Raw genomic sequence first — 53,097 nt, 5'->3', positions numbered from 1 at the left:
TTCGACCTACAGCTTACGGCCGCGGGCGGCTGGCCAGATGGACTGGAGGCGCGACTGGCAAAGGTGAGCACGAACGGCGCACGTGCCAAGGCTGCTGAGCCTGGCGCGGGCGGTCGATTCCTGCGCGAGTGGAACGGGACCACCCATGTCGTCGATATCACCGAGAGCGGCTATCAGTGGAACGGCCGGACCTGGCGGTCGCTGTCGGTGATCGCCCGTGAGATCACCGGTGCCCACTGGTCGGGACCGCGGTTCTTCGGGCTGAAGGACGACGGCAAGGTCGACAAGAAACAAGCTAGGCGAGAGGGCAGGAATAGATCATCGGCCTCGGTCCCGACGAAGTCGGCCGTGCAGCCCAAAACAGCGCGCCGCAAGGCGGTGCGGCAATGACCTCAACCGTCCGATGCGCGATCTACACCCGCAAGTCGAGCGAGGAGGGGCTGGAACAGGGCTTCAACACACTCGACGCCCAGTACGAAGCCTGCGCCGCCTATGTGGCCAGCCAGAAGCACGAGGGCTGGAAGCTGGTAAAAGACCGCTATGACGATGGCGGCTTTTCGGGCGGCAACACCGACCGCCCGGCCCTGCAGCGGCTGCTGGCCGAAGTGGACGCCGGGCAGGTGTCGATGATCGTGGTCTACAAGATCGACCGCCTGACCCGCTCGCTCGCTGACTTCGCCCGCATGGTCGAGCGACTGGAGGCCAAGGGATGCTCCTTCGTCTCGGTCACCCAAGCGTTCAACACCTCGACCTCGATGGGCCGCCTGACGCTGAACGTTCTGCTCAGCTTTGCTCAGTTCGAACGTGAGGTCGCGGGAGAGCGGATCCGCGACAAGATCGCAGCGTCGAAGAAGCGGGGCCTGTGGATGGGCGGTACCTTGCCGCTGGGCTATGATCGCCACCCCGATCCGCGTGAGCAGGTGCTGGTGGTCAACGAGATCGAATCGGCAACTATCCGGCTGATCTTCGATCTCTACGAGCAGACCGGATGTCTGAGGGCACTGACTGAGGAGGTGCAACGCCGCGACCTGCGTTCCAAGTCCCGGAAGGGCCGGGACGGTCGCGAGATCGGCAACCGTCCGTTCGGCCGGGGGCAGCTTCACTACTTGCTGACGAATCCAGTCTACCGTGGCCGCACCCGGCATGGCGGGACCGATCATGAGGGTCGCCACCCTGCGATCATAGATAACGATCAATGGCAGCGGGTGCAGCAAATGCTGCAGCAAAAGGCGGGCAGGGGACGGGGCGATCCGAACGCCGAGACCGAAGCTGCTTCGCTCACCGGAAAGCTGATAGACGAGACCGGCGACCGGCTTACCCCGACACACACTACAAAGGGGTCCCAGCGGTATCGCTACTATGTCTCCAACCGCATGATCTCGGGTCCGCCCGATCCGCAAGGCTGGCGGCTGCCTGCGGCTACCTTGGAGCTGCAGATCGCCGGCGCATTGCGCGGGCACCTGGCGCGGGCCTTGGATGGCCACCACCTTCTGGCCACACCCGACCTGTCACGACACGACCAGCTGAGGAGCAAGCTGGAGGACCTGGTCGCGCCCGATGCGCCCAACGATATCGGGCGCCAACGCAAGCTCCTCGACCTCGTCGAGCATGGCACCATCGGGCGCGAGACGACCACGCTTCAGTTCGACCCGCACCGCCTCGCCGCCATCCTCGGCGTCTCGCCAGCCGAGATTGCCTCCTCCGTACTGACCGTCACGGCTCCGATCTCGATCCGGCGACGCGGGGTCGAGGCGAGGTTGGTGATCGGCGAGCGTCCCCGCCAGCCGGATGCGAAGTTGGTCGCCGCTTTAGCCCGGGCACACCGCTGGTTGCAGGCGATTCGGTCCGGTCGCGACATTGCCAGTCTCGCCAAGGCCGACGGAATCGCAGAAGGCACCCTGCGCGTGCACCTGCAGCTGGCCCTGCTCGCGCCTGCGATCCAACAGGTGATCCTCGATGGCACCCAGCCCGAAGGCCTCACCCTGCATCGTTTGACCCGGCCCGAGATGCCGGCCGATTGGCAGGCGCAGTGTCGGCGCATCGGGATCAACCCAGCCTGAGCTGCTTCAACTTTCCCTGTTCCTGAAGACCATCTTCCCTGTTCGGGATTTCCTCATTCCCTGTTCGGCACGGTCAAACTCCCTGTTCCTGCGAGTAGGGATTTGGGCAACCAGGCGGCAGGAAACCCCGCAAAACATGGGGGATGGCAGCGGCTGACCGGTGTGGGACACGGACTCGCGTACATATTCCCTGTAAATTCCCTGTAAACGAGCCAAAACAGGGAAACTGCTCCCGAAACCGCACGACAAAAAACGCCCACTGAGACGCGGGCGCAAGAATCGCGAAAACAGGAGCGAGAAGTCAGTCTCAGATACGGTCCGAGCACCGCAAACAACCGAAAAGGCGGGATTATCCGCGGTCCGTCAGAGTGAGGTGAATGTGAGGAAAACGACTGGCTGGGGCGGTAGGATTCGAACCTACGGTGCGCGGTACCAAAAACCGGTGCCTTACCACTTGGCTACGCCCCAGCAGTGCGGCGCTATCTAGCCAAGGGGCCGGGGGGGTGCAAGAGGGTTCGGGCAAAAACTTGTGCGATCGCGGCGGTGGGGTTAACGCGCATCCGGCAGGCGCAAGGAACGGGGCAAGGGCATGGAGCGGGCGGATGTGGTCATCCTCGGCGCGGGGGGCGCCGGGCTGTTCTGTGCGGGCAGCCTGGCCGGTCGCGGGCTGCGGGTGGTGGTGCTGGACCATGCGCGCGCGCCGGGGGAAAAGATCCGCATCTCGGGCGGGGGTCGGTGCAATTTTACCAATCTCGGCACTACGCACGAAACCTTCCTGTCGCAGATGCCGCGGTTCTGCGCCTCGGCGCTGGCCGGGTTCCGGCCAGAGGATTTCGTGGCCCTGGTCGACCGCGCCGGCATCGCCTGGCACGAAAAGACGCAAGGGCAGCTGTTCTGCGACGGGCGGGCCACCCAGATCGTGCAGATGCTGGTCGACCGCATGGGCGGGGTAGAGCTGCGACTGGGGGTGGCAGTCACAGGGGTGACGCCGGGCGCAGAGGGGCTGCGGGTGGATACCTCGGCGGGGCCGCTGCTGGCCGCGCATGTGGTGGTGGCGACCGGGGGCAAGTCGATCCCCAAGATGGGCGCGACCGGCATCGGCTATGACATCGCCCGCGCCACCGGCCACCGCGTGACCGACACAAGGCCGGGGCTGGTGCCGCTGACCTTCGCCGAACAGGACCTCGGCCTGTCCGCGCCGCTGTCGGGGATCGGGATCGAGGCGCGGGCCGCGCTGCCCAAGGCGCCCGGCCGCCGTGCCATCGCGTTTCAGGACCGGCTGCTCTTCACCCACCGCGGCCTCTCGGGCCCGGTGATCCTGCAGATTTCCAGCTACTGGCAGCCGGGGGAGCCGCTGGCGCTGGACCTCGCCCCCGGCCATGACATCGCCGCGCTGCTGAAACAGGCGCGGGCCGAGGGCGGGCGGGCGCAGACCGCCACGCTGCTGGCGCGCCTGCTGCCGGACCGGCTCGCCGCCGCCATCGTGGCGGAACTGGGCATGACCGGCGCGCCGCTGGCCGCGCAGTCCGACGCGCGGCTGGAGACGCTTTCCCGTCGCGTCCACGACTGGCGCATCCGCCCCGTCGGGACCGAGGGCTACCGCACCGCCGAGGTCACCGTCGGCGGCGTCGACTGCCGCGATCTCGATGCGCGCAGCCTTCGCTCGCGCCACGTGCCGGGGCTGTATTTCGTGGGCGAGGTGGTGGACGTGACCGGCTGGCTTGGCGGCTATAACTTCCAATGGGCCTGGGCCTCGGGCCACGCCGCCGCGCAGGCGATCCTGGCCAGCTAGGCCCGCTGCTTCTTTCTGGCCAAAATACCCTGGGGGGGGGGCGGCCCGCGGCCGGCGGGGGGCAACGCCCCCCTTGCACCACGCCAGACTACACCCGCAGCGGGTCCGCCTTGGCCAGCGCGTCGAACCGCATCAGGCTGGCGATCAGCGCCGGCATCTGGTCCAGCGGCACCATGTTGGGCCCGTCCGAGGGCGCGCGGTCGGGGGCCTCATGCGTCTCGATGAAGACGCCGGCGATGCCCAGCGACACCGCGGCCCGCGCCATCACCGGCGCGAACTCGCGCTGCCCGCCCGATGATCCGCCCTGTCCGCCCGGCTGCTGCACCGAATGGGTGGCGTCCATGATCACCGGCCAGCCGGTCCGCGCCATGATCGGCAGCGACCGCATGTCCGCCACCAGCGTGTTGTAGCCGAAGCTGACCCCGCGTTCGGTCAGCAGGATGCGGTCGCTGCCGGTCGAGGCCACCTTGTCGGCCACGTTTGCCATGTCCCAGGGGGCCAGGAACTGCCCCTTCTTGATGTTCACCACAGCGCCGGAACGTCCCGCCGCCAGCAGCAGGTCGGTCTGCCGCGACAGGAAGGCGGGGATCTGGATGATGTCCACCACCTCGGCCGCGCGCAGCGCCTGCGCTTCGTCATGCACATCGGTCAGCACCGGGCAGCCGATGCGCTCGCGCACCGTTGCCAGCATCGCCAGCCCCTCGTCGATGCCGATGCCGCGGCGGCCGGACAGAGAGGTGCGGTTGGCCTTGTCGTAGCTGGCCTTGAACACGAACCCTGCGCCGGCCTCGGCGCAGGCGCGCGCCAGCGGTTCCGCGATCGACAGCGCGTGGTCCAGGGTTTCCAGCTGGCAGGGTCCCGCGATCACCACCAGCGGCAGGTCGTTGCCAAAGGTCACGTTGCCCACGGCGACGCGGGCCTGCGCCACTTGCGCGGCGGTCACGACGACACCTGTTCGCGCAGGATCGAAACGGTCAGCGACAGCATCAGATATACTCCCCCAAAGATCAGAAAGGCGACCAGCGTGTTCTGGAACGCCTTGGGATAGGTGGCCTCGTCCGGCGGGACCGGAGGCATCGAGAGCGACAGATAGCGCACCTGCTTGTTGGCTTCGACCCTTGCCGCCTCCATCTGCTGGGCGGCGCTGGCCAGCAGCTGCTGGCGGGTCGCCAGGTCGCTTTCGGCGATGCGCAGCTGCCCGGTGATCGCGGCCAGCGAGCCGCGGGCGGTGGAATCGGTGGTCAGCTGGGCGCGGGTCTCGGCGATCATCTGTTCCAGGCGGCTGATATCGCCCTGAACGCCCAAGACCCGGCTCTGGTTCGGGCGCAGGTTCGATTGCAGCTGCCCCAGCTCCAGCCGCTTGTCGGCCAGCTGCGATTCCAGCGCGCTGATCCGCCCCATCACCGCGCCGCTTTCCGCCGCCGGGTCCAGCACGCCCAGCTGCTCCTGCAGCTCCTGGATGCGGGCCTGCGATTCCAGCACCTTGCGTTCGGCGTCGGCGTAATTCTTCATCGCGCCCTTCATCTGGTCGTCGCGCAGCCGCGCGCTCATCTGGTCGACCTGCCCCTCGGCATAGGAAATCAGCGCCAGCGAGAACTGTTCCGACAGCGCCGGGTCGGGGGCGATCACCTCCATGTTGATGACGCCCTCGGTCGGGTCGTAGCCGATCTTGACCGAGCGTTCATAAAGCCCGTAGGCCTGTTCGTTCGTCGCATCCGGGGGCAGGCGCAGCAGCGCATCCACCGCCGGGTCCTGAAAGGCGCGGGTAAACCCCAGGTCGTTGTCCAGCCGCAGCATCGCCGCGCGCGAGGTCAGGTAGCTTTGCACCGACACGCTGTCGGGGTTGGTGGCCATGGGCGAGGCGCTCAGCAGCCCGCCGCCCTCGCCGGAAAACCCGCCGTCGGCCTGCTGGATCAGGAACTGCGAATGGGTGGCGTAAAGCGGCGTTGCCTGGGTGTGGTAATACCAGCCCGCGATCAGCGTCGGCAGCCCGACAAAGAACGCCAGCCGCAGCAGCAGGAACCCCAGCCGCTTGCGCCGCCGCCGGGCGATGTCGCGCTGGATGCGATAGATTTCGGCGGCGCGGCGTTCCTCGGTCAGCGCCTCGCGCGAGGGCAGGCCGGGGTGGCCATCGCCGGGGGCGGGCAGGGGCTCGATCTCGCGCCGGCGGGTGCGGGCGGGCAGGCCGGGGCCGGGCACCGGCACCGGCGCCTGGGGCGAGGGCGCGGCCCCCGCCCTGTCGCCCGCCTCGGACAGGATGCGCCCCAGCGCGCTGCGGTGGAACGGGTCGATGCCGCGCTGGCGCAGCCGCAGCACTGCCTCGTATTCGGACGCGGCCTCGATCTGGTGCATGGCGGCGATGCGCATGGCCATGCGCAGCTGGCGCGAGGTCAGGTTCTCGGCCCGGATCGCGGCCAGCGCCTGGGCCTGTGCGTCGGCGGTGCCGGGCGAGTCCAGCGGCACCCCCTCTGCCTCGGCCTGTGCCGGGCCGCGGTCGGCATTGGCAGGGTCGGGCAGGGCGTCGGGATCTGCGGCCACGGCAGGCTCGGCCCCCGGAAAGCGGCGGTCGCCGAAACCGTCGTCGGCCGCGTCAAAGGGCCCGGTGGCTGCGGCGGCGCCCCGGCGCAGCTCGACCCGGACCGCGGGCTGCGGCGCGGCGGCTTCGGCCGCGGTTTCGGGCGCGGTGGCACCGCCCCATGCGGCGCTGCGCGCGGCGGCGACGGGGGATTCGGAGGCGCTCAGGTGAAAGCGGCGGACCTTAGGAGGTGTAATCATAATACTGCTTCGCCTCATCCAGGCTGTCGAACATGTAAAGCCGCCCGTCGCGCAACACGCCCGCGCGACGGCAAAAACGTTCCAGGGTGGCCGGCTGGTGCGACACCACCACCACGGTCGAGGTCTTCAGCCGGTCGTAAAGCACGCTGCCGGCCTTGCGGTTGAACTCGACATCCGTGGTCGAGGGCATCCCTTCGTCGATCAGGTAGATGTCGAACTCCAGCGCCAGCAGCAGCGCGAAGGTCAGCCGCGAGCGCATCCCCGAGCTGTAGACCCCGACCGGCTGGTCGAAATATTCGTCGATGTCGCACAGCCAGCGGCAGAAGGCCGACACGTAATCCGGGTCCAGCCCGTAGATGCGCGCGATGTAGCGCGAGTTCTCGTTCCCCGACAGCCGCGGGATCACCCCGCCCATGAAGCCCAGCGGAAAGGACACCCGGCAGGTGGCGCGGATATGGCCCTCGTCGGGCTTTTCCAGCCCGCACATCATGTTGATGATGGTGGTCTTGCCGGTGCCGTTCGGGGCCAGGATGCCCAGGGATTCCCCAAGCTCGACCCGGAAGGACGCTTGGTCGAGGATGACCTTGCGCTGGGTGCCGGTCCAGAAGGACTTCGAGACATTGTCGAATTCCAGCATGGTCGCAGTGGGTATCCCGCGTAAGCCCGCAATCGGCAAGGGTTCGTGCGGACGACAGATCGCCCGCGTTGCGGCGCCGAACATAGGCGCCGACCGCGGTTCTGTCCATTGCGCCGCGACGTATCCAGAGAATGCAATCTGTTATGGCGAACCCGGCGTAACTATGTGAGGGGGCATGAGCGACGATTCCCAGCGATTTCCCGCCCGCCCTGGCGCCGATCCGGCCGCCGGACTGCCCGAGCTGCCGGTCGCGGCCGAGTTGCGCGCCTGCCGCCTTTGCGCCCAGCGTTTCGCCGCCACCGCGACCGCCCACGAACCCCGCCCGGTGGTGTGGTTCGACCGCGGCGCGCGGGTGCTGGTCGCCAGCCAGGCGCCGGGGATGCGGGTGCACCAGTCGGGGCGGCCGTTCACCGACGCCTCGGGGCAACGGCTGCGCGAATGGATGGGGGTGGACGAGGCGACGTTTTACGACCGCTCGCGGGTGGCGATCGTGCCGATGGGGTTCTGCTTTCCCGGCTATGATGCCAAGGGTGCCGACCTGCCGCCGCCGCCGATCTGCGCCCGGACCTGGCGGGCGCGGATCATGCACGATCTCGACCCGCAGGTGACGCTGCTGATCGGCGGCCACGCGATCCGCTGGCATCTGGGGCTGCGCGACGTGACCGCGGCGGTGGCGGGCTGGCGCGACCATGCGCCCCGGGTGTTCCCCTTGCCACATCCCTCGTGGCGCAATACCGCTTGGCTGAAACGCAACCCGTGGTTTCAGGCCGAGCTGGTCCCGGAACTGCGCAAGACGCTTGCCGAGGTGCTGTGACTCCGCCCGATCCCGCCCCCGACTCAGACCGCACCGAGCTTGACCGGCTCTGCGCCGCGGTGCCGTTCCACGACGCCGACCCCGTGCAGCGCGCGGCGGTGCTGCGGCGGCTGGCCGACACCGAACTGCATGTCGCCCTGTCGGCGGACCCGGTGGACGACCGCGCCGATCTGCGCATGTTCGAACTGCCGGGGGGAGAGGTCGCGCTGGCCTCGGACGACGCGGCGGCGCTGGCGGGGTTCCTGGGCGGGCCGGTCGCGCATCTGTCGCTGCCCGGGCGGGTGCTCGCGCGCGAACTGGCGCAGGCCGGGCGCGGGCTGCTGGTCAACCCCGGCCGCCCCTCCGAGATGCTGCTGGACGCCGCCGCGCTGTCGTGGCTGATCGCCGCGCTGGCCGAGGCGCCCCCGGCCGCCGAGGTAATCCCGCGCGGCCTCTCCGCCCCCTCGCCGCAAGCCGTCGCGGTGCTGGCCGAGCCGCTGGCCACGCGGCTTTCCGACATGGCCGGCATGGTCGCGGGCGCGGCACTGGTGGCGGTGGAATGGCAGGACGGTCGGCAGGGCCACCTGATCGCCGTGATGGGGGCCGCCCCCGAGGCCGCCGGCGCCGACGCCAGCCGCCGCGCCATCGCCAAGGCCCTGTCCGAGCTGGTGGCCTTCCTCCCCCCGCTCGAAGGCGGCGTCGACATCACCTTCCAGCCGCTGCCGCTACCCCCCGGCGCCGTGCGGATCGAGGCCACCGCCCCACCCCCTCCGCCCCCCGCCAAGCCCCGCGACCCGGACGCCCCGCCCCGACTGCGCTGAACCTCTCCCATCGGATGGGCTGTGCGGGTCCAACACCGGGTTGCGCGACGGCCATTCTGCCGGGACCGACGTGGTGCCTGCGTCTCGACCACCCCGTGGCGCGGCGGATATGGCCTCTCTCTGGAGAGCGGAGAGCCGGGAACTGCGGATATTCCTCGGCAACAGGACCCGCCAGGGCAATCCTGCCCGCTTCTTCCTTGCTCGAATATTCCGGGGCTAGTGAGCACCCGGAACAGGAGGCGGATCAGAGAACGGCTGGATGGTTCGGTGACTGTTTTCGGCGTACAAGGCTGCCGCAGCGGCCCGCAGCGCAAGGTAGCGCCCTCTGCAACGCCTCTCTCAGTCCCCTCGCGCGGTTGAGCAGATGCAGCAGCGGCCGTGGCCCAAGCGGTTGTTGTTCAGCTCGGCCAGCAGCGCGTCGTCGTCCAGCACCCTGCGGCCGGGGGTCAGCAGCAGCGCCCCGCCGCCTTGGGTAGCGCCGCCGCCTCTCTCAATACCCCCGCGCGCGATCCACCAGATGCAGCAGCGGCCGGCCGTCCATGGCGCGGCGCAGGTTTTCCGCGGCGATGGGGGCAGCTGAGGCGGGGCGGGTCTCGGCGGCGATATGCGGGGTCACGGTCACGCGCTGGTGGCGCCAGAACGGGTGCGCGGGCGGCAGCGGTTCGGTGCGGAACACGTCCAGCACCGCGTGGCCCAGGCGGTTGCTGTTCAGCTCGGCCAGCAGCGCGTCGTCGTCCAGCACCGTGCCGCGGCCCGGGTTCAGCAGCACCGCCCCGCGCGGCAGCAGCGCCAGCCGCCGCGCGTCCAGCAGCCCCCGGGTCTGCGGCGTGTCGGGCAGCAGCGAGATCAGCACCTCGGCCCGGGCCAACGCCTCGGGCAGCGCCGCGGCGCCCAGCACCCGCACCCCCGGCACCGGCTTGCCCGAGGCCGACCAGCCGGTCACGTCGAAGCCCACGCCGCGCAGCATCGCGGCCACGGCCCGGCCCAGCTCGCCCATGCCCAGGATGGTCACCTTGCGCGCGCAGGCCAGCGGCGGCACCACCGAGTTGCGCCAGATCCCGTCCTGCGGATAGCGGTCCATCCCCAGGTGAAAGCGCATGGTCCAGCCCAGGCACCATTCCGCCATCCCCTGCGCCAGCCCCGGATCGACCATCCGGCACAGCGGCTGGGTCAGCGTTGGGTTGCCGACGATCCGCTCGACCCCGGCCCACAGGCTCTGCACCAGCCGGGCGCGGGTAAAGGGGCTGAAATCCATCTCGCGCCCCGCGGCGGGATAGCCGGGCGCATAGATCACCGCGTCGAAATTGGCCGGGTCGCCGTCGCGGCACAGCTCCATCTCGGGGCAGGCGGCGCGCAGGGCGGGGGCCCAGCGGTCCCACAGGGCGGCAGGCGCGGCAAAGAACACCCGCATCAGCGCGGCCTGTTCACATGCGCGGATTGCACGATGCCGAACGCCATCAGCAGGATCATCAGCTGCGTCCCCCCATAGCTGACCAGCGGCAGCGGTGCGCCCACCACCGGCATCAGCCCCATCACCATCCCCATGTTCACCGCGAAATACAGGAAGAACGTCCCCGCGATGCCCAGCGTCAGCAAGCTGGCGAAACGGTCGCGGTTGGTCAACGCCGAATACAGGCAGAACGCCAGGATCAGCGTGTAAAGCGACAGCAGCGTGATCGAGCCGACAAAGCCGAACTCTTCGGCCAGCGAGGTGAAGATGAAGTCGGTGTGCTTCTCGGGCAGGAAGTTCAGCCGGCTTTGCGTGCCCTGCATGAAGCCGCGCCCCGACCAGCCGCCCGAGCCCAGGGCGATCTGCGCCTGGGTGATGTTGTAGCCCGCGCCCAGCGGGTCGCTGCCGGGGTCCAGAAAGGTGTCGATGCGCCGGTACTGATAGTCGTGGATCAGCTGCCAGTCGGTGCCGCGGCTTTTCAGCACCGCGAACACCAGCCCGGCCACGCCGCCGATCACCGCCGCGAAATACCACAGGCTGACGCCTGCCGCGAACATCATCAGCCCGCCGCCCGCCACCAGCATGACCGAGGTGCCCAGGTCGGGCTGCGCCAGCACCAGCCCGGTCGGGATCAGGATCAGCAGCACCGGGATCAGCACCCACAGCGGCCGCGACACCCGGTTCAGGTCCAGCCAGTCGTAATAGGCGGCCAGCACCAGCACCAGCGCGATCTTGGTGATTTCCGAGGGCTGCAGCTTGACCGGCCCCACGTCCAGCCAGCGCTGCGCCCCCATGGCGTGGTGGCCGAACACGTCCACCGCCACCAGCAGCAGCACGCAGACCACATAGGCCGCCACGGAAATCGAGCGCCAGAACCACACCGGCACGAAGGCCAGCGCGATCATCGCCACCATGCCGACGGCGAACCGCTCCATCTGCGGCTCGGCCCAGATCTCGGCCCGGCCGCCGGCGATGGAATACAGCATCAGGAAGCCGGTCGCCGCGACCGCGACCAGCAGGAACACCAGCGGCCAGCTGAGATACAGGATCTTGCGCCAGCCGGTCGGGGTCTGTTCGGATTTATAGTCGAGATAGCCGCTCATCGTCCTGCCCGTTCCGCACCTGCCCGGATGCCGCCGCCCGCCGCCCTCATGCCCGCGCTCGCCCGGTGGCCTGCGGGGCGGGGGGCGGGGTCAGGTTCATCCGCGCCCGCATCTCCTCGATGCCGTCGCGCTGCCCCGGCGGATAGGCATCCAGCGGCGGCAGCCCGCCGGCCAGCGCGAATAGCAGGATGTCGCGGCCGATGGGGGCGGCCACCGAGCCGCCGCCGCCGCCATGCTCGACCACCACCGACACCGCATAGCGCGGCGCGTCCACCGGCGCGTAGCAGACGAACAGCGCATGGTCGCGGCGATTCCACGGCAGCTGGTCGTTGCTGATCACCCCGCGGGCGCGTTCCGCCGCGGTGATGTTGCGCACCTGGCTGGTGCCGGTCTTGCCCGCCATGCGCCATTCCGGCGTCAGGATGCGCGAGCGCAGGGCGGTGCCGTGATTGCCGTTCATCACCGCATCCATCCCGGCGCGGGCGATGCGCAGATGCGCCTCGTTCAGGCCCAGCTCGGGGAACGCCGTCTCTGGCACCGCCACGCCGTTCACCGCCCGCACCAGCCGCGGCGCGATCTCGCGCCCGGTGGCCACCCGCGCGGTCATCACTGCCAGCTGCAGGGGCGAGGCCAGCACGTAGCCCTGCCCGATCGAGGCGTTGATGCTGTCGCCCACCTGCCATTCCTGGTCGTGGCGGGCGCGTTTCCAGGCGCGGTCGGGGGCGATGCCCTCGGCGATCGCCGACATCGGCAGGTCGTGGCGCACGCCGATGCCCAGCCGGCGGGCCATCTCGGCCATGCGGTCGGCGCCGATCTTCTGCGCCAGCTCATAATAATACACGTCGCAGGACCGCTCGAGACTGGCCACCGCGGTCACCGAGCCGTGGCCGCCCCGGCTCCAGCAGTGGAAGCGGCGGCCGGCGACGGTGATGTGGCCGGGACAGTAGAACCGCGTGCCGGCGTCGATCAGCCCGGAATCGAGCCCGGCCAGCAGCGGCACCATCTTGAAGGTCGAGCCGGGCGGATACACCCCCTGCACGGTCTTGTCGGCCAGCGGCCGGTGGTCGTGTTCCATCAGCGCGCGGTAATCCGGCCCGGAAATCCCCCGCACGAACAGGTTCGGATCGAAGGTCGGGGCCGAGGCGCTGGCCAGGATATCGCCGTTCTGCACGTCGATCACCACGGCGGCGGCGCTTTCCTCGCCCAGCCGCTGCACGGCAAAATTCTGCAATGCCGCGTCGATAGTGATCTGCACGGTGTCGCCCTGCTGGCCCTCGACCCGCTCGAGCTCGCGCATCTCGCGCCCGGCGCTGTTGACCTCGACCCGGCGGGTGCCGGCCTTGCCGCGCAGCCGTTCTTCCAGCCGCGCCTCGACCCCCAGCTTGCCCAGCTGGAACTCGGGCAGCATCAGCACCGGGTCGGGGTCCTCGATCCGCGACAGGTCATAGTCCGAGACCGGGCCGACATAGCCCAGCACATGGGCGAAATCGCCGCGGCGCGGATAGCTGCGCGACAGGCCCGATTCGGGGGTGACGCCGGGCAGCGCCGGCGCGTTCACCGCAATCGAGGCGAATTGTTCCCAGCTCAGCCGGTCGGCCACCACCACCGGGGTGATGGCGCTGCGCTTGCCGATCTCGGCCAGCACCGCCTCGACGGCGGTGTCGGTCATCGGGATCAGCTGGCGCAGGCGGGCCAGCACCAGTTCCGGGTCGCCGGCCTCTTCGCGGGTGATGGTGGCGCGATAGTTCGCCTCGTTCCCCGCCAGCAGCACGCCGTTGCGGTCGTGGATCAGCCCGCGCGCCGGCGGCAGCAGCCGCAGCTTGATCGAGTTGCCGTCCGAGAGCATGCGGAACTCGTCGGCGCGGTCCAGCTGCATGGTCTTGAGCCGCCAGCCCAGCGTCGCCACCACCGCCGCCTGAATGGCACCCAGCATCAGCGCGCGACGGTTGATCGCGCGGTTGCTGTCGGTGATGTCGCGGGCGGATTTCTTCATCGCGTCGGAGTTGCCGTTCGGGTTTCAGCGTGCGGGTTTCAGCGTTCTGGCCAGTTCAGTTCCAGGGGCGAGGGGCGGCGCAGCCCCAGCGGATGCAGCACCGCCACCACCAGCGGATAGGCGCCGACGGTGGCGATCAGGCGCAGGATATCCTGCCCCAGCGGCGGCAGCGGCGCCAGTGTCGGCGGGATCAGGAACAGCGTGCGCAGCGTCCGCTCGGCCAGCACCATCAGCGCCATCAGCGCCGCCGCGCGCAGCCACTCGACGATGAAGCCCTGTGTGCGGCCGCGATGGGCGCTGCGGCGCAGGGTCTCGGCCGCGACCACGGTGATCGCGGCGCCCAGCCCCGGCGGGCGAAACAGCAGGATATCGGCCAGCAGCGCCACCGCGCCGATGGTCGGTGCCGGCACCTGCGCCGGGCGGCGCACCACCCAGGCCAGCGTCATCGCGGTCAGCAGGTCGGGGCCGGGCACCCCGATCCGCCCCGGCGCCAGGGGCAGCAGCGCCGCGACGATCAGCGCCAGCGCCAGTGCCACATACAGCGACTGGCCGGCAAGCTGGCGCTGGCGGGCGGGGGACAGCACCGCTCACTCCGCCTGCGCGCTGGCGGCCGGATCGGCGGGTTGCGATGGCAGCACCGGGCCGATGAAGCCCGGCGGCGGCGGGCGGATCAGCAGCCCGCTGTCGGCGATCTGTTCGGCCGGGTGGCTGCGCAGCACGCGCAGGAACTCGAGCCGCCCGTAATCGGCCGCCAGCCGCACCCGCATCCGGCGGTCCGAGGTCTGCACCGCCTGCCCGACCAGCAGCCCCGGCGGGAACAGCCCGCCGTCGCCGGATGTGATCACACGGTCGCCGGGCCGCACGTTTTCCGGGCTTTCCATGAAATCCAGATAGGGCAGGGCGGTGTTGTCGCCGGTCAGCAGCGCCTTCTGCCCCGAGGGCTGGATCGTCACTGGCAGCCGCGACGACGGATCGGTCAGCAGCATCACCCGGCTGGTGGTCTCGCCCACGCCCGAGATGCGCCCGACCAGCCCCAGCCCGTCCATGGTGGCCCAGCCGTCCAGGATCCCGTCGCGCGCGCCGCGGTTCAGCAGCACCGACTGGCGGAACGCGGTGCCGCTGTCGGTCAGCACCACCCCCGAGACGCTGGTCAGCGCCGGGTCCAGCCGGACGTTGTTCTGCGCCAGCAGCTTGGCGTTTTCCTGTTCCAGCTGCACCGCGGCCTCTTTCCAGGCGCTCATCCGCTGCAATTCGCGGCGCAGCTCCTGGTTCTGGGCGTAAAGCCGCTGATAGGACTGAAACCCGGAAATCATCCGGCTGGCCGCGGTCACCGGCGCCATCGCCCAGTCCAGCGAGGGCACGAAACGGTCGACAAAGGCCGCGCGCATCCGTTCCGCCCGCGGGCTGTCGATGCGCCAGAACACGAACACCGCCAGCAGCGACAGCACCAGCAGCGCCACCAGCACCCGCCGGACCGGAGTCGCATAGTCGTAGCTGCGGCGCGCCATTCAGGCCGCCTCAGCTGTCGTAGTCGATGACGTGGCGCAGCTGTTTTTCGTATTCCAGCGCCTTGCCGGTGCCCAGGGCCACGCAGTTCATGGGCTGGTCGGCCAGGCTGATCATCAGCCCGGTCTGCTCGCGCAGCGCCAGGTCCATCTCGCCCAGCATGGCGCCGCCGCCCGACAGCATCACGCCGCGGTCCACGATGTCGGCGGCCAGGTCCGGGGGCGTCGCCTCCAGCGCGATCATCACCGCCTCGCAGATCTGCTGCACCGGCTCGGCCAGCGCCTCGGCGACCATGGCCTGGGTGATCTCGACCTCTTTCGGGACCCCGTTCAGCAGGTCGCGGCCGCGCACCTGCATGGTGGCGCCGCGGCCGTCGTCGGGCATCCGCGCGGTGCCGATCGAGGTCTTGACCCGTTCCGCCGTCTGGTCGCCGATCAGCAGGTTATGGTGGCGGCGCAGATAGTTGACGATGGCCTCGTCCATGCGGTCGCCGCCGACGCGGACGCTGCGGGCATAGACCACGTCGCCCAGCGACAGCACCGCGACCTCGGTGGTGCCGCCGCCGATGTCGACGACCATGCTGCCGGTCGGCTCGGTGATCGGCATCCCCGCGCCGATGGCGGCGGCGATGGGTTCGGCGATCAGCCCGGCCTTGCGGGCGCCCGCCGACAGCACCGATTGCCGGATCGCGCGCATTTCCACCGGGGTGGCGCCATGCGGCACGCAGACGATGACCTTCGGCTTGGAAAACGAGGTGCGCTTGAACACTTTCTTCATGAAGTGCTTGATCATCACCTCGGCGCTGTCGAAATCGGCGATGACCCCTTCGCGCATCGGGCGGATCGCCTCGATCGAGCCGGGGGTGCGGCCCAGCATCAGCTTGGCGTCCTCGCCCACGGCCAGCACCTGTTTCTTGCCGTCCTTGACGTGATAGGCCACGACCGAGGGCTCGTTCAGGATCACGCCCTTGCCCTTGACGTAGATCAGCGTGTTCGCGGTGCCCAGGTCGATCGCGATATCGGTCGAGAAAAGACCGAAGAATGCCATGTCAGATCCCTTCCGTGCCTGCCCGACACCGCTTGTGATTATGCCCGGCAGCCCTGCCGGCCGGGCCGATTGCGGCTGCGCCCCCATATAGGCCCGGCACCCCTTGGGGAAAAGCCGATTCTGCGGCCGCGGCACGGGGGGCAGGCCCGCGGACGGGCGATCTTTCGCCGATGGGCGGCAGGAAAAAAAGGGGCGCCACCGCGGGCGCCCCTTTCCGGTCCCTAGACCGTGTACATGCTGATCGCCTTGGTGTCGGTGTCCGGCGCGGTGCGTTCGCGGCGCACCTTCAGCCGGTTCAGTGCCCCGACATAGGCCTTGGCGCTGGCAAGGATCGTGTCCACGTCGGACGCCTGCCCGGTGGCGATGCGCCCGTCCTCTTCCATCCGCACGCTGACGGTGGCCTGCGCGTCGGTGCCTTCGGTCACGGCATGGACCTGATAGAGCTGCAGCGTGGCGTGATGCGGGAACATCGCATCGACCGCGTTGAAGGTCGCGTCCACCGGGCCGTCGCCCTGCCGCGTCTCGGTCTGTTCGGCGTCGCCCACCACCATGGTCAGCGTGGCCATCGCGGGTTCGCCCCCGCCGCAGACCACGCGCAGCTTTTTCACCTGCAGATAGTCGCTGTCGGTGTTGGCGGCGCTGTCCTGCATCAGCGCGACCAGATCGTCGTCGTAGATTTCCTTTTTCCGGTCGGCCAGTTCCTTGAACCGAACGAAGATATCCTTGAGCTGGTTGTCCCCCAGCTCATACCCCAGATCGCCCAGCTTGGCGCGCAGCGCGGCGCGGCCCGAATGCTTGCCCATGGCGATATTGGCCTCGTTCAGGCCGATGTCGGCGGGGCGCATGATCTCAAAGGTCTCGACGTTCTTCAGCACGCCGTCCTGATGGATGCCCGATTCGTGCAGAAAGGCGTTCTTGCCGACGATGGCCTTGTTGAACTGCACCGGGAAACCGGAAACTTGGCTGACCCGGCGGGAAATCCCCATGATCTTGCGGGTGTCGATGCCGGTGGTCCACGGCATGATGTCGTGGCGCACCTTCAGCGCCATCACCACCTCTTCCAGCGCGGCGTTGCCGGCGCGCTCGCCCAGCCCGTTGATGGTGCATTCGATCTGGCGGGCGCCCGCCTCGACCGCGGCAAGGCTGTTGGCCGTCGCCATGCCCAGATCGTTGTGGCAGTGCGTGGAAAACACCACCTTGTCGGCGCCCGGCACCCGCTCGATCAGCATCCGGATCAGCGCGGCCGATTCGCGGGGTGCGGTATAGCCCACGGTGTCGGGGATGTTGATGGTCGAGGCCCCGGCCTTGATGGCGATTTCCACCACGCGGCACAGATAATCATGTTCCGTCCGGGTCGCGTCCATCGCCGACCACTGCACGTTGTCGCACAGGTTGCGGGCGTGGGTCACGGTCTGGTGGATGCGGTCCGCCATCTGGTCCATGTCCAGATTCGGGATCGCCCGGTGCAGCGGCGAGGTGCCGATAAAGGTGTGGATGCGCGGGCGGCGGGCGTGTTTCACCGCCTCCCAGCAGCGGTCGATGTCGGGGATCTGGGCGCGGGCAAGGCCGCAGATCACCGCGCTCTGCGCCTGTTTGGCGATCTCGGACACGGCGGCAAAGTCGCCCTCGGATGCGATGGGGAACCCGGCCTCGATCACGTCCACGCCCATCTCGTCCAGCATCTGGGCGATTTCCAGCTTTTCGGCATGGGACATGGTGGCGCCGGGGGATTGTTCCCCGTCGCGCAGGGTGGTGTCGAAGATCAGCACCCGGTCGGAATCGCGGGCTTGGGTGGTGGCGGCGGTTGCGCTGGCAGGGGTCATGTCGCGTCTCTTGAATACTGTCGCTTCTGGGAATGGCCGGGCGCTGTGCCAAACTGAGCGGCGGCCCGGCGGACCCGCTCAGCGCAGCGTAAGAAGCAGCAGACCGCGGAGATTCACGACAGCGCGCGCGCCCGGCTGGTCGCCGGCGGCAAGCGTCGTGGCATGGTGCATGATCCGCGTCATGGGCGCGACTATACCCCGCCCGCCGCGCTTGAAAAGAGGGGCGGATGCATTTCCGCCCCCGTTTTCATCCTTTTGCCGCAGTTGTGGGACTGCTGCGGCAGGCTCAGCGGGCCGGGCCGGTGGCGCCGACGCGGGGAAACTCGACCTTGGGGCAGCGGTTCTGCACCACGGTCTTGCCGGCGGCGCGGGCCTTTTCCGCCGCGCCCTCGTGCATCACCCCCATCTGCATCCAGATGGTTTTCAGCCCCGGCAGCGCGGCCAGCGCCTCGTCCACCACCTCGGGCACCGATTCGGAGCGGCGGAAGATATCCACCATGTCAACCTCGGTCCCCGCGGGGATGTCGGAAAGCGCGGCATAGGTGGTCTCGCCCAGGATGCTCTCGCCGGCGTGACCGGGGTTGATGGGGATGATTCGATAGCCCAGCTTCTGCAGGTAATGCGCGACCTCGTGGCTGGGGCGGTCGGGCTTGGGCGACAGTCCCACCACGGCGATGCTGCGGGTTTCCGCGGCGATGCGGGCAATATCGGGCTGGGTCATGCTGGTCTCCTCGTTGGCGGTTCAGGCAGAAAAAAGCGCCCGGTCAGGGACCGGGCGCAAGTCGCGGAACGAGGGACAGTGATCTGAACAAGACCGTTCCGTGGTCCTGCTCATGATGTAAATGTGCATCACTGTCGCAAAGTTCCATGTACGAACACGGGAATGTGAGAATATTTCCGGCCCCGCCCATTCCGCCCTCGCACCCGCCCGTCACCGCGACTGTTTCTTCCACGCGCGGGCAGCCAGGTCGAGGATCGCGGGCTCGCGGCGCAGCCGTTCGCGCGCGGAAGCCGAGCCGGCCAGATAGACGGTGCCGTTCAGCACCACGAAATACTGCGGCTCGCCCGGGTGACGCTGGCCATCGGCCAGCGCGACCGGGCAGTTGCCGCCGAAACCCGGGGCATAGGCGCCGGGGTTGGCCTCGAACGCGGCGCGGTTGGCGTCGTTGGAAAACCGCCACTCGTGCCCCTTCCAGTGGGTCGAGATCGCGGCGTCTCCCCCCACCGGGCGGCCCGCGTCGCGCAGGCTGACCGGATCCATCCCGCCCAGAGCCTGCGCCAGCGCCGGCCCCGACAGCAGCCCCCACAGCGCCAGCGCCGCCAGCGCCTGCCGCCCCGCCGCCGGGCGGGCCCGGAAACTGCGGGCCGGGCGGGCGGCCGAAAGACCGGCAAAAGAAACCTGTCGAATCATCGCGGCATGGGGCTGAAAGGGGGCAGCGGACATCATGCCGTCCTGTCTCGCATCACCACCGCTTTCGTGCAACGGCCGGCGGCGCAGATCGCCCCAAAGTGACCGCGCGTGCAGCGACGATGCCACAGCGCATCCAGCCGTTTCACGCCCGGGTCGCCGCATAGAGCGCCACCGCCGCCGCGTTCGAGACGTTCAGCGATCCGAAATCCGCCGCAAACGGGATCCGCACCACCCGGTCGCAGGTCTCGCGCGTGCGCTCGCGCAGCCCCGGCCCCTCGGCGCCCAGCACCAGGCAGATGGCGCGGCCGGGCAGTTCCGCCAGCGCCTCGGGCAGGGTGGCGTCGCCCGCGCCGTCGAGCCCCAGCACCACATAGCCCATCGCCTTCAGCCCGATCAGCGCATCGGCCAGGTTCACCACCCGCAGATAGGGCTGGCGTTCCAGCGCCCCCGAGGCGGTCTTGGCCAGCGCCCCGGTTTCCGGCGCGGCGTGGCGGGCGGTGGCGATGACCGCGCGGGCGCCGAACACCTCGGCCGAGCGCAGGATTGCGCCGACGTTATGCGGATCGGTCACCCGGTCCAGCGCCACGATCAGCGGCCGCGAGCCTTCACCGCCCGTGGCGGCGACGTCGGCCAGCCGGCCCCAGTCCAGCGGTCTGACCTCGACCGCGGCCCCCTGATGGACGGATTCCGGCGCCAGCGGCACCTCGCGGTCAAAGACGCGGGCATCGACGATCTCGGGCTCCATCCCCGAGGCCGCGATGGCGTCCCCCAGCCGGTCGGCGGCGTTTTTCGTCACCACCAGCCGCAACCGGCTGCGGGCCGGGTTGGCCAGCGCGTCGCGGACCGCATGCAGGCCGAACAGCCACACGGTTTCGGCCGCGCTCGCACGGCGCGCGCGTTCCTTGTCGATCACCCATGCGGGCTTGCGGGTCTTTTTGGGCGGGACGGTCATCGGCTCTCCTGTCGCCTGCCTGATTGCGCCGGGGCGGCGCGGGGCGCAAGGGGGGCGCGGGCGGCGGCGCGGGAAAGCGCTTGACCCTGCGATTGCACGAGGATAATCACCCCGGACGTCGGGCGACGTGCTGCAAGGTGCGGCAGCGGACTGTAACTCCGCCGGGGAGACCCATGCCTGGTTCGATTCCAGGGTCGCCCACCATCCTCTCTCGCAAGATCGATGGTGTTCGCCGCACAAGCGCAGGACGGCCGATGAGCGACGCGCTGCAAATCCTCCCTCCGACCCGAGGCCAGGCGGAACGCGCGGTCCGCAAGGCGCAGCGCTTGGCCGAGCGGCAGGCGCGCAGATCCGCGCATGATCCCGTCCGCCCCCCCGAATTCGACATCCTGATCGTCGCGCAGGGCGGCGGCATCGACCGCGAGGCGGCGATGCTTGCCGCCAGCCTGCGGCTCAATGCGCCAGGTTTCCGCGGCCGGCTGATCGTGGCGGAACCCCAGCCCGGCGGCGCTTGGGACGGCACCGACCCGCGCATCTCGCCCCCCGCGCGCGCGGCGCTGGCCGCGTTGGGGGCCGAGATCCGGCCGTTGCACGCCCGCAGCTTTGGCCGCAGCTACCCGCACGGCAACAAGATCGAGGCGCTGGCGCTGCTCGACCCCTCGCGCCCGTTCCTGTTTCTGGACAGCGACACGCTGGTCACCGGCGATCTGGACGCGGTGGCGTTCGATTTCGCCCGCCCCTCGGCCTCGATGCGGCGCGAGGGGACCTGGCCCGAGCCGCCGCCTTACCATCACGATTACGATTCGATCTGGCGCTCGCTCTACGATCGCTTCGGCCTCGGCATGGACGGCTCGCTGGACCTGTCGCAGCCCCAGGATCACTGGGAACGCTTTCTCTATTTCAACGCCGGCTGGTTCTTCGGCGCCGACCCGGCCGAGTTCCACCGCCGCTTCCACGATTGGGCGGTGGCGGTGCGCGACGACCCGGGCGAGGCGCTCGCCTGCCAATCGCTGGACCCGTGGCTGGATCAGGTGGTGCTGCCGCTGGTGATCCACAGCCTCGGCGGCGGCCGCCCGGGGCCGGAACTGGCCGGGCTCGACGGCGAGATCACCTGGCACTGGCGCAACCTGCCGCTGCTTTATGCGCTGGCGCCCGAACCCGCGCTGGCGACCTTTGAATCCATCGCCGCCCAGCCGGAAATCGCCCCTCTGCTGGCCGGCTGGGAACCGGCTGAACGCCTGCTTGCCGGCGGCGAGGGGCGCCGCCTCATCCGCCCCCTCGGCGCCGCCCATCCACCGCGCGCCCCGGAACGCGCGCTGCGCAAGCGCCTGAAACGCGCCGGGCTGTGGCTGGCCTGAGGATTCGGGCGGTCCCAAATATCCCGGGGAGGGGCCAAAGGCCCCGGGGCAGAGCCCCACCCACACCCGCGCCGTTGCGCCCGCGCCGCCATTCGCGCTAAGCGGGGCCGTTCCCAGCGAATGAGGCGCCCATGTCCGACACCGCCACCCTTTCCGCCCGCCGCGCCCGGGTCGCGCGCCAGACTGCCGAGACCGACATTCAGGCGGCGGTGGACCTGGACGGCTCGGGCCGTTCGGACAGCCAGACCGGGGTCGGGTTCTTCGACCACATGGTCGACCAGCTGGCCCGGCACTCGCTGATCGACATCGAGCTGAAAGCCACCGGCGACCTGCATATCGACGACCACCACACGGTCGAGGATTGCGGCATCGCGCTGGGGCAGGCGCTGGCCCGGGCGCTGGGGGACAAGCGAGGCATCCGTCGCTATGGCAGCTTCCACCTGGCGATGGACGACGCGCAGGTCCGCGCGGTGCTGGACCTGTCCGGGCGGCCGTTCCTGGTCTGGAACGTGCCGTTCCCCGCGCAGAAGATCGGCAGCTTCGACACCGAACTGGTGCGCGAGTTCTTCCAGGCGCTGTCCACCCATGGCGGCATCACCCTGCATGTCGACCTGATCCACGGCTTCAACGCCCATCACATTGCCGAGGCGGCCTTCAAGGCGGTGGCGCGGGCACTGCGCGAGGCGGTCGAGCCCGACCCACGCATCGGCGACGCGTTGCCATCGACCAAGGGGGCGCTCTAGCCGATGCGGGTGGCGCTGATCGATTATGGCAGCGGCAACCTGCATTCGGCGGCCAAGGCGGTGGCGCTGGCCGGGCGTGACTGGGACGCCAGCGTCGCGGTGACCGCCGACCCTGCCGAGGTCGCGGGCGCCGACCGCATCGTGCTGCCGGGGGACGGGGCGTTTCCCGCCTGCCGCGCGGCCTTCGACGCGGTTCCGGGGATGGCCGAGGCGTTGGAGGACGCGGTGATCCGCCGCGGCGTGCCGTTCCTGGGCATCTGCGTGGGGATGCAGATGCTGGCCGACGAGGGGCTGGAATACCGACCCACCCCCGGCTTCGGCTGGATCCATGGCCGGGTCGAGCGCATCGCCCCCGCCGATCCGGCGCTGAAGGTGCCGCATATGGGCTGGAACGAGCTGCGGGTTCACCGGCCGCACCCGGTGCTGGCCGGGGTGGCGCAGGGCGCACACGCCTATTTCGTCCACAGCTGGCAGTTCAACGTCGCGCGGGCGCAGGATCTGGTGGCCTCGGTCGATCACGGCGGGCCGGTCACGGCAGTGGTGGCGCGCGACAATATCGTGGGGTTGCAGTTCCACCCCGAGAAATCCGGGGCGCTGGGGCTGCGGATCCTGCGCAATTTCCTGGGCTGGGCGGGGTAAAGAGGGGGCTTTGCCACCCGGCCTGCGGCCACTGCCGTGGCCTTGCTTGCTGAAAACAATCCACCGGACTGTTTTCCGGGCGCTCGCAAGCCCCCAGCATACTTCCGGACAGAAGATCGGACGCACCGAGGATCGGGCGCCGCCCGACGCGTCAGGGGTGGGGAAGCTGGTCCTGCGGCAGGGCGCGGCGCACGGTCTCGATGCCGTCGGGCTCGGTCGGCGGGCCGAAGCGGTCGAGCATCCGGCGCAGGATCTGGTTGCGCGACTGCCGGTAGAGCGCCAGCTTTTCCGCCCGCACCTCGGTCAGCCCGGCCGGGTCCATGATCGGCCAGTATTCCACCTCCAGGTGGTAATGCCGGGTCAGCTCCAGCGCCTGATGCTTGCTGGCCGGTGACAGCGCCACCACCAGGTCGAACTGGCCCAGGTCGTCGCCCCAGTCGCGCATCTCGTCGAAGCTGCGGGCGCGGTGGCGCGACAGCTCGATGCCCAGCTCGTGAGAGACGGCGATGGTGAAGCCGTCGATTTCCATGTCGCTGTGCACGCCCGCCGACTGCACATAGGCGCTGCGCCCGTAAAGCTTCTTCATCAGCCCCTCGGCCATGGGCGAGCGGATGGCGTTGTGATCGCAGCAGAACAGCACCGACCCGGGAAAGCCGGCCGGAATCCCCTTGCCGGGCAGCATCGAGGTCAGTCCGACACCAGCGCGCAGATCAGGGTGAAAAGCCGGCGCGAGGTGTCGATGTCGATCTCGGCCTTGCCTTCCAGCCGTTCCTGCAGCGTCCTTGCGCCCTCGTTGTGGATGCCGCGCCGCGCCATGTCGATCGCCTCGATCTGGGCGGGGGGCAGGCGCTTCACCGCGTCGAAATAGCTTTGGCAGATCTGGAAGTAGTCCTTGACCACCTGCCGGAACGGTCCCATCGACAGGTGGAACTCGGCCACCCGCTCGCCCAGTTCCGAGCTGAGGTCGAACACCAGCCGCCGGTCGCGCACCGCCAGTTGCAGCGCATAGGGGCCGGATGGCGCGTCGTGGCCGGCGCGGCCGGGCAAGGTCAGGCTGTTGTCCTCGAGCAAGTCGAAGATGGCGACGCGGCGCTCCTGCTCCATCTCGGGGGTGGCCGGGGGCAGGGCGGAATCGTCGATCTCGACCCGGATGAGGCGATCGGTGGACATCTCGGCTGTTCCTGTTCTGGCCGGCACGGGGCCGGCGCCGCCACGATTCCCGCAAGCGGGCAAGGTTTCAAGCGCGAAAACCGTCAGGCACCGCGGTTGAGCGTTTCCAGCCGCGCCTCGATCGAGCGGGCGTGGGCCGACAGCCCCTCGGACAGCGCCAGCCGCACCGCGGCCGGGCCGATGGTCGCCAGCGACGCGGGCGACAACGCCGAGACGGTGCTGCGCTTGACGAAATCCATCACCGACAGCCCCGACGAAAACCGCGCCGAGCGTGCCGTGGGCAGCACGTGGTTCGGCCCCGAGACGTAATCGCCCGCAGCCTCGGGCGTCCAGGCGCCCAGGAAGATCGCGCCGGCGTGGCGGACCTGCGCAGCCAGCGCCTGCGGGTCGTCCACGCACAACTCCAGATGCTCGGGCGCGATGCGGTCGGACAGTGCCGCGGCCTCGGAAAGGTCGCGGGTCAGGATGATGGTGCCGTGGTCGCGCCAGCTGGCCCCGGCGATTTCGGCGCGGGGCAGGGTGGGCAGAATGCGGTCCACCGCCGCGGCCACCGCCTGCGCCAGCGCCGGATCGGGGGTGATCAGGATCGCCTGCGCGTCGGCGTCGTGTTCGGCCTGCGCCAGCAGGTCCAGCGCCAGCCAGTCGGAGTTCTGCGCGCCCGCGGCGATGATCAGCACCTCGGAGGGGCCGGCGATGCTGTCGATGCCGACGCGACCGAACACCTGCCGCTTGGCCGCCGCCACATAGGCATTGCCGGGGCCGGTGATCTTGTCTACCGGCCGGATGGATTCGGTGCCATAGGCCAGCGCGGCAATGGCCTGCGCACCGCCGATGCGCCAGATCTCGTCCACCCCGGCGATGCGGCAGGCCAGCAGCACCAGCGGGTTGATCTCTCCCCCCGGGGTCGGCACGCAAACCGCCAGCCGTTCCACCCCGGCCGCGCGGGCGGGGATCGCGTTCATCAGCACCGACGAGGGATAGCTCGCCTGCCCCCCCGGCACATACAGCCCCGCAGCCGAAACCGGGGTCCAGCGCCACCCCAGCGTGGCGCCGGTCTCGTCGGTCCATTCCGTGTCCTGCGGTAGCTGGCGGTCGTGATAGGCGCGGATGCGGGCGGCGGCGAGTTCCAGCGCGGCGCGGTCATCCGCCGGGACCTGCGCGCAGGCGGCGTCGATGTCCGCGGCGGAAAACTGCAGCCCGTCGGCGGAAAGATCGTTACGGTCGAAACGATTGGTCAGTTCCACCAGCGCGGCGTCACCGCGGGCGCGGACATCGGCGATGATCGCGGCCACCGCCTGTCCGACATCGGCGGAATCCTCGCGCTTGGCGGACAGCATCGCGGCAAAGCCGCGCTCGAAATCCGGGTCGGCGGTGTTCAGCGTGACGGGCATGGCGCGGCTTTCCGAAAACTGGGCGGTTGGGCGCTGTTACCCCGCGCCCCCGCGCGGCTCAAGCGGCGAGACGGCGGGGCAGCTGCAGCGCCAGTTCCAACTCGTCCAGCCCCAGCGGGTTGCGCAGGGGCGGGGTGGCGGTGGGCGCAAAGCCCAGACCGCGGTAAAACCGCAGGGCGCGCTGGTTGGTCGCGACCACGTCCAGCTGGATACGGTGATGCCCCTGCGCCGCGGCCCGTGCGACCAGCTGGCGCACCAGCGCCGCAGCCAGTCCGGTACCGCGCGCGGCGGGCAGCGCATACACCCCCATCAGCGTCGCGGTGCCGGGGGACTCGAGCGCCTCCCACCGTCCGACGGCCAGCAGCTGGCCCTGCGCCCAGCCAGCGGCCCAGCAATCGGCGCGTTCCAGCACAGCGCGGAACTCATCCTGCGGGCGGTCGAGCCATTCGGCCCAGTCGCTGGCGAACAGCCCCTGCAATTCCGCCAGCGCGCCCTGCATGATGCGCTGCCAGGGGCCGGCGTCGGCCGGGGTCAGCCGCCACAGCAGCGGCCTAGGGGTCATGCCGGGGCAGTTGTGCCGAGGCGGCGCGATGCGGGCGCGCCACGTCGCGCAGGTCGACCGACAGGCATTCCGCGTCGATCACCACCGCGCCGTCGCCGGCGAATGCCAGCACCAGCCGACCGGTGCCGTCCTCGCCCGGCTGCCAGTCCAGCGTCAGCAGCGACAGCACCGTGCCGGGGTCGTTGCGGTCGATACCATCATGGCGCACCCGCAGCACGTCCGAGATCACCAGCAGCGCCCGCACCCGCTCATAGGGACGCGATTCGCGGCGGGCAGAGTCGGCGTCCTCCCAGCGGAAACGGCTGAGCAGCAGGCTGAAGCGGCGCGATTTCGGGTCGTAGCCCATGTCGGCGACGCTCAGCACCGCATCCTGCGCCAGCGCGGCCAGCACCCGCAGGTCGTCCGCATCCTCGGCCCGGATCGCCAGCGCCGCATCGGGCCCGGCATCGGCAAAACGCGCGTCACTCGGCATGGGCAGGCCGCTCCTTGATCCGCTCGATATCCGCGCCGACACCGCGCAGCTTGCGCACGACCTTCTCATAGCCGCGGTCGAGATGGTAGACGCGGCTGACGATGGTCTCGCCCTCGGCCGCAAGCCCGGCAAGGATCAGGCTGACGCTGGCGCGCAGGTCGGTGGCCATCACCGGGGCGCCGCGCAGCTTTTCGACGCCGGTGACGCGGGCGTGGCCGCCGTGGACCTCGATCTGCGCGCCCATCCGCGCCAGTTCGGGGGCGTGCATGAAGCGGTTCTCGAAAATGGTTTCCTCCAACTCGCTGGTGCCCTCGGCGGTGCAGAGCAGCGCCATCATCTGCGCCTGCAGGTCGGTGGGGAAACCGGGGAAGGGCTCGGTCACCACCTTCACCGCATTCACCCGGCCGTTGCGGCGGGTCACGGTCAGCCCGCGCTCGGATTCGGTGACGCTGATCCCGGCCTCGTCCAGTTTCTCGCAGAACGCCTCGACCAGCTCGATCCGCCCGCCCAGGCAGGTGACCTCGCCGCCGCAAATGGCGGGGGCGAGCATGTAGGTGCCCAGTTCGATGCGGTCGGTGACGACGGGGTGGGTGGCGCCCGACAGCCGGTCGACGCCCTGGATGGTGATGGTATCGGTGCCCTCGCCCTCGATCTGCGCGCCCATGCGGCGCAGGCAGCGGGCGAGATCGACGATCTCCGGCTCGCGCGCGGCGTTTTTCAGCACGGTGGTGCCGCGGGCCAGCGTCGCGGCGAGCAGCGCGTTTTCCGTGGCCCCGACCGAGACCAGCGGAAACTCGATCACCGCGCCGCGCAGCCCGCCCAAGGGTGCTTTCGCGTGGACATAGCCGTCGCGCAGGTCCAGTTCCGCCCCCATCGCCTCCAGCGCCCGCAGATGCAGGTCCACCGGCCGCGCCCCGATCGCGCAGCCCCCGGGCAGCGACACGATCGCCTGCCCGTCGCGCGCCAGCATCGGCCCCAGCACCAGGATCGAGGCCCGCATCTTGCGCACGATGTCGTAGTCGGCGCGGTGGCTGGTCAGCGCGTGGCTGGACAGCGCCAGCACGCGGCCGTCCTGCAAATCCGCAACCTCGGCCCCCAGCGAGCGCAGCAGCTCGGTCATGGTGCGGATGTCGGACAGCCGCGGGGCGTTGGTCAGGGTCAGGGGCTCGTCGGTCAGCAGGGTTGCGGGCATCAGGGTCAGGCAGGCGTTCTTTGCGCCCGCGATCTCGATCTCGCCATTCAGCGGACCGTTGCCGCGCACCAGAATCGTATCCATCAGTCCTCGCTATCGCCCCGGGTTTCGGTGGTCGGGGTCGTTATGTTTCTGCCCGCCGCGGCGCCGCCGCTGCCTGTGTCGCCGTCTTCGCCGCCGGCCATCCCGGCCCGGCTGCGCGCCTGCGCCTTGCGCCGCGCCAGATTTTCCCGCAGCGCCGCCGCCTGCCGCGCCGCGCGGTCGTCGGCGCCGGGGTTGCTGCGCGTGCGGCCGGTCCTGCCGGGGTGACGGTCCTTGTCCATCCGGTCCAATTAATCGCCCCGCCCGCCCAGGTCCAGCGCCAGCGCGCCGGACCGGCGGACATGGCCCGCGCCGCCCCGCGGACAGAGAAACCGGGATTTCCCCTCATACCCCCTTGCACCCCCGCGCCCTTGCGTCTAAATCGCCCCCCACGGTCCGATGGCGGACCAGCCGGCGCTGTGGTAGCTCAGTGGTAGAGCACTCCCTTGGTAAGGGGCGGCTCTAGGGCGCTAGGCGGCGGAAACTAAAGGGCTTTTCCAGAGCCCGCTTGCTTCGGGGTAACGTCCGGGGTAGCTATCTGGAAAAAGGCGGCTGTGGTAGCTCAGTGGTAGAGCACTCCCTTGGTAAGGGAGAGGTCGAGAGTTCAATCCTCTCTCACAGCACCATCCTCTCCAAGAAAATCAGGCGGTTAGGTGGATGGGGCGGCGGGATGTGCTCGTTACCCCGTGTTACCCCACCCAGTCTTACGCCAGTCTACGTCGATCTTGCAGACACTCCCTTGCGGCGGTCACAAATCAGCCGATCAGGCGGTTGAAGATCGCCTGCAAGCGAGCGTCGATAGCAACCCGCTGCCCTTCCGCTATCAGGTCCAGAAACTCGATCACCTGAGCATCCCCCAAAGCAATCATGAAGCCACGGCCATCTTGCGCTGTGTCCCTGCATCGTGCGCACAGGCGCTCATAGTCATCAACTGTGCGGTAAAGCATCATGCCGAGTTGTCCCCGGTTTACCCCGAATCGTCCTGACAACTGGTCAACCTCGGGGTTCGCAGGGTCTTTGCTGTAGTTCTTGCACTCGACCATGATCATGCGAGAGGCCACGTTGTGTGCCGTATGCGCCCGCCAGAAGAAGCCGTCCTGTGCCGCATTAGTGTAGACAATGTCGATGCGCTTTCGGCCCTCGTGGACCTCGTGTTCCTTCTTGGGATAGATCAGATTCGGCCAGAAAATGAACTCAAGCGCACCCATGATGAAGGTATGGTATCGGTCGGCATCGGCATTTCCCGGCGGTATGTTTGGCAACGCCGCAGCCAGTGCCCGAGCAAACATCGCCTCATCAAACTCACTGTCGAAATCCTGATGGCGGAGTGGTCCCTGCGCGCCTTCGATCTGGGCATAGAATCGCTTGTAGCCATCCAACACATCGGGGTGCGCTTCCGAAAATCTCGCAACAAAGTCTTTCGAGAAGGGAAAATGCTCTTTCAGTGTTTTTTTGGTTGGGGGCCGTCGCTCGCCGCTTGCCAGCACCCTAACGAGGGGAGAGCGGCGCTCAAACTCTTCTTCTTGGATGAAGTTCAAGATGTGGTGCGAATAGAACTCCTGTGAATCCAGAGCCATCTTCCGCCGCACCGTATACTTCGGCACAAGTATTAGACGCTTCTGAGCCACAATGGGGAGCCTGACGTATTCCTGTCGCCACGCCCCGGCATCCATGTCCCAATAACGCCCAGAGGGGAAAGTCCCGTTCAACGCGATGCCGTGTAGGGCGCATTGCTGTTGGGTGTATTCGATCAGCGGTCGCCGGATGATGTTCGTCGTTATGTCGGAAATCTTGTCACTGCCGATGCCAGGTATGAACAGATCACACTCTGCAAGCTCTTCAAGCAATCCGTTCTGCGCCGCCTGCGATGCGGCAAGGCTCTCATACAGGTCGAACGCCTGCCTTCCGCCCACTCCTCGCCCAGCCGGAGCGCCCCGCGATAGACCCAGGCAGGTTTCGTTCGGCTCGCTGAGGCCGTTCAACATCAGTCGCGCCTGCTGATCGCGCCCAGCTCGGATATGATCGAGCGCAGTCTGGAAGAAGTGGGATATATGTTGATGGCAGGCCTCAGACCAAGCGTCCCCCTTGAGGGAGATTGCGAAGGGATCAATGAACAGCGGCAGGTCGCGGTCGGGCTCAATGTCAACGAAATCCAACTGGGGCTGCTCAAGGCCGATCCCAAATATCTCAGAGAACCTCATGGCCACCCCCATGTTGTGCCTTCCAGTGGCCACAATAGGGCGCTTCCCGCTTCGCGCAACATGTGGCATCAATACCTCATGTCGAATCTAGCTGTTGATCCACGTATCCTTGCGCTTTGTGAGAAGGTGACAGCCAAGCGTCCCCGCGCGCTGATCGACTTCCTTTTGAAGCATGGCGAGTGCTCGACTGAGGACTTGAACGAACTCGGCTATGACCACCCGCCTCGGGTGGCCGGGGACGTGAAGGAAGCGGGCATCCCCATCGTGATGACGCGGGATCGAGTATCAGCCAAGACGGGGCGCAAGATCGGCGTCTACCGCTTCGGCAACCCCGACGACATCCGGGCGGGACGGATTGATGGGCGCAAACCTTTCTCGAAAGCGTTCAAGGCGCTTCTGGTTGCGCGATATGGCGCGCGAGACGCTTTCACGCAGGAAGCACTTGAACCCCGCTATCTCCAGATTGATCACCGGGTGCCCTATCAGGTCGCGGGCGATGCTGCGTTCAGCGAGGAACGCCCGGAAGACTACATGCTGCTGGACGCTTCAAGCCAGCGCGCCAAATCGTGGTCCTGCGAGAACTGCCGAAACGCCCGTGTAGACCTTGATGTTGAGGTGTGCCGGACGTGTTTCTGGGCATCGCCGGAGGCTTACACCCATGTCGCGCTTGAGGAGGTCCGTCGCCTCGACATTGAATGGCGCGGCGCGGAGGTCGAAACCTTCGACCGGCTCCGGGCGCGGGCCGCGCGCGAGGGCATGAGCGTTGCCGCCCTCGTCAAGCGGCTGCTACAGGGCTAGGCTCTCCTGCAAGGCACGGGGACGGATCACCCCTGCGACAGGCTCCGCCAGACCGGGAGTGACATATAGGCTTTCGACCGTCTCCTCGTTGCGGCCCGAAAGCGTGGCCTGTGAGGATTTCCCCGCGTGGAGAAGCAGGCGCGTAAGCCCAAGACTGGCGGGCAGCGGCGGTCCGTATTCCCGCCCGCCGGTCATACCGTCATAGGATAGGGCGAAGGGGACGCGCCGGGCCATCAGCCCCTCAAGGCCCTCGCAAAGCTCGTCCTGCGTGAGTTGCTGGTGATAGCGTTTGTCCCGCCCGATGGAAGTCCCAAGGTATGGCGGGTCCATATATACGAAGTCACCCTGCGCGGCGTCTGCTGCCGTCTCCTTCCAGTCGCCAACCCGAAACTCCGTGCGCCCCAGAAGGATTGCGGAGACACCCATGATCGCGCCCCGCATCTTGTCGGGCTGCATCCCGAGGCGGCGCTTGTCCACCGACTGCGTGAAGCGCCCGCTACCGTTGAACCGGATAGCGTTCTTGACGCATCGGCAGATGAGGTAAAGCAGGTCAACCGGGTCACGCTTGCTGTTGTAGCGGTCCCGAACCTCGTTAAAATACCCCAACTCACCCGGTCTCTGCCCCTCCCAAACGTCGCGGTATCGCGCTGCCGTCCGTTCCGGCTCGTCCACAATAGACCGGAGGAGGTCCACCATTGGCTCTAGACTGTCCGCCACGACAAACCGCTCGGCCAAACGGTGGTGGGCGGCGTAAATGGTCATGGCGGCAGAGCCTGCGAACGGTTCATAAAAGGTCGCCACGCCCCGAGGGATGTAGCGGCCAATCATCGGCGCAAGGCTTCTCTTGCTTCCCTGATATGGGATGGGGTGCGGCAGTCTGATCATGGTCTGGTCTTACCCGTGTTCGCTCATTGTTACTAGGGGACTAAGCCGCCGCCCGCGCGCGAGGCGAGCCCAGCGGCAGCCATTCCGCGATGCCGGTGGGACGCCCAAGGGCAATCCCTGCGAAGGCCCCGGCGGGGTCCGTAACACGGGCCTCGACCGTCCAGCCCAGAGAGAGGGCCAGCGCGCCCGCCTCGGCCAGCGCAAGGTCGCGCGCTTCCGCGAGGCTCTGGGCCTCGGCCCACCATACATTCGCCACCGTCACCCGATGCTTCACGCCACGCCTCCACAGGAACAAAAAGGGTCCATTAACCCCGTCTTAACCGGCGGCTCCACAGCCGGTAAAGCGGAAACCGGGGATAAGTGTGAATGATTTCCGTGACTTGCCGGACTGCTTAACAGGACGTTAACAGCGCGCCAGTTATCCCCGCCCCCTAACGGTCAGCCTACTGGGGGAACCATGATGGAGCTAGTTGTCGCCCGCGCCGCGCTCGGGATGATGGGGTTTGAGGCGGAGATTGCCCACGGGCTGCGCGCATGGTCGTGGGGCAGGATCGCGGTCGATGCGCTCGTGACCGCGATCCCGCCCGAGGTGGTCGGGCTGGTTCTGGCCGCGCCGCGATGGGAGCCGGTCGTGGGCGGGCGGCGGGCATTCTTCTGAGTTACGTCAATAGCCGCCGGGACTGGTCCCGAATAAGCCTGACAGCAATCTAACAGATAAAATAGGAAACCTCCTGCACGGCCAGCTGGGCCGGTTATAGCGAGGAGCTACCCAATGGAATCTGTCAACTTCGACGCCACCACGGCGCGTATGTTCGACCGCAACCCCAACGGCAGCGGGCACCCCGCCTGCATAGATGCGGCGGGTTCGATCTGCATCGTGGTCGAGCACGAGTATGGCAACGGCTGCGCGGTGAATGCCAAGGCCATTCACTGGGGGAAGAACCGCAAAGAGCAGGTGTTCATCCGCCTGATGAATAAGGAGGCGCGGCTGGATATGATCCTGCCCCTTGCTTCGATCCGGTTCGGTCAGGTGCGCAGAGGGCCGTCCGGGTATTTCTATGCCGTGGACCCGCGCGCCCCGTCTGCACCCGATTTCCCGCCACCGACGGTGTTTGATGACGCGGCGTCGTGATCACGCCCTCTGACAAAGCAGCCCGGCGCGGATCGCCCGCGCCGGGCTTGACCGCCCGTGCCGCCGGAGATCGAAGCGGCGCGGGCGGATCAGTGCAGGACTTCGCGGCGCAGGACGGCATCGGCGGCGCGGAAGATGCCGTAGGACGCCATCACCGACCGCCCGAACTTCTCGGCCCCGACCATGCGGGCGAAACCGGGCTGGCGGAAGTCGTCCACCCATGCCGTCTGCCGCCCGTGGCGATAGGACAGAAGCCCGAACAAGGCCCCGAGGGGTGCCGAGGGCACGCCGTAGCAGGCCGCGAACCGCAGGACAGAGGCCGGTGTGGGCCAGCCGTCCGGTTCGCATTCCTCGGCCCAGCGGAGCAGCGCCTCATGCGCCAGCCGAAGCTCGGGCGTCAGCAGGTGCTGGTATCCGCCCGAGGCGATTTCCGCATCGGTCATGCGCCCCTCCGGGTCTGATACGCGGTGCCCACCACCTCGCCCTCGATCAGCGCCGCGACGAAGCCGCCCTGCGCGGTCGCGGCGACCTGCGTGGCGGTATAGTCCGCGAAGGGCGCGTTCAGCCCCGGTGCGAGGGCGTTTGCGGCGGCGATGGCGGCGGGGCCGTTCGCGGCATCGACCAGCGCGCCATGCAGGCCCGCCGGGTTCTTGAGATGGTCAGCGCCGCGCGGGCGGTGGATCAGGAATAGGGCCATGTGGTCACTCCTTCGGCGTGGTCAGGGCGAGCTTGATCTTGTCCAGCGGGCTCGCCCGGCCCCGCTCCCATTCACGGTTGCGCACCAGCGCCCGTTGCGCGGCGGTGCGGATGGTGGCGATGGCCGCCTGCATCGCCCGCGTCTCCTCGCCCACCAGCCGGTCGGCCAGATCGGCGGCGCTGAACGGGCGGGCCTTGGTAGGCATCCGGTCGATGATCGACACCAGAGCGGCCCCGAGAACCTTGTTGCCGGTCGCGGCGGCGAATTGCGCCATGTTCGTCAATTCGACCGGCCCGGCCCCGGCAAGCTGTTGCTGGAAATGGCTGCGCTCGGGCGTCCCGAGGCCATGACGGGCAAGGACGGTCACGGGGCTGGCCCAAAGCGGCGCGGTCGCGGCGATGCTGTCCGCCGCCGCGTTAAGCTTGCGCAGCGCGGTCCAGCGGGTGTCCTCGCTGTTTTTGGTGATCTCGGCGCGGGCGGTCGCGGTGGCCTTTTCGGCCCCGGCGCGCTGCTGGTCAGGCGGAAAGCCTGCCCGGGCCATCGCCTCGGCTGCATCGGCGGCACGGGCGGCAATGCCGGCGTCCAGCGTGTCGATCAGCGCGCCAAACTTCTCGGCGCGCTTCGCCGCGACCTCGGCCAGCGAAACGACTTCGGCGGTGTTCATGGCGGATGTCTGGGGGATCAGAAGGGCCGGTTCGGCCATGCGAGGCTCCTTTGCCGGGCGGCACCACCATTGGTGCGCCATTACCCGAAGGATACCGCGCGGATGGTGCCTCGCAGAGCGGTTTTCGTTGTTGTTCAAGCAGTTGACGGCCACCCCGCGAGGGGGTCGCCGGATCGGCAGGCCGGAGCCCAAGGGGCTGGGCGGTTGCGCAGGGGCGGATCGGACACCCGCCGGGGGTTCGGTTGCGGGGTCAGACCCACCAAGCTAACTGCGGTTCGCCTGTCTCGGCCTTGCGGGCGTTTGCGGATGTGGTCGGCAGATGCGGTTCGGGATCGGCGGCGACCTGCGAGATGGCATGACCGATCAGCACGGGCGGCGCGTCGGTGACAAGGGCGATGACGGGGCGTGGTTCCCGGGGGTTTGTGAAGGACGGTTCGACCCGGGCGGCGAAGCCTAGGCGGACCAGCAGCCCGGCGGCGTTGGTGTAGACCTCAGCGCGTGTTTCCACAGCGGACCTCCCGGCAGAGGGCATCGGCCTCGCATGGGTCCATCGCCCGAAGATCGCGCAGCATCGCAAGGCCCCGGGCCTCGGTCGGGGTGATGGTGTCGGGCGGCAGCGGCCCGCAGGCGGCGATGCCCAGAAGCAGGGCGAGGGCGCGCATAGTCAATCCCCGCGCCGCGTGATGCGGGTTCCGGTCGGGTGGTGGTCATCGTCAGGAAGCGCGGGCGTCACGTCGATCATCTCGCCCGGTCCCTCAAGCTCGCCGTCGCTGCGCTTCTGGGCAAGGTAGTCCTCGACCGACAGGCGTTCCGGCACGACGAGGACGCCGCCGGTGCTGACGTTCAGGTTCACCTCCATCGGTTCGCCTTCGCGGTAGGCATGGCGGGACTTCAGCAGGAAGATGTTGGCGACCAAGTTGCCGTCATCGGCCATCGTGCGCAGGTTGCTGACCAGCGCGTCATGCTCGACCGCAAGGCCGCGAATGTATGCTTCCTCGACCTCGGGCTGCCTGCGTCGCACGGCGATGAAGCTGTCCCGCGACATGCGCAGTGCCCGGGCGATGGTCGTGATGTTGCACCCTCTGGCGGCAAGCTCCTCGACAATCTTGAGGCCCTTGGCCCCGACGCGGTAGATGGATTTGCCACGGTTATCCACCACGCGGCAGGCGGGGAGTTGGTCCAGTGGATCAGGCATTGGCGGCCTCCTTGTCGAACTCTTGGCAAACGCGCTGCGATAGGCCCTTCCCGCATTTCAGGGTCTTGGCGATGCGGTCCATGCCCATCCCCTGCGCGCGAAGGGACCGGATGGCGGCGATGATGCCCTCACCGGCGGGGGCGCGACCGATCTGCGACCCTCGTGCCCGGGCGGCGGCCATGCCGTCCTTCGTGCGTTCGATCAGAAGCTCACGCTCGAAGGCGGCGATGGCGGCGATGAAGGTGAACATCATCCGACCCGCCGCCGTGGTGGTGTCGAGGGCTTCCCGATCAACATACAGGTCACAGCCCGCCACCCGAAGATCGTCAAGCAGGTGCATGAGGCCGATGGTGGTTCGCCCAAGGCGGGTCAGGTCCACGGCGGCAATCACGTCCACCTTGCGACGGCGGACGCTGGCCATCATGCGGTCGAACTCGGGACGGGTCTTGGCCGCGCCGCTGATCACCTCAACGTGCTCGGCGGCGATGGTCCAGCCCGCGCGGGCAGCAACTTCGCGGAGGCGGGTGATCTGGCCGTCCGTGTGTTGGTCGGCGGTCGATACCCTCGCATACAGGGCGGCGCGGCGGGTCACAGGTCCAGCTCCCTCGGATCGCAGCCGACCGGCGCACCGCCCCGCCAATACCAACCCGGCGAGGGGTTGCGGCCCAGAGGATGGTCCGCCGCCGGGCCGTGGCTGTTCGGGCCATAGGAACCGGGCACGATCCACCAGCGCATCACCGCGCCGTCCTCGGCCACATGGAAGAACTCCACCTGGCCCTCGACCATGCCGGGGATGAAGTCCTGCATCTTGTCGGCCATGTTGCCGCGACCGGCGAGCCATTCCGCCGCGCGCCGTTCGGCGGCGGGGTCGAACGCCTCCCCGAAGTTGGCCCAGAAGCGCCGCCCGATGTAGCCGCAGAGGCTGCCCCGGACGGTGCGGCGGATACTGCGTTTCCCGGTCATTCCGCCGCCTCCATCATCATGCCGGTATGCGGGACCGGGGCCTTCATGCCCTCGGGCAGCACGAGGTGATAGACGGCGAACAACTCCGCCGGGTTGTAGCCGTTGGCGAGGTTGTCGGCCAAGAGCGCAGCCTTGTCCGCCTCGCTCACATCGTCGGGGTGGCTGTCGGCGCGGAACGTGCCCATGCCTTCATAATCGGTGGCGAGCCAGCGCTGATAGCCGTTCTCATGGGTGGTGCGGATGCCATAACCCTTCTGATGGCCCATATCCCAAGACAGGCCCGACTTGATCGTGCTGTCCTGCCACGGGGCGAGGGCGGTGCGAAGCTCGGCCATCGACGCGCCGCCGGGGCGCGACAGCAGGTCCACGAGGATCGCCTGCTTGGTCCCCGCCCGGCAGGCCCGCGCCTCAGCCTTCGGCGCGACGGTCATCCCGCGCGGCGTTTTCTGTGCCGAGGGCTGGGCCTTCGCCTTCGGCTGGACGGCGGGCTGGGGCGCGGGTTCGGCGGCAGCCTCCGGCACAGCGGGGGCAGCGGAGAGTGCAACGAGGTTTTCCCAGATGCGGCGGGCGGCAACGTCGCGGCTGGCGAACCGCTTCACCGGCGCGATGCCCAAGGGGGCAGCGGTCGCGGCGAACAGGGCGGCACCTTCGGCGGCGGTGAGGCCGGACAGGCATTCGGGCGACTGCGCGATCAGGTGATCCTTCGCGTCCGCCGCCGCCTCGGCATCGGCCAGCGAAGGGTGAAAGGCGAAGGTCCAGCAGGTCGGGTCAAGGGTGGCGAAGGCGGTCATGTCGTGCTCCATTTCTCGATGTTGGAGTGTGGTATCTGGATACCCCACATAATTGGAACATATCGTGAACACTGGGCGCAAGTAAACCCCCCTAGAGGATCGGCCTGGGGGTGACTTCGGGGTGGCTCCGGGCAGGTCTGTCGAAGCCCAGCGGGGATGGACTTTCGATCTGTGCACCCGCTGGACCCTTCCGGGGTGGGCTGCGGACCAGTAGTCCCCTTTTGCATGGTCGCAGGACGTGTGGTGCAATGTCCCCCCTGCCCAGAAATCAGCATCACCGAACGCCGCGCCGCGTTCCCCAGACCGTCCCCCAGCCGTTCCGTCCCCGGGGGGACCGCCTAAGTCCAGTCCCCGCCAGCCTTATATCCTCCGTTCCCCCCGTTCCCCCTCAAAGGGATAAAGGAGCGGGAAGGCGGAAGGGAAAGCGCCTCTATGGGCTCGGGGGCGACGGGCCGCAGGGGGTCTAGGGAGAATGGGGAACGGGCCGGAACGGGGGGAACGATGGGCAATCCGGCCACGGAACCAGACACTTAGCCGTTCCCGCCTTTTTCCACCGTTCCCGCCCCCCCGTCAGAACGGGTCGCGCCACCCGTCTCCTTCGGCATAGACGCCCAGAAGCTCGCCATCCGGCCCGAACTCGGGAACGATCCGAACTGCGCCATCACCGCGCACATAGCACCACTCGGGGTTCGGACCGCCGAACCGACGCTTGGCCCGCTCGAACCCTAGCCGTCGCATCGCGTCCCCCAGCCGCTCGTTGTCGTCCTGCGTCCGCTGACCGGAAGGCTTCCCGACGATGCGCCACGCATCCTCGCCCCGCAGCTTCCCATCCCCAGCCTCCCCGAGTACACTATGCAGCCGCTCAAAGTATGGATCCTCCACCCGCCGGGCATCCTGTTCCGCCGCTGCCTCGTCCCAGAGTGCAGGGTCAAGCCGGATCGGCATACCCTCGGCCTCTCGCGCTGCCGCCTCGGCCCAGAGCTGGTCCCGGTCGCGGCGCAGGGCGTCAAGGTCGAAGCCCGACACGGCCACCGGCCAGAACCGGCGGTTGCCGGTCGTGTCGCGCAGATACCGGCTGTCGTTGGTCGTTCCGATGATCACGCATTGGCGCGGCACCTCGCGTTCCAAGCGGTCATAGGCCATCCGGGCCTTGTCGTGGGTCCGGGACAGGAAGCCTTTGAGATGGTCAGCGCCGCCCTTCTTCAGGCCCTTCAACTCGCCCGCCTCGACAATCCACTTGCCGGAAAGCGCCTCGATCACGCGCCGAGTTTCGGCGTTCAGCGGAAGGTCATCGGTGAACCAGCTATCCCGGACGGCCAGCAGCTTGAGCGCCGTGGACTTGTTTGTGCCCTGCGGGGATTCAAGAACCAGCATCTCATCGAACTTCACGCCCGGCCTGCGCACCCGGCGCACAGCAGCGACAAGAACAAGCTCGCCCACGGCCCGGGTATAGGGCATGTCCACCGCGCCGCCATATTCGGCAAGCCACCGCCCGATCCGGGGCACTCCGTCCCAGCGCAGCGCCGCCAGATATTCCGCGACGGGATGGAAGGCATTCAGCCGGGCGGCGTCCGCAACCACGGTCAGGAAGAACTCTCGGGCGGGCCGGAACTGAAATCGCTCGTCAATCAGCAGCCAAAGGCGATTCACGGTCGCGTCGTCCAGCGCCGGTCCGAAGCCGTCCAGCCCCTCGACCGTATCGCGGCCCGAGAACTCGTCATGGCGCAGCGTCACGCCCAGCCGCCGCAAGGCAACACGGATGTTGCGCTGCGACGTGGCGAGGGGGCGCCCCTCCTTGTCGCAGTCGAAGGTATCGTCAGCGTCGGCCCGCGCCCGGGCGACCTGCCGCCGGGCGTAAGTCTCGGGCCGTTTCTGGGCAAGGACATGGCCGCTGATGCCAAGATCGCGGTCAAGGATCACGCCAAGGATCACCTCATCGTCGCACCCGGCCCGGACCATGCCGCAGACCGCATGGAACAGGGCCTCGCTCCGGCTGGGCCAGCGCTGGGGCTCATCGGGATCGCAGCCGTTCACGATCAGGGCGCGCAGCCGGTCGGGCACGGGCAGCGCCGCAAGATCGACACCGACCGCTGGCGCGGCAACCGGCGCATCAGCAGGCGCGGCCTTCGGGTCGGGCACCGCCGGAAAGTCGGTCAGCCGGTAGACCGCGCCAGTCGCCGCGACTATGCGTGCCGGTCCCGCGCCCGGCTTCCTGTTCACGGTTCCGGGCAGGCGCATCACCCGTTCGATGTTGTGGCAGGCATCGGCCCCGAAGCCCAATTCAAGGCCCCGGTTGCGATCCTCGACAGAAGCCCGCGCCGTATCCCAGCCCGGCGCATCCGCATCGGGCATCACCACGGGTTCGGCCAGCCGCCACAGGCCCCAGAAGCCGCGCCCGCTGTCGATCACGGCGGAAGGCGGCGGCACCCCTGCGGGCAGGCGGTCGGTAAGCAGCCCACGGAGACGCGCCCGCTCGCTGTCGATGGGCTCGCCCGCCCTCGGGTCAAGGTCTACCCAGAGGAACGAAACGGCGGCAACGTCCTGCTTCCTGGCTTTGTCGCCCCGGAAGCCGGGACGCAGCGCCGCAATCGACACATAGGTGTTATGGTCGCGGTTCTGGGCCAGCGCCCAATCCGCCGCATCGTCCGCGTCACGATGCACCTTGCCCCGGAAGCCGCCGGAATGCTTGGCGCTGACATGCCAAGGCCCCTCGGGATGGAGGAGCCGAAGCGCCGACAACAAGTCTTTCTGTTCGGTCGCGCTGGCAGGATCAGGTAGGATAGCGCTGTCTCGTTCAGCGTTGTGATCCCCCTGCGCCCCGGCCTGCCCACAGGTCGGGGCGTCCTTCATCCGGCAACCCTCGCTTCCGCGCGGGCATTGATCCAGCCCGCGACCTCGCGTTCAAGCCACGCGACCTTGTTGGCGCAGAGGCGAAGCTGTTGCGGGAATTGTCCCTGACGGATCAGCTTGTAGATGGTGGGCTTGGAAAGGCGGGTGCGCTCGGCAACCTCCTCGATTGTCAGCAAAGTGTCGGCGGTCATCGTTTATCCCCGGATACGCAGGCATCTGGGGGGATAATCGGAGAAATGACCGTGAACGTAGATTAGGGTTATTGACCGCGCCGGACGCGGCCTATTCGTATAACTTCCCAAGCGTCAACCAAGCATAGTAGCAGGCAGCTTCAAGGTCCGTCCGTTTGGAGGTTGGTTCCCCTTCTTGCAGCGCCAGCGCCTCAATATGATCGGCCTTGTAATTCCGATCAACTTTCATCAGGTGCTCGCCGAGGAACGTCACGAAGCCATTGAACCTGTAGTAGTTCGTCGATCCTTTTGATTTGTTGAGGTAAGCTCCGCGCGGCACCTTTGTTTCGGGTTTCAGCTTGAAGTGCCGCTTCCAAATCTCTGTCAGAAACACCACCGCTTCATATCGCCCATAAGGGTGTGGATGCCCAGCGGGCGAGAAGTCCTTTTTGATCGCCTGCTCTTGGGACAATTTCCCCGCCGACACAAGCTCATCCCCAATGAGAGAGAAGTCGGAAGCCGTGTCGAAAACGCCGATGCACTCATCGACACGATCCAGCCAACGGTTCGGTGATTGACGCTGATCCACCAGCAGGGCACGGGTTTCTTCCGATACCCCCGCCAGCGCACTGCGGATCGCCCGCAATTCATCCAGCGTCCGTTTTTCGGCGGCGGACAGCCGCATATCGTCGCCTGCTCGCTTAAAGCTGGACAGTCTTACGGTGACAGCCTCGCCATCCCTGAATTGCTGTTCCGCCTCCTCCCCGCGAGCGACCGCTTCGCGCAACTGCGCCCATTGTTCATCCGTAAGAACCGGCGGCTTCTCCTCGGTCACGCCCATTGCGCCCCCCATATGTCCAGCGCCGCCCGCTTCTCGGCAAGGTAGCTGTAGCGGTTGTAGGTTCCGGCCACGCCTTCAATCGCATGGCCCAGCACCCGTTCGATATGTTCCTGCGGGATGCCCAGCCGGGCCATGTGGGTCGCGGCGGAGCGGCGCAGGTCGTGCAGGGTCCACTCCTCGACCTTGGACAGCTTGTCGATCCGGGCCTTGGCCTTGGAGAAGCCCGAGACGGGACGCCTGCCCGCCGTGGTGGACAGTAGGTATTCCCCGCTGTTCCACTTGGGCAGCGCCTCGACAATCGCCAGCGCGGGGGCCGACAGCGGCACCACCTGCGGACGGTCGGTCTTGTAGTGGCTGGCGGGAACCTCGAACGCCTCCTGCCCGGACAACAACCATCCGCGCTGCAACTCGGCAATTTCGGCCCGGCGCTGGGCGGTCAGGATCAGCAGCCGCACCATCGGGCCGAAGGGATAGCCCATCTTCCCCGCCGCCTCCCAGACCGCCTTCAACTCCTCCATCGACAGCACCCGTTCGCGCGGCGCATAGCCCAGCTCGGGGCGGCGCATCCCGGCAACGGGGCTGGCGACCAGAAGGCCCCGGTCCACCGACCAGTTGAAGAACTTGGTGACATGCTTGCGGACCTCGCGCGCCGCGCCCGCACCCTGTTCCATCGCAATGTCGTCCAGAAGCTCGTGCGCCGTCGCCCGGTCGATCTGGTCGATGGGCTTGCCTTTCCAGACCGGCACGACGAGGGTGTTCAGCAGCCGCTCGGTGTCCTTCCACTTCACGGTATGGGCCTTCGCGTGAAGCTCGATGAACCGGGCGCAGATCACCTCGAACACCCGTTCGCCCTTCGCCCGCGCCTCATCGCGGCGCTTGTCGGCGGGATCGTCGCCCCGGTCGGCAAGGTCCAGCGCCGACCGCGCGCGTTCGCGGGCATCCTTCAGGTCGATCAGGGGATATGCGCCCAAGGTCATCCGGCGCAGCGGTCCCCGGTTCCCGCCGTCGCCCCGTCCCGCGACCCGATACATCACCGACCAGCTTTTCTTGCCCGCCTCGGTGATGCGCAGCGCAAGCCCCGGCGTCAGGGCGTCGAATACCTCCAGCCGCCGCCCGGCCTCGGGCGCGAACTTCTGGACGGCAATCTCCGTCAGCTTCTTCTTCATGCGCAGGCTCCGGGGTAACGGCGGGGTAACGGATCGGTGGACTATTCGGCGTTACGGGCCTTTACCACCGGAGACGAGTATAGCCGTCAAGTACCTGCAAATAAAGTGATTTCTACTATGGCGGGAGTCCGCCGGAGACGGGCGGATACGCCCGGCCCGCTTCTTGGTAAGGGAGAGGTCGAGAGTTCAATCCTCTCTCACAGCACCATAAAATCAACAACTTAGTCGTATGATAAGGTTTGCTCTCTGGTCTGCTGGACCTGAAGCTCCATTGTCGGCGGCCTTCCGGGGCACGAGGCGGATTCTGCTGCGTCGAGGAGCGCTGCAACCCGGTTCGCATAAGATATTGTTCTCATGGTCGAGGATCTGCGCTGTCCGCCCGGATGGCACGTCCTTGCGCTGCCGTCGCGCCGGGGCCAGATAGGGGGCATGAGCATCCCGCCCCGTTTTCCCGTCACCCCCGAGCAGATCGACCGCGTGGTCGCCGTGTTCTATGGCGCCGTGCGCCGGCACGAGGTGCTGGGGCCGGTGTTTGCCAATCACGTCTCCGACTGGCCCGAGCATGAGGCAAAGATCGCCGCCTTCTGGCGCAATGCGATCCTGTTCCAGCGGGTCTATGACGGCAATCCGATGCGGGTGCACCGGGCGGCGGGCGATGTCCGGCCAGAGCATTTCCGCGACTGGCTGGCGCTGTTCGACGCCACGCTGGCCCGGCTGCTGCCCGAGGAGACCGCGCAGGCGTGGTCGGCGCTGGCGCATCGGATCGGCGCCGGGCTGCGGATGGGGGTCGAGGATCTGCACGCGCCTGCGGGGCCGCCGCTCTTGCGGTGATGTGCAGGGGGCGCTGCCCCCGTCCCTGCGGGACTCCCCCGGGATATTTGGGTGATGAAGAACGGGTCAGGCTTGCTGTTGTTGCCAGCGGCGCTCCAGCGCCTCGATGGCGGCGATGCGGCGTTCGATCGGCGGGTGCGAGGCCAGCCAGGCGACCGGGCGGCCGCTGCTGCCGGTCAACTGGCCCAGCCGCGCCAGCAGCGCCTTTTGCGGCGCGGTGCCGAAGCCGGACTTGACCATCAGCGCGGCGGCGAAGGCGTCGGCCTCATACTCGTCCTCGCGTGACAGTCTTGCCGCCAGCGCCGAGGCGACCAGCATCGCCAGCCACGGGCCGATGATGGGGATGAAGCGGCCAAAGGTCGTCGCCAGCACCGTGCGCACCAGATTCTGCCCGGCGAAATCCATCATCCGCCGGCGGGCGTGGCCGTGGGTGACGTGGCCAAGCTCATGCGCGATGACCGAGGCGAGTTCGGCCTCGGTCACCTTGCCGGCGTCGAGCTGGTCCAGAAAGCCGCGGGTCAGGAACACCCTTCCGTCCGGCGCGGCCAAGCCGTTCACCGGAGCGATCTCATAGACATGCGCCCGGACCGGCCCCAGCCCCATCGCCCGCCCCAACCGGTCCAGCGCCGAGGCCAGCCGCGGGTCGTTCAGCGGTGTCGAGTTCTGCGTCAGCTGCTGGCGCAGCCGCCACGCCGAAAACAGCCACATGGCCACGGCGTAGGCGACGATGAGGATAAGCGGCAGCAGCTTCATGCAGGCAATCTGGGCACTGGCCGGGGCGGGATCAACTGCGGATCAGCCCAGCACCCGCATCGCCTGCGTCAGCCCCTGCAGGGTCAGCGGCAGCATCCGGTTTTCGAAGATGCGGGCGATCATGCCGATGGACGGGGTATGGCGCCAGTGCTGCTGCGGCACCGGGTTCAGCCAGACGTGATCGGGCCAGGTCTCGGCCAGGCGGCGCAGCCACAGCTCGCCGGGTTCGGGGTTCCAGTGCTCGCTGGCGCCGCCGGGGGCCACGATCTCGTAGGGCGACATCGAGGCGTCGCCGACCACGATCACCTTCCAGTCGCGGCCATAGCGGTGCATCAGGTCCCAGGTCGGGATGGTCTCGTCCCAGCGGCGGCGGTTGTCCTTCCACACGGCTTCATACAGGCAGTTGTGGAAGTAGTAATGTTCCAGATGCTTGAACTCGGCCCGCGCGGCCGAGAACAGCTCGTCCACCACGCGGATATGGTCGTCCATGCTGCCGCCCACATCCAGCAGCAGCAGCACCTTGACGGCGTTGTGGCGTTCCGGCCGCGTCTGCACGTCGATATAGCCGTGGTCGGCGGTGGCGCGGATGGTGGCGGGCAGGTCCAGTTCCTCGACCGCGCCGTGGCGGGCCCATTGCCGCAGCCGCTTCAGCGCCACCTTGATGTTGCGGGTGCCCAGTTCGACCGAATCGTCGAAGTCGCGGAACTCGCGCTTGTCCCAGACCTTGACCGCGCGGCGATGGCGCGATTCGGCCTGGCCGATGCGCACGCCCTCGGGGTTGTAGCCATAGGCGCCAAAGGGCGAGGTGCCGGCGGTGCCGATCCATTTGTTGCCGCCCTGGTGGCGGCCCTGCTGCTCGGCCAGCCGCTCGCGCAGCTTTTCCATCAGCGCCTCGAAACTGCCCGAACTCTCGATGGCGGCCATTTCCTCGGGCGTCAGCAGCTTTTCGGCCAGCTTCTCCAGCCATTCGCGGGGCAGGGCGGTTTCGCTGACCAGCGCTTCCAGCGGCACCGTCTCCAGCCCGGAAAAGCTTTCCGCGAAGGCGCGGTCATAGCGGTCGACGTGGCGTTCGTCCTTGACCAGGATGGCGCGGCCCAGGCCGTGGAACTCTTCGACCGACCAGCCGGCCAGCCCCGCGTCCATCGCCGCCATCAGGTCCAGCCATTCGCGCAGGGTGACCGGCACCCCGTGGCGGCGCAGCGAATCGAGGAACGGGCGGAACACCGCCCTACACCCGCAGCCAGCGGTCGATCAGGATGGTCGCGAACAGCCCCACCACCGCAAAGGCGATCGCATGGGCTGCGGCATATTGCAGCCGGTCCTTGCCATTGCCGCCGGCCCGGCGCGCCCGCATGTCGCCCAGGATGGCGCCCAGGACGAAGGCTGCGATGACGATCATGGGCCATCCCCCGCTGGCTGTGAAAGGCGATCTGCCGCTGGCTTAGGCGAAGCGGCCCGGGCTGACAAGCAAGCCGGTGGGCAAGGCGGCGGGCAAGGCGGCGGACGGAACACGGGGACGCGATGCGCCCTTGATCCGGTCCGGCCGCCCGATTAGGTTCAAGGCAACACGATTTCGGAGGGCGTTGCAGATGACGCCCAGGCGTCCCGCGGGTGCGGACGCAATCCCGGCCCCCAAGGCCCTGCCTGCCGACACCCGCAAGCCCGGCGACGGTGCGCTTTATGCCGCGCTCGACCTGGGAACGAACAGTTGCCGGATGCTGATTGCCCGCCCCTCGGGTGGTCAGTTCCAGGTGATCGACAGTTTCTCGAAGCCGGTCCAGCTGGGGCTTGGCCTCGAGGCGTCCGGCCGGCTTTCGCGGCAGTCGATGTCGCGGACGGTTCATGCCTTGCAGGTATGCCGGCGCAAGATCGAGCAGCACGGCGTCCGTCGGATGCGGCTGGTCGCGACCGAAGCCTGCCGCCGCGCCCGCAACAGCCGCGACTTCATGCGGATGATTCGGCGCGAGACCGGGCTGCCGGTGGAAATCATCGCCGCCGAGGAAGAAGCAAGGCTGGCGGTGATCTCTTGCGCGCCGCTGGTCAACACCCAGACCGAGCAGCTGCTGGTCGTCGATATCGGCGGCGGCTCGACCGAGCTGGTCTGGATCGACCTGCGCGGGGTGGAACCGGCGCTGCGGTCGCGCGCGATCATGCGGCTGACCGATGGTTTTCCCGATGGCGCGGCCGGAAATGCGCGGGTGGTGGACTGGATCAGCGTGCCGCTGGGCGTGGCCACGCTGCGCGACCAGTTTGCCGATGTCAGCGACGACCCGGCCCGGTTCGCGCTGATGAGCTGGCAGTTCGAGCAGATGCTGGAGGATTTCGCCCCCTATATTACCGGGGTGCGCGCCGACGACGCCTTTCAGATCATCGGCACCTCGGGGACGGTCACCACCGTCGCCGCCAGCCATCTGGGGCTGAAGCGCTATGACCGCACCAAGGTGGACGGGCTGTCCATGACCTCGGTCGAGATCGACCGGGTGATCCACAACTACCTGGCGCTGGGCCCCGAGGGTCGGCGCGCCGACCCCCGCATCGGGCGCGAGCGTCACGCCCTGATCATGTCCGGCGCGGCGATCCTGCAGACGCTGATGCGGGTCTGGCCGACCAGCCGCCTGTCGGTGGCCGACCGCGGCCTGCGCGAGGGGCTGCTCTATTCGCAAATGGTGCGCGACGGGGTATTGGCCTCGGACGGGCTGATGGGAGTGGCATGATGGCGGCGGGTTCGAGTGGGACGGCAGGCGGGCGCGGCGGCGCCGGCGGCAGCCGCGCGGGCAAGGGCAGTTCCGGGCGCGGGCAGCGCGACCTGCGGGTGCGGGTCAAGACCGCCAAGGGGCGCAAGCTGTCCTCGACCCTGTGGCTGGAACGGCAGCTGAACGACCCCTATGTGGCGCGGGCGAAGCGCGAGGGGTATCGCGGCCGCGCCGCCTACAAGATCATCGAGTTGGACGACAAGTACCGGTTCCTGAAACCCGGCGCCCGGGTGGTCGACCTGGGCTGCGCGCCCGGCGGGTGGTGCCAGGTGGCAGTGGCGCGGGTGAATGCGCTGGGCGAGGCGCGCGGCAAGCCGCAGGGGCGGGTGCTGGGGGTGGACCTGCAAGAGGTCGAACCGATCGCCGGGGCCGAGCTCCATCAGCTCGACTTTCTTTCCGACGATGCGGACGAGCGGGTCAAGGAATGGCTGGGCGGCCGCGCCGATGTGGTGATGTCGGACATGGCGGCGGCCTCGTCCGGGCACAAGGGCACCGACCATCTGCGCATCGTGACGCTGGTCGAGGCGGCGGCCGAGTTCGCCTTTGACGTGCTGGAACCCGGCGGCAGCTTCATCGCCAAGGTGCTGGCCGGTGGTGCGGAACAAGGGCTGCAGGCAATCCTGAAGCGCAACTTCACCACGGTGGCGAACGTGAAGCCGCCGGCCAGCCGGTCCGATTCCTCGGAAAAATTCGTCGTGGCGCTGGGGTTCCGGGGCAGGGCCGATGCCTCGGAGCAGGGGGAGAGCGAGGGCGACGAGGATTGAGTGGGGCTGGGGCGGTGGATTTGCAGCGCCGTTGTCCGGTCTCGTGCGACCGGACACTGTTGCACGGGGGGCGCTCATCATCGCTGCTGCGCCAAGGGTCCTCACGCAATAACCGTGCAGGTTCTTCCGAGGCTTCGTCTCGGCGGTGGGACTGCGGCAGGGAAGATCAAGCCTCGAAACAGTACGGAGGCAACCGCCGCGCCGCTGTCCGGTCCGGCGCGGCGGGTGCAGTACCGCACGGGGATGTGCGCTGTCGCCGCTTCGCGATACGCTGTCACGCAATATATTCATACTGTTTCATTCATACTGTTTCCTCCAACGGAATTCGCCACGGCGGTGCTGTTCTGCGGCCAGGAGGACGAAACCTGAAGCATGTTAAGGGCGACCGCGCCGCGGACTGAGCCAAGGTGCCGGAGACCCCGCCGCATCGCTCTCCCGGTCCCGCGCAACCAGTGCAGTGCTGCACTGCGGCGCACGCCATCGGCCTGCTCCGCAAGGCGCCGCCACACGGTGTTCGTGCCGCTTCCTCCCAGAAAGTCGTCGTGACGATGGGGCTTAGGGAACGAGGGGAAGCAGACCTCGGAGCAGGCCGAGGGCGACCGTGGTACGGATCGAGCCAGAGTGCGGCGCTGCCGGAGATTCTTGCCCCGTCGCTATCGGGGCCCGCACGACGGGTGCAGGGCCGCACGGGAGCGCCGGCCATCGCGCCGCTGCAATGCGCTGTCACGCATTGTTCTCACCTTCCCTGCACCGTTGTTTTCTCTTGGCCGGCCGCCGCCCCCCGCTGCCCGCCTGCCGCGCCGGCATCTACTGCTGGACCACCGTTTCCTCCCAGCTGCCCCACACGCGCACCCGCCCCCCGCAACCTGCCCGATCATAGCCTCACCCCCTCCTTCGGGCGGTTCTCAAATATCCTCGGGGGAAGAGGCCGCAGGCCTCGCGGGGGCGGACAGCCCCCGTCCGGCGGGGCCGCGGGGCGCTCCGCCTCAGCCTGCCACAGAGCTTGCTCGCGCCATCTGCCGGTAGTTTTCCGGGGTGCGGCCGGTGGCGGTGATGAAGCTGCGGATCAGGTGGGCGGTGCCAGTGAAGCCCAGCTCGGTGGCGATCTCGGCCAGGGGGCGGTCGGTGCTGCGCAGGACCGTGGTCGCGCGTTCGAGCCGCAGCTCATAAAGCAGCGCCAGGGCCGAGCAGCCGCGGTGGCGGCGGCAGGCGGCGTCCAGCCCAGCGGCGCTGACCCCCAGCGCCTCGGCCAGGTCGGCGACGGTGCGGCCGCGGCCCAGCTCGCGCGCCGCGAGCTCGCGGTAGGCGGCCACCAGCTGGCGGTCGTCGATGTCCGGCGGCGGCCGCCGCCCGGGCTCGGCCCCCGCCGGGACCATCCGGCGCAGCGAGCCGGCGATCAGCCCCAGCCGCAGCCCGGCGGCGATCCCCTCGGGGTCGTCCAGCCGCTGCGCCAGCGCCCGCAGATCCGCCGACAGCGTATCGCCCGCCGCCGAATCCGCCAAGGTTGCGACGACGCGGTTCGGCAGCGGCAGGTCCAGCCGCTCGCCCAAGTCGCGCGGCATCAGCAGCACCTGCCCGCAGATGCCGGGCTGCGGCTCGGCGGCAAAGGCGGTGCCGGCGGGGATGAACACCACGCTGCCGGCGCCGTGATCGACCGGCCCGCGCGGCAGCGTGATCCGCAGCGTGCCCGCCGTCACCCGGATCAGGCAGTGATCGCCCCGCGTCCGGCCGCGCCGGGCCCGGGCCGGGCCGGCCGGTCCGCCCCAGGCGAAACTGTCCAGCGGCAGCAGCCGCAGCCCGTTTCCGGGCAGCAGCGGCCGCCCGGCATAGGGGCGCAGCGGCGCCGTCGGCCGCGGCAGGTTGGCCGGGTCCGGCAGCGGTACCCCCGCAGGCGCCACCCCCGCAGAATTTGCAGGCGGCTGGAGTTCCGGATCGGGACGGGGTGCCTGGGCGAACATCGACCTGCCTGCGTGACTGAAACTCGCCCTGTCATAAAAGACAAAACTCTAATAAATGTTTAACGCGCTTGGCAGGAAACGGAACCCGTCCTGCGCAAGGATCCTGCGAAAAATCTGTAAAAATCCGCTCAGACGAGGAGTTTAGTCCAATCCCGCATCCGGTTGCGAAACCAGATGCGCTGCGACTTGGCATATTGCCGGGTGGCGATCACCGCGCGCTCGCGCGCCTCGGCCAAGGTCAGGCGGCCGGACAGATGCCCGGCCAGCTCGGCCGCGCCGATAGCGCGGGCCCATTGCGCGCGGGGATCCCAGCGGGGCAGCATGGCACGCACCTCGTCCAGCGCGCCCTCGTCCAGCATCGCGTCGAAGCGGCGGGCGATGCGCCCGGCCAGAACGTCGCGGTCCATCTGCAGCACGAAACGCTGCGCCTGTTCGGGCGCGACCAGCGGCGGCGGGGTGTCCGCCTGCCAGTCGGCAAGGCCGCGGCCGGTCGCGGCCAGAACCTCCCACGCGCGCTGGACGCGGGCAGGGTTGCGCAGGTCCAGCCCTGCGCGGGTGCGGGCATCCAGTGCGGCGATCATGTCGGCCAGCCCGCCATCGCGCGCTAGCCAGGAGTCGCCCTGCGCCCGGATTTCCGGCGGCACCGGCGGGATCACCGCCAGCCCCCGGGTCAGCGCCGACAGGTAAAGCCCGGTGCCGCCGGCGATCACCAGCCCGCGGCCGGTCGCCAGCAGCGCCCCCACCTCGGCCAGCCAGTCGCCCACCGAATAGCTGCGTCCCGGGGCGACATGGCCGTAAAGCAGATGCGGGGCCGCGGCCTCGTCCCGGGCCGAGGGGCGGGCGGTCAGCACCCGCCAGCACGACCAGACCTGCAGCGCATCGGCATTGACCACCGCGCGCCCGGTTTCCTGCGCGATCCGCAGCGCCAGCGCCGATTTGCCGGCCGCGGTCGGCCCCGCGATCAGCACCAGGCGCGCGGGGTCGATCCCGGCCAGCAGCCGGTCCAGCCCGGCGGGCGTCGTTGCGTCGATGACATCGGGGCCAGTGTTGATCATGCGCTCTATCTGGGCCATTTTGCGCGCCAGCGAAACAGGGCGATGAAACCGGGGGAACACCACATGAACGATACGTCAAGCAAGACCCCCGACCAGCCCGCAGACCAGCCCGCCGCCAGCTACAAGCGCGTGATGCTGAAGATTTCCGGCGAGGCGCTGATGGGCGATCAGGGCTACGGGCTGCACCCGCCCACCGTCGCCCGCATCGCCGACGAGGTGGAATCGGTCCACAAGCTGGGGGTCGAGATCTGCATGGTGATCGGCGGCGGCAACATCTTCCGCGGGCTGCAGGGCAGCGCGCAGGGGATGGAGCGCGCGACCGCCGACTATATGGGGATGCTGGCCACGGTGATGAACGCGCTGGCGATGCAGGCCGCGCTGGAAGCCAAGGGCCTGCATTCGCGGGTGATTTCCGCCATCCGCATGGACGAGGTGGCCGAGCCCTATATCCGCCGCCGCGCCATCCGCCACCTTGAGAAAAAGCGCATCTGCATCTTTGCCGCCGGCACCGGCAACCCGTATTTCACCACCGACACCGCCGCCACGCTGCGCGCCAACGAGATGGGCTGCGAGGCGATCTTCAAGGGCACCAAGGTGGATGGGGTCTACGACAAGGACCCGGCCCGTTTCCCCGACGCGAAACGCTATGACAACGTGACCTATGACGAGGTGCTGCAGAAGCACCTGGGGGTGATGGATGCCTCGGCCATCGCGCTGGCGCGGGACAACAACCTGCCGATCATCGTGTTCTCGCTGGACGAGCCGGGCGGGTTCTGCGGCATCCTTGCCGGCAAGGGCACCTATACGCGGGTCCACGGCTGAGATCGCGGCCCGAAAGTTCTTGCGGCGCGTGTAATCATTCTGAAAGGAATCCCGTGGTAGACGGGTGCGGAACTATACAAGCGCCCGTTGAAGAGGCTATAGCACCGGGAAACGATTGAAGAGGGAACCATGGCCGACGAGATCGAGATCGACACCGACGATCTGGAGCGCCGGATGAAGGGCGCGATGGACAGCCTGCGGCACGAATTTTCCTCGCTGCGGACGGGGCGCGCCTCGGCCAGCATGATCGACCCGATCATGGTCGACGCCTATGGCTCGCTGACCCCGATCAACCAGGTCGGCACCGTCAACGTCCCGGAGCCGCGGATGGTTACGATCAACGTCTGGGACAAGGCGATGGTCGGCAAGGTGGAAAAGGCGATCCGCGAAAGCGGGCTGGGCATCAACCCGCAGCTGAACGGCACCATCATCATGCTGCCGATCCCCGAGCTGAACGAGGAACGCCGCAAGGAGCTGACCAAGGTCGCCGCCGGTTATGCCGAAAGCGCCCGCGTCGCCATCCGCAACGTGCGCCGCGACGGCATGGACCAGATCAAGAAGGCCAAGGGCAAGGGCATGTCCGAGGACGACCAGAAATTCTGGGAAACCTCGGTGCAGGAGCTGACCGACAAGATGATCGCCGAGGTCGACAAGGCGCTCGAAACGAAACAAGCCGAAATCATGCAGGTCTGATCCATGGCCGCCGAAGCCGCGACGGTCGGCGTGCCGGTTGCCGGGGGGACGATGGCGCGCCCGCGCCATGTCGCCATCATCATGGACGGCAACGGCCGCTGGGCGACCGAACGCGGCTGGCCGCGGCTGGTCGGCCACCGCCGCGGGGCCGAACGGGTCAAGGAACTCGTCCGCGCCGCCCCCGATCTGGGGGTGAATTGGCTGACGCTCTATGCGTTCTCGACCGAGAACTGGAAGCGCTCGACCGAGGAAGTGCTGGGGCTGATGGGCATCTTTGCCCGCTATATCCGGCGCGAGGCCGACGCCATGGCGGCCGAAGGGGTGCGGCTGCGCTTTATCGGCGGGCGCGCCCGGCTGGACGACAAGCTGCAATCGCTGATGGCGGGGATCGAGGCGCGCACCGCCGGCAACACGCGGCTGAACCTGACCGTGGCGATCAACTATGGCGGCCGTGATGAACTCGCCCGCGCCGCCACGCGCCTGGCCGCGCGCATCGCCAGCGGCGAGATCACCCAGCCGACCGAGGCGGACCTGGCCGCCTGTCTGGATACCGCCGGCCACCCCGATCCCGATCTGGTGATCCGCACCAGCGGAGAGACGCGCATCTCGAACTTTCTGCCCTTTCAGGCGGCCTATTCGGAATATGAGTTCACCCCGGTGCTGTGGCCCGATTTCTCGCCGGCGCACCTGGCCGAGATCCTTGAACGGACCAGCCAGCGCCAGCGCCGCTTCGGCGCGGCATGACCGCGCCCGGGGCTCAGGGGCGCTGGGGCGACCTGGCGGCGCGGATCGGCTCTGGCATCGTGATCCTGCTGGCCGGGGCGGCGCTGCTGCTGTTGCCGCTGCCGCTGGCCGGGGCCGGAATCGCGGCGCTGGTCGGCGGGCTGATCTGGGAACTGACCCGGCTTGCCGTCCCCGCCCCCGCGCCGCGGCTGGTGGCCGGGGTCGCGCTGGCGGCAGCGGCGGCGATGGCGGCGGCGCTGTATCTGGGCCCCGCGGCGGCGCTGTTGCTGCTGGTGCCGCTGGCCGCAGGGACGGCCGCCGCCCGCCCCGGGCTGCGTGGCGCCTATGCCGGGATCGCGCTGGCGATGATGCTGGCGGCGTTCGGCGTGCTGTGGCTGCGCGCCATGGCGGGGCTGCCGGCGACGCTATGGGTGGTCGCCATCGTGGTGCTGTCCGACGTGCTGGGGTATTTCGTCGGCCGGACCCTCGGCGGCCCCAAGTTCTGGCCCGCCATCAGTCCCAAGAAGACCTGGAGCGGCACCGCCGCCGGCTGGATCGGCGCCGCGGTGCTGGGGCTTCTGCTTGTGATCACAGGCATTGCCCCCGCCAGCGTCATCGTGA

Annotated in this window: 59 protein-coding genes and 3 tRNA genes (2 of these 62 cut by a window edge); 20 read left to right on the top strand and 42 right to left on the bottom strand. The window is 68.5% G+C overall.

All coding sequences use genetic code 11. The annotated features are described in order from the left end of the window. Positions 1 to 390, top strand: the 3' portion of a protein-coding gene (locus RSP45_RS06845) for a DUF2924 domain-containing protein (RefSeq protein ID WP_415393747.1). The gene continues 198 nt to the left of window position 1, outside the view; 390 of the gene's 588 nt are visible here — the last part of the coding sequence; its start codon lies off the left edge, out of view; the stop codon is at positions 388 to 390. Next, complete coding sequence (locus RSP45_RS06840) at positions 387 to 2,060, top strand: recombinase family protein (RefSeq protein ID WP_415393746.1); 1,674 nt, start codon at positions 387 to 389, stop codon at positions 2,058 to 2,060. The genes RSP45_RS06845 and RSP45_RS06840 overlap by 4 nt, the downstream gene beginning before the upstream one ends. A gap of 393 nt (positions 2,061 to 2,453) precedes the next feature. Here the strand turns inward: RSP45_RS06840 and RSP45_RS06835 are convergent. Continuing rightward, positions 2,454 to 2,528 (bottom strand) — tRNA-Gln (locus RSP45_RS06835). 121 nt (positions 2,529 to 2,649) lie between these two features. Here RSP45_RS06835 and RSP45_RS06830 point away from each other — a divergent pair. Next, positions 2,650 to 3,852: an NAD(P)/FAD-dependent oxidoreductase gene (locus RSP45_RS06830; RefSeq protein ID WP_415393745.1), complete on the top strand. Its 1,203-nt coding sequence runs from the start codon at positions 2,650 to 2,652 to the stop codon at positions 3,850 to 3,852. Positions 3,853 to 3,940: 88 nt separating this feature from the next. On the opposite strand, the gene kdsA is transcribed toward RSP45_RS06830, so the two are convergent. From kdsA to RSP45_RS06815, 3 genes are read right to left on the bottom strand one after another with little or no spacing between them, the layout of a single operon-like run. After that, entirely contained in the window at positions 3,941 to 4,795 is an 855-nt protein-coding gene (kdsA, locus tag RSP45_RS06825; protein ID WP_415393744.1) for a 3-deoxy-8-phosphooctulonate synthase, read from the bottom strand. After that, positions 4,792 to 6,627 (bottom strand): capsule biosynthesis protein, encoded by a 1,836-nt coding sequence (locus RSP45_RS06820; RefSeq protein ID WP_415393743.1) that lies wholly within the window; start codon positions 6,625 to 6,627, stop codon positions 4,792 to 4,794. The genes kdsA and RSP45_RS06820 overlap by 4 nt, the downstream gene beginning before the upstream one ends. Beyond that, positions 6,611 to 7,264 carry an ABC transporter ATP-binding protein gene (locus RSP45_RS06815; protein WP_073060658.1) on the bottom strand — a complete coding sequence of 218 codons (654 nt, stop codon included), beginning with the start codon at positions 7,262 to 7,264 and terminating at the stop codon, positions 6,611 to 6,613. The genes RSP45_RS06820 and RSP45_RS06815 overlap by 17 nt, the downstream gene beginning before the upstream one ends. Positions 7,265 to 7,439: 175 nt before the next feature. On the opposite strand from RSP45_RS06815, the gene RSP45_RS06810 reads away from it, so the two are divergent. Then, complete coding sequence (locus RSP45_RS06810; protein WP_415393742.1) at positions 7,440 to 8,078, top strand: uracil-DNA glycosylase family protein; 639 nt, start codon at positions 7,440 to 7,442, stop codon at positions 8,076 to 8,078. Beyond that, positions 8,075 to 8,878: an SseB family protein gene (locus RSP45_RS06805; RefSeq protein ID WP_415393741.1), complete on the top strand. Its 804-nt coding sequence runs from the start codon at positions 8,075 to 8,077 to the stop codon at positions 8,876 to 8,878. The genes RSP45_RS06810 and RSP45_RS06805 overlap by 4 nt, the downstream gene beginning before the upstream one ends. 490 nt (positions 8,879 to 9,368) lie before the next feature. Here RSP45_RS06805 and RSP45_RS06800 read toward each other — a convergent pair whose 3' ends face one another. The 10 genes from RSP45_RS06800 to rlmB all read right to left on the bottom strand — a co-directional run bounded on the left by RSP45_RS06800 (position 9,369) and on the right by rlmB (position 20,163). After that, positions 9,369 to 10,289 (bottom strand): 2-hydroxyacid dehydrogenase, encoded by a 921-nt coding sequence (locus tag RSP45_RS06800; protein WP_415393740.1) that lies wholly within the window; start codon positions 10,287 to 10,289, stop codon positions 9,369 to 9,371. Beyond that, positions 10,289 to 11,431: a rod shape-determining protein RodA gene (gene rodA, locus RSP45_RS06795; RefSeq protein WP_303730982.1), complete on the bottom strand. Its 1,143-nt coding sequence runs from the start codon at positions 11,429 to 11,431 to the stop codon at positions 10,289 to 10,291. The genes RSP45_RS06800 and rodA overlap by 1 nt, the downstream gene beginning before the upstream one ends. A gap of 46 nt (positions 11,432 to 11,477) precedes the next feature. Continuing rightward, positions 11,478 to 13,424: a penicillin-binding protein 2 gene (gene mrdA / locus RSP45_RS06790; protein ID WP_415393739.1), complete on the bottom strand. Its 1,947-nt coding sequence runs from the start codon at positions 13,422 to 13,424 to the stop codon at positions 11,478 to 11,480. Between the two features lie 38 nt (positions 13,425 to 13,462). Next, entirely contained in the window at positions 13,463 to 14,008 is a 546-nt protein-coding gene (locus tag RSP45_RS06785) for a hypothetical protein (RefSeq protein ID WP_073060640.1), read from the bottom strand. A gap of 3 nt (positions 14,009 to 14,011) precedes the next feature. Then, positions 14,012 to 14,932 carry a rod shape-determining protein MreC gene (gene mreC / locus RSP45_RS06780; RefSeq protein WP_415393738.1) on the bottom strand — a complete coding sequence of 307 codons (921 nt, stop codon included), beginning with the start codon at positions 14,930 to 14,932 and terminating at the stop codon, positions 14,012 to 14,014. Between the two features lie 10 nt (positions 14,933 to 14,942). Then, positions 14,943 to 15,977, bottom strand: coding sequence for a rod shape-determining protein (locus RSP45_RS06775; RefSeq protein ID WP_073060635.1), 1,035 nt, complete (start codon positions 15,975 to 15,977; stop codon positions 14,943 to 14,945). A gap of 221 nt (positions 15,978 to 16,198) precedes the next feature. Further along, positions 16,199 to 17,800 (bottom strand): 2-isopropylmalate synthase, encoded by a 1,602-nt coding sequence (locus RSP45_RS06770; protein ID WP_415393737.1) that lies wholly within the window; start codon positions 17,798 to 17,800, stop codon positions 16,199 to 16,201. Positions 17,801 to 18,086: 286 nt separating this feature from the next. After that, entirely contained in the window at positions 18,087 to 18,521 is a 435-nt protein-coding gene (locus RSP45_RS06765) for a CoA-binding protein (protein ID WP_415393736.1), read from the bottom strand. A gap of 210 nt (positions 18,522 to 18,731) precedes the next feature. Further along, a complete protein-coding gene (locus tag RSP45_RS06760; RefSeq protein ID WP_415393735.1) occupies positions 18,732 to 19,211 on the bottom strand; it encodes a YHS domain-containing (seleno)protein in 480 nt (159 codons plus the stop codon). Between the two features lie 142 nt (positions 19,212 to 19,353). Next, positions 19,354 to 20,163: a 23S rRNA (guanosine(2251)-2'-O)-methyltransferase RlmB gene (gene rlmB, locus RSP45_RS06755; RefSeq protein ID WP_415393734.1), complete on the bottom strand. Its 810-nt coding sequence runs from the start codon at positions 20,161 to 20,163 to the stop codon at positions 19,354 to 19,356. A 120-nt stretch (positions 20,164 to 20,283) separates the two neighbouring features. Between rlmB and RSP45_RS06750 the strand changes: the two genes are divergently transcribed. From RSP45_RS06750 to hisH, 4 genes are all read left to right on the top strand, one after another. Then, positions 20,284 to 20,367, top strand: a tRNA-Tyr gene (locus RSP45_RS06750). A 50-nt stretch (positions 20,368 to 20,417) separates the two neighbouring features. Beyond that, complete coding sequence (locus RSP45_RS06745) at positions 20,418 to 21,521, top strand: hypothetical protein (protein WP_415393733.1); 1,104 nt, start codon at positions 20,418 to 20,420, stop codon at positions 21,519 to 21,521. A 131-nt stretch (positions 21,522 to 21,652) separates the two neighbouring features. After that, positions 21,653 to 22,264, top strand: a complete 612-nt coding sequence (gene hisB / locus RSP45_RS06740; protein WP_415393732.1) for an imidazoleglycerol-phosphate dehydratase HisB — start codon at positions 21,653 to 21,655, stop codon at positions 22,262 to 22,264. Between the two features lie 3 nt (positions 22,265 to 22,267). After that, positions 22,268 to 22,903: an imidazole glycerol phosphate synthase subunit HisH gene (gene hisH, locus RSP45_RS06735; protein WP_415393731.1), complete on the top strand. Its 636-nt coding sequence runs from the start codon at positions 22,268 to 22,270 to the stop codon at positions 22,901 to 22,903. Between the two features lie 151 nt (positions 22,904 to 23,054). Here hisH and RSP45_RS06730 read toward each other — a convergent pair whose 3' ends face one another. The 7 genes from RSP45_RS06730 to RSP45_RS06700 all read right to left on the bottom strand — a co-directional run bounded on the left by RSP45_RS06730 (position 23,055) and on the right by RSP45_RS06700 (position 28,013). After that, positions 23,055 to 23,585, bottom strand: coding sequence for a low molecular weight phosphatase family protein (locus RSP45_RS06730; protein ID WP_415393730.1), 531 nt, complete (start codon positions 23,583 to 23,585; stop codon positions 23,055 to 23,057). 5 nt (positions 23,586 to 23,590) lie between these two features. Next, complete coding sequence (locus tag RSP45_RS06725; protein ID WP_415393729.1) at positions 23,591 to 24,073, bottom strand: UPF0262 family protein; 483 nt, start codon at positions 24,071 to 24,073, stop codon at positions 23,591 to 23,593. An 83-nt stretch (positions 24,074 to 24,156) separates the two neighbouring features. Then, on the bottom strand, positions 24,157 to 25,464 hold the full coding sequence (gene hisD, locus RSP45_RS06720) for a histidinol dehydrogenase (protein WP_415393728.1): 1,308 nt from the start codon (positions 25,462 to 25,464) through the stop codon (positions 24,157 to 24,159). A gap of 58 nt (positions 25,465 to 25,522) precedes the next feature. Further along, positions 25,523 to 26,026, bottom strand: coding sequence for a GNAT family N-acetyltransferase (locus tag RSP45_RS06715; protein WP_415393727.1), 504 nt, complete (start codon positions 26,024 to 26,026; stop codon positions 25,523 to 25,525). After that, complete coding sequence (locus RSP45_RS06710) at positions 26,016 to 26,498, bottom strand: DUF2948 family protein (protein ID WP_415393726.1); 483 nt, start codon at positions 26,496 to 26,498, stop codon at positions 26,016 to 26,018. The genes RSP45_RS06715 and RSP45_RS06710 overlap by 11 nt, the downstream gene beginning before the upstream one ends. After that, positions 26,488 to 27,774: a UDP-N-acetylglucosamine 1-carboxyvinyltransferase gene (murA, locus tag RSP45_RS06705; RefSeq protein WP_415393725.1), complete on the bottom strand. Its 1,287-nt coding sequence runs from the start codon at positions 27,772 to 27,774 to the stop codon at positions 26,488 to 26,490. The genes RSP45_RS06710 and murA overlap by 11 nt, the downstream gene beginning before the upstream one ends. Further along, a complete protein-coding gene (locus tag RSP45_RS06700) occupies positions 27,774 to 28,013 on the bottom strand; it encodes a hypothetical protein (protein ID WP_415393724.1) in 240 nt (79 codons plus the stop codon). The genes murA and RSP45_RS06700 overlap by 1 nt, the downstream gene beginning before the upstream one ends. Positions 28,014 to 28,322: 309 nt before the next feature. Between RSP45_RS06700 and RSP45_RS06695 the strand changes: the two genes are divergently transcribed. Then, positions 28,323 to 28,397, top strand: a tRNA-Thr gene (locus tag RSP45_RS06695). Positions 28,398 to 28,526: 129 nt separating this feature from the next. On the opposite strand, the gene RSP45_RS06690 is transcribed toward RSP45_RS06695, so the two are convergent. Next, positions 28,527 to 29,972 (bottom strand): hypothetical protein, encoded by a 1,446-nt coding sequence (locus tag RSP45_RS06690; RefSeq protein WP_415393723.1) that lies wholly within the window; start codon positions 29,970 to 29,972, stop codon positions 28,527 to 28,529. A gap of 78 nt (positions 29,973 to 30,050) precedes the next feature. On the opposite strand from RSP45_RS06690, the gene RSP45_RS06685 reads away from it, so the two are divergent. After that, positions 30,051 to 30,770, top strand: coding sequence for a hypothetical protein (locus tag RSP45_RS06685; RefSeq protein WP_415393722.1), 720 nt, complete (start codon positions 30,051 to 30,053; stop codon positions 30,768 to 30,770). Here RSP45_RS06685 and RSP45_RS06680 read toward each other — a convergent pair. Both RSP45_RS06680 and RSP45_RS06675 read right to left on the bottom strand, forming a co-directional pair. Beyond that, positions 30,759 to 31,655 (bottom strand): DNA adenine methylase, encoded by an 897-nt coding sequence (locus RSP45_RS06680; RefSeq protein ID WP_415393721.1) that lies wholly within the window; start codon positions 31,653 to 31,655, stop codon positions 30,759 to 30,761. The two genes, RSP45_RS06685 and RSP45_RS06680, sit on opposite strands and share 12 nt — an antisense overlap. Positions 31,656 to 31,695: 40 nt before the next feature. Beyond that, the gene (locus RSP45_RS06675) at positions 31,696 to 31,929 is read right to left on the bottom strand and encodes a hypothetical protein (RefSeq protein WP_415393720.1); all 234 of its coding nucleotides are present in this window, start codon (positions 31,927 to 31,929) and stop codon (positions 31,696 to 31,698) included. 183 nt (positions 31,930 to 32,112) lie between these two features. Here RSP45_RS06675 and RSP45_RS06670 point away from each other — a divergent pair, with 183 nt between their 5' ends. Then, positions 32,113 to 32,313 (top strand): hypothetical protein, encoded by a 201-nt coding sequence (locus RSP45_RS06670; RefSeq protein ID WP_415393719.1) that lies wholly within the window; start codon positions 32,113 to 32,115, stop codon positions 32,311 to 32,313. Between the two features lie 114 nt (positions 32,314 to 32,427). After that, positions 32,428 to 32,787, top strand: coding sequence for a hypothetical protein (locus RSP45_RS06665; RefSeq protein WP_415393718.1), 360 nt, complete (start codon positions 32,428 to 32,430; stop codon positions 32,785 to 32,787). Between the two features lie 89 nt (positions 32,788 to 32,876). Here the strand turns inward: RSP45_RS06665 and RSP45_RS06660 are convergent, their stop codons facing one another. The 13 genes from RSP45_RS06660 to RSP45_RS06600 form a co-directional block, all read right to left on the bottom strand. Then, positions 32,877 to 33,230: a hypothetical protein gene (locus RSP45_RS06660; protein WP_415393717.1), complete on the bottom strand. Its 354-nt coding sequence runs from the start codon at positions 33,228 to 33,230 to the stop codon at positions 32,877 to 32,879. After that, entirely contained in the window at positions 33,227 to 33,484 is a 258-nt protein-coding gene (locus RSP45_RS06655) for a hypothetical protein (RefSeq protein WP_415393716.1), read from the bottom strand. Before RSP45_RS06655 ends, RSP45_RS06660 begins: the two co-directional genes overlap by 4 nt. Positions 33,485 to 33,488: 4 nt before the next feature. Further along, a complete protein-coding gene (locus tag RSP45_RS06650) occupies positions 33,489 to 34,286 on the bottom strand; it encodes a hypothetical protein (RefSeq protein ID WP_415393715.1) in 798 nt (265 codons plus the stop codon). 112 nt (positions 34,287 to 34,398) lie between these two features. After that, positions 34,399 to 34,656 carry a hypothetical protein gene (locus RSP45_RS06645; RefSeq protein ID WP_415393714.1) on the bottom strand — a complete coding sequence of 86 codons (258 nt, stop codon included), beginning with the start codon at positions 34,654 to 34,656 and terminating at the stop codon, positions 34,399 to 34,401. Next, entirely contained in the window at positions 34,640 to 34,810 is a 171-nt protein-coding gene (locus tag RSP45_RS06640; RefSeq protein ID WP_415393713.1) for a hypothetical protein, read from the bottom strand. The genes RSP45_RS06645 and RSP45_RS06640 overlap by 17 nt, the downstream gene beginning before the upstream one ends. 2 nt (positions 34,811 to 34,812) lie before the next feature. Next, positions 34,813 to 35,343 (bottom strand): hypothetical protein, encoded by a 531-nt coding sequence (locus RSP45_RS06635; RefSeq protein WP_415393712.1) that lies wholly within the window; start codon positions 35,341 to 35,343, stop codon positions 34,813 to 34,815. Further along, entirely contained in the window at positions 35,336 to 35,935 is a 600-nt protein-coding gene (locus RSP45_RS06630; RefSeq protein ID WP_415393711.1) for a recombinase family protein, read from the bottom strand. The genes RSP45_RS06635 and RSP45_RS06630 overlap by 8 nt, the downstream gene beginning before the upstream one ends. Then, positions 35,932 to 36,306 carry a hypothetical protein gene (locus RSP45_RS06625; protein ID WP_415393710.1) on the bottom strand — a complete coding sequence of 125 codons (375 nt, stop codon included), beginning with the start codon at positions 36,304 to 36,306 and terminating at the stop codon, positions 35,932 to 35,934. Before RSP45_RS06625 ends, RSP45_RS06630 begins: the two co-directional genes overlap by 4 nt. Further along, positions 36,303 to 37,097, bottom strand: a complete 795-nt coding sequence (locus tag RSP45_RS06620) for a hypothetical protein (RefSeq protein WP_415393709.1) — start codon at positions 37,095 to 37,097, stop codon at positions 36,303 to 36,305. Before RSP45_RS06620 ends, RSP45_RS06625 begins: the two co-directional genes overlap by 4 nt. Positions 37,098 to 37,667: 570 nt before the next feature. Then, the gene (locus RSP45_RS06615; protein ID WP_415393708.1) at positions 37,668 to 39,947 is read right to left on the bottom strand and encodes a VapE domain-containing protein; all 2,280 of its coding nucleotides are present in this window, start codon (positions 39,945 to 39,947) and stop codon (positions 37,668 to 37,670) included. Continuing rightward, a complete protein-coding gene (locus RSP45_RS06610) occupies positions 39,944 to 40,138 on the bottom strand; it encodes a helix-turn-helix transcriptional regulator (RefSeq protein WP_415393707.1) in 195 nt (64 codons plus the stop codon). Before RSP45_RS06610 ends, RSP45_RS06615 begins: the two co-directional genes overlap by 4 nt. Positions 40,139 to 40,229: 91 nt before the next feature. Beyond that, positions 40,230 to 40,958: a hypothetical protein gene (locus RSP45_RS06605; protein ID WP_415393706.1), complete on the bottom strand. Its 729-nt coding sequence runs from the start codon at positions 40,956 to 40,958 to the stop codon at positions 40,230 to 40,232. Then, positions 40,949 to 42,124 carry a tyrosine-type recombinase/integrase gene (locus RSP45_RS06600; RefSeq protein WP_415393705.1) on the bottom strand — a complete coding sequence of 392 codons (1,176 nt, stop codon included), beginning with the start codon at positions 42,122 to 42,124 and terminating at the stop codon, positions 40,949 to 40,951. Before RSP45_RS06600 ends, RSP45_RS06605 begins: the two co-directional genes overlap by 10 nt. A gap of 429 nt (positions 42,125 to 42,553) precedes the next feature. Here RSP45_RS06600 and RSP45_RS06595 point away from each other — a divergent pair, with 429 nt between their 5' ends. Further along, positions 42,554 to 42,955: a group III truncated hemoglobin gene (locus RSP45_RS06595; protein ID WP_415393704.1), complete on the top strand. Its 402-nt coding sequence runs from the start codon at positions 42,554 to 42,556 to the stop codon at positions 42,953 to 42,955. A 66-nt stretch (positions 42,956 to 43,021) separates the two neighbouring features. Here RSP45_RS06595 and RSP45_RS06590 read toward each other — a convergent pair whose 3' ends face one another. The 3 genes from RSP45_RS06590 to RSP45_RS06580 are packed head-to-tail and all read right to left on the bottom strand — an operon-like array spanning position 43,022 to position 45,107. Further along, complete coding sequence (locus RSP45_RS06590) at positions 43,022 to 43,708, bottom strand: M48 family metallopeptidase (RefSeq protein WP_415393703.1); 687 nt, start codon at positions 43,706 to 43,708, stop codon at positions 43,022 to 43,024. Positions 43,709 to 43,750: 42 nt separating this feature from the next. Then, entirely contained in the window at positions 43,751 to 44,932 is a 1,182-nt protein-coding gene (locus RSP45_RS06585) for a vWA domain-containing protein (protein WP_415393702.1), read from the bottom strand. 4 nt (positions 44,933 to 44,936) lie between these two features. Continuing rightward, complete coding sequence (locus tag RSP45_RS06580; RefSeq protein ID WP_303730953.1) at positions 44,937 to 45,107, bottom strand: hypothetical protein; 171 nt, start codon at positions 45,105 to 45,107, stop codon at positions 44,937 to 44,939. Between the two features lie 190 nt (positions 45,108 to 45,297). Here RSP45_RS06580 and RSP45_RS06575 point away from each other — a divergent pair, with 190 nt between their 5' ends. Both RSP45_RS06575 and RSP45_RS06570 read left to right on the top strand, forming a co-directional pair. Next, the gene (locus RSP45_RS06575; protein WP_324327053.1) at positions 45,298 to 46,422 is read left to right on the top strand and encodes a Ppx/GppA phosphatase family protein; all 1,125 of its coding nucleotides are present in this window, start codon (positions 45,298 to 45,300) and stop codon (positions 46,420 to 46,422) included. Further along, on the top strand, positions 46,422 to 47,225 hold the full coding sequence (locus RSP45_RS06570) for an RlmE family RNA methyltransferase (RefSeq protein ID WP_415394010.1): 804 nt from the start codon (positions 46,422 to 46,424) through the stop codon (positions 47,223 to 47,225). The genes RSP45_RS06575 and RSP45_RS06570 overlap by 1 nt, the downstream gene beginning before the upstream one ends. 986 nt (positions 47,226 to 48,211) lie before the next feature. Here RSP45_RS06570 and RSP45_RS06565 read toward each other — a convergent pair. Next, positions 48,212 to 49,183 (bottom strand): helix-turn-helix domain-containing protein, encoded by a 972-nt coding sequence (locus RSP45_RS06565; RefSeq protein ID WP_415393701.1) that lies wholly within the window; start codon positions 49,181 to 49,183, stop codon positions 48,212 to 48,214. 128 nt (positions 49,184 to 49,311) lie between these two features. Next, positions 49,312 to 50,238: a tRNA (adenosine(37)-N6)-dimethylallyltransferase MiaA gene (gene miaA, locus RSP45_RS06560; RefSeq protein ID WP_415393700.1), complete on the bottom strand. Its 927-nt coding sequence runs from the start codon at positions 50,236 to 50,238 to the stop codon at positions 49,312 to 49,314. A 63-nt stretch (positions 50,239 to 50,301) separates the two neighbouring features. Here miaA and pyrH point away from each other — a divergent pair, with 63 nt between their 5' ends. From pyrH to RSP45_RS06540, 4 genes are all read left to right on the top strand, one after another. Continuing rightward, positions 50,302 to 51,060 (top strand): UMP kinase, encoded by a 759-nt coding sequence (gene pyrH, locus RSP45_RS06555; RefSeq protein WP_415393699.1) that lies wholly within the window; start codon positions 50,302 to 50,304, stop codon positions 51,058 to 51,060. Positions 51,061 to 51,189: 129 nt separating this feature from the next. After that, positions 51,190 to 51,753: a ribosome recycling factor gene (gene frr / locus RSP45_RS06550; RefSeq protein ID WP_303731589.1), complete on the top strand. Its 564-nt coding sequence runs from the start codon at positions 51,190 to 51,192 to the stop codon at positions 51,751 to 51,753. Between the two features lie 3 nt (positions 51,754 to 51,756). Beyond that, positions 51,757 to 52,497, top strand: coding sequence for a polyprenyl diphosphate synthase (gene uppS, locus RSP45_RS06545; RefSeq protein WP_415393698.1), 741 nt, complete (start codon positions 51,757 to 51,759; stop codon positions 52,495 to 52,497). Beyond that, a protein-coding gene (locus tag RSP45_RS06540; protein WP_415393697.1) for a phosphatidate cytidylyltransferase crosses the window boundary here: on the top strand, positions 52,494 to 53,097 show its 5' portion. 200 nt of this gene lie beyond the right edge of the window; the window shows 604 of its 804 coding nt (coding positions 1-604); it begins with the start codon at positions 52,494 to 52,496; the stop codon falls past the right edge of the window. Before uppS ends, RSP45_RS06540 begins: the two co-directional genes overlap by 4 nt.

This window comes from Paracoccus sp. SJTW-4, assembly GCF_047716885.1.
Classification (GTDB): domain Bacteria; phylum Pseudomonadota; class Alphaproteobacteria; order Rhodobacterales; family Rhodobacteraceae; genus Paracoccus; species Paracoccus solventivorans.
The sequence above is the reverse complement of the archived record's forward strand: the minus strand, read 5'-3'. Positions and strand labels throughout refer to the sequence as shown.

Excerpts from the sequence above, each read along its gene's own strand:
- RSP45_RS06680 (WP_415393721.1), bottom strand. The coding sequence starts at position 31,655 with ATGATCAGACTGCCGCACCCCATCCCATATCAGGGAAGCAAGAGAAGC.
- RSP45_RS06820 (WP_415393743.1), bottom strand. The coding sequence starts at position 6,627 with ATGATTACACCTCCTAAGGTCCGCCGCTTTCACCTGAGCGCCTCCGAA.
- RSP45_RS06840 (WP_415393746.1), top strand. The coding sequence starts at position 387 with ATGACCTCAACCGTCCGATGCGCGATCTACACCCGCAAGTCGAGCGAG.
- rodA (WP_303730982.1), bottom strand. The coding sequence starts at position 11,431 with ATGAGCGGCTATCTCGACTATAAATCCGAACAGACCCCGACCGGCTGG.
- mrdA (WP_415393739.1), bottom strand. The coding sequence starts at position 13,424 with ATGAAGAAATCCGCCCGCGACATCACCGACAGCAACCGCGCGATCAAC.
- RSP45_RS06810 (WP_415393742.1), top strand. The coding sequence starts at position 7,440 with ATGAGCGACGATTCCCAGCGATTTCCCGCCCGCCCTGGCGCCGATCCG.
- RSP45_RS06775 (WP_073060635.1), bottom strand. The coding sequence starts at position 15,977 with ATGGCATTCTTCGGTCTTTTCTCGACCGATATCGCGATCGACCTGGGC.
- pyrH (WP_415393699.1), top strand. The coding sequence starts at position 50,302 with ATGAACGATACGTCAAGCAAGACCCCCGACCAGCCCGCAGACCAGCCC.
- RSP45_RS06800 (WP_415393740.1), bottom strand. The coding sequence starts at position 10,289 with ATGCGGGTGTTCTTTGCCGCGCCTGCCGCCCTGTGGGACCGCTGGGCC.
- RSP45_RS06635 (WP_415393712.1), bottom strand. The coding sequence starts at position 35,343 with ATGCCTGATCCACTGGACCAACTCCCCGCCTGCCGCGTGGTGGATAAC.
- frr (WP_303731589.1), top strand. The coding sequence starts at position 51,190 with ATGGCCGACGAGATCGAGATCGACACCGACGATCTGGAGCGCCGGATG.
- RSP45_RS06605 (WP_415393706.1), bottom strand. The coding sequence starts at position 40,958 with ATGGGCGTGACCGAGGAGAAGCCGCCGGTTCTTACGGATGAACAATGG.
- miaA (WP_415393700.1), bottom strand. The coding sequence starts at position 50,238 with ATGATCAACACTGGCCCCGATGTCATCGACGCAACGACGCCCGCCGGG.
- RSP45_RS06710 (WP_415393726.1), bottom strand. The coding sequence starts at position 26,498 with ATGCCGAGTGACGCGCGTTTTGCCGATGCCGGGCCCGATGCGGCGCTG.
- RSP45_RS06610 (WP_415393707.1), bottom strand. The coding sequence starts at position 40,138 with ATGACCGCCGACACTTTGCTGACAATCGAGGAGGTTGCCGAGCGCACC.
- RSP45_RS06670 (WP_415393719.1), top strand. The coding sequence starts at position 32,113 with ATGATGGAGCTAGTTGTCGCCCGCGCCGCGCTCGGGATGATGGGGTTT.
- RSP45_RS06570 (WP_415394010.1), top strand. The coding sequence starts at position 46,422 with ATGGCGGCGGGTTCGAGTGGGACGGCAGGCGGGCGCGGCGGCGCCGGC.
- RSP45_RS06575 (WP_324327053.1), top strand. The coding sequence starts at position 45,298 with ATGACGCCCAGGCGTCCCGCGGGTGCGGACGCAATCCCGGCCCCCAAG.
- RSP45_RS06715 (WP_415393727.1), bottom strand. The coding sequence starts at position 26,026 with ATGACCCCTAGGCCGCTGCTGTGGCGGCTGACCCCGGCCGACGCCGGC.
- RSP45_RS06625 (WP_415393710.1), bottom strand. The coding sequence starts at position 36,306 with ATGACCGGGAAACGCAGTATCCGCCGCACCGTCCGGGGCAGCCTCTGC.
- RSP45_RS06690 (WP_415393723.1), bottom strand. The coding sequence starts at position 29,972 with ATGAGGTTCTCTGAGATATTTGGGATCGGCCTTGAGCAGCCCCAGTTG.
- RSP45_RS06770 (WP_415393737.1), bottom strand. The coding sequence starts at position 17,800 with ATGACCCCTGCCAGCGCAACCGCCGCCACCACCCAAGCCCGCGATTCC.
- RSP45_RS06765 (WP_415393736.1), bottom strand. The coding sequence starts at position 18,521 with ATGACCCAGCCCGATATTGCCCGCATCGCCGCGGAAACCCGCAGCATC.
- RSP45_RS06815 (WP_073060658.1), bottom strand. The coding sequence starts at position 7,264 with ATGCTGGAATTCGACAATGTCTCGAAGTCCTTCTGGACCGGCACCCAG.
- murA (WP_415393725.1), bottom strand. The coding sequence starts at position 27,774 with ATGGATACGATTCTGGTGCGCGGCAACGGTCCGCTGAATGGCGAGATC.
- RSP45_RS06620 (WP_415393709.1), bottom strand. The coding sequence starts at position 37,097 with ATGACCGCCTTCGCCACCCTTGACCCGACCTGCTGGACCTTCGCCTTT.
- RSP45_RS06660 (WP_415393717.1), bottom strand. The coding sequence starts at position 33,230 with ATGACCGATGCGGAAATCGCCTCGGGCGGATACCAGCACCTGCTGACG.
- RSP45_RS06665 (WP_415393718.1), top strand. The coding sequence starts at position 32,428 with ATGGAATCTGTCAACTTCGACGCCACCACGGCGCGTATGTTCGACCGC.
- RSP45_RS06730 (WP_415393730.1), bottom strand. The coding sequence starts at position 23,585 with ATGCTGCCCGGCAAGGGGATTCCGGCCGGCTTTCCCGGGTCGGTGCTG.
- RSP45_RS06745 (WP_415393733.1), top strand. The coding sequence starts at position 20,418 with ATGAGCGACGCGCTGCAAATCCTCCCTCCGACCCGAGGCCAGGCGGAA.
- RSP45_RS06565 (WP_415393701.1), bottom strand. The coding sequence starts at position 49,183 with ATGTTCGCCCAGGCACCCCGTCCCGATCCGGAACTCCAGCCGCCTGCA.
- hisD (WP_415393728.1), bottom strand. The coding sequence starts at position 25,464 with ATGCCCGTCACGCTGAACACCGCCGACCCGGATTTCGAGCGCGGCTTT.
- uppS (WP_415393698.1), top strand. The coding sequence starts at position 51,757 with ATGGCCGCCGAAGCCGCGACGGTCGGCGTGCCGGTTGCCGGGGGGACG.
- RSP45_RS06590 (WP_415393703.1), bottom strand. The coding sequence starts at position 43,708 with ATGAAGCTGCTGCCGCTTATCCTCATCGTCGCCTACGCCGTGGCCATG.
- RSP45_RS06595 (WP_415393704.1), top strand. The coding sequence starts at position 42,554 with ATGAGCATCCCGCCCCGTTTTCCCGTCACCCCCGAGCAGATCGACCGC.
- RSP45_RS06725 (WP_415393729.1), bottom strand. The coding sequence starts at position 24,073 with ATGTCCACCGATCGCCTCATCCGGGTCGAGATCGACGATTCCGCCCTG.
- RSP45_RS06600 (WP_415393705.1), bottom strand. The coding sequence starts at position 42,124 with ATGAAGAAGAAGCTGACGGAGATTGCCGTCCAGAAGTTCGCGCCCGAG.
- RSP45_RS06685 (WP_415393722.1), top strand. The coding sequence starts at position 30,051 with ATGTCGAATCTAGCTGTTGATCCACGTATCCTTGCGCTTTGTGAGAAG.
- hisB (WP_415393732.1), top strand. The coding sequence starts at position 21,653 with ATGTCCGACACCGCCACCCTTTCCGCCCGCCGCGCCCGGGTCGCGCGC.
- RSP45_RS06580 (WP_303730953.1), bottom strand. The coding sequence starts at position 45,107 with ATGATCGTCATCGCAGCCTTCGTCCTGGGCGCCATCCTGGGCGACATG.
- hisH (WP_415393731.1), top strand. The coding sequence starts at position 22,268 with ATGCGGGTGGCGCTGATCGATTATGGCAGCGGCAACCTGCATTCGGCG.
- RSP45_RS06760 (WP_415393735.1), bottom strand. The coding sequence starts at position 19,211 with ATGATTCGACAGGTTTCTTTTGCCGGTCTTTCGGCCGCCCGCCCGGCC.
- rlmB (WP_415393734.1), bottom strand. The coding sequence starts at position 20,163 with ATGACCGTCCCGCCCAAAAAGACCCGCAAGCCCGCATGGGTGATCGAC.
- RSP45_RS06640 (WP_415393713.1), bottom strand. The coding sequence starts at position 34,810 with ATGCGCGCCCTCGCCCTGCTTCTGGGCATCGCCGCCTGCGGGCCGCTG.
- RSP45_RS06830 (WP_415393745.1), top strand. The coding sequence starts at position 2,650 with ATGGAGCGGGCGGATGTGGTCATCCTCGGCGCGGGGGGCGCCGGGCTG.
- mreC (WP_415393738.1), bottom strand. The coding sequence starts at position 14,932 with ATGGCGCGCCGCAGCTACGACTATGCGACTCCGGTCCGGCGGGTGCTG.
- RSP45_RS06700 (WP_415393724.1), bottom strand. The coding sequence starts at position 28,013 with ATGGACAAGGACCGTCACCCCGGCAGGACCGGCCGCACGCGCAGCAAC.
- RSP45_RS06655 (WP_415393716.1), bottom strand. The coding sequence starts at position 33,484 with ATGGCCCTATTCCTGATCCACCGCCCGCGCGGCGCTGACCATCTCAAG.
- RSP45_RS06615 (WP_415393708.1), bottom strand. The coding sequence starts at position 39,947 with ATGAAGGACGCCCCGACCTGTGGGCAGGCCGGGGCGCAGGGGGATCAC.